General features: G+C 45.7%; 67 protein-coding genes and 1 pseudogene (1 of these 68 running past the window's edge). 15 read left to right on the forward strand and 53 right to left on the reverse strand.

Translation table 11 applies throughout. The annotated features are described in order from the left end of the window. Window positions 1-34: 34 nt before the first annotated feature. The 7 genes and pseudogenes from RH88_RS13885 to dusA form a co-directional block, all read right to left on the reverse strand. Window positions 35-811 (reverse strand): phosphoadenylyl-sulfate reductase, encoded by a 777-nt coding sequence (locus RH88_RS13885; protein ID WP_005597058.1) that lies wholly within the window; start codon window positions 809-811, stop codon window positions 35-37. Further along, the gene (gene cysI, locus RH88_RS13890) at window positions 804-2,528 is read right to left on the reverse strand and encodes an assimilatory sulfite reductase (NADPH) hemoprotein subunit (RefSeq protein WP_005597059.1); all 1,725 of its coding nucleotides are present in this window, start codon (window positions 2,526-2,528) and stop codon (window positions 804-806) included. The genes RH88_RS13885 and cysI overlap by 8 nt, the downstream gene beginning before the upstream one ends. After that, window positions 2,528-4,378: an assimilatory sulfite reductase (NADPH) flavoprotein subunit gene (locus tag RH88_RS13895; protein ID WP_005597060.1), complete on the reverse strand. Its 1,851-nt coding sequence runs from the start codon at window positions 4,376-4,378 to the stop codon at window positions 2,528-2,530. The genes cysI and RH88_RS13895 overlap by 1 nt, the downstream gene beginning before the upstream one ends. Window positions 4,379-4,498: 120 nt before the next feature. After that, window positions 4,499-4,727, reverse strand: a pseudogene (locus tag RH88_RS13900) (hypothetical protein). 150 nt (window positions 4,728-4,877) lie between these two features. Continuing rightward, entirely contained in the window at window positions 4,878-5,540 is a 663-nt protein-coding gene (locus tag RH88_RS13905) for a TIGR04219 family outer membrane beta-barrel protein (protein WP_005597062.1), read from the reverse strand. 72 nt (window positions 5,541-5,612) lie between these two features. Further along, window positions 5,613-5,822 (reverse strand): envelope stress response protein PspG, encoded by a 210-nt coding sequence (gene pspG / locus RH88_RS13910; protein WP_005597063.1) that lies wholly within the window; start codon window positions 5,820-5,822, stop codon window positions 5,613-5,615. A 160-nt stretch (window positions 5,823-5,982) separates the two neighbouring features. Next, window positions 5,983-6,963, reverse strand: coding sequence for a tRNA dihydrouridine(20/20a) synthase DusA (gene dusA, locus RH88_RS13915; protein WP_005597064.1), 981 nt, complete (start codon window positions 6,961-6,963; stop codon window positions 5,983-5,985). A 258-nt stretch (window positions 6,964-7,221) separates the two neighbouring features. On the opposite strand from dusA, the gene zur reads away from it, so the two are divergent. Continuing rightward, the gene (gene zur, locus RH88_RS13920) at window positions 7,222-7,680 is read left to right on the forward strand and encodes a zinc uptake transcriptional repressor Zur (RefSeq protein ID WP_174269656.1); all 459 of its coding nucleotides are present in this window, start codon (window positions 7,222-7,224) and stop codon (window positions 7,678-7,680) included. Between the two features lie 17 nt (window positions 7,681-7,697). Then, window positions 7,698-8,159 carry a chemotaxis protein CheX gene (locus RH88_RS13925; protein ID WP_005597067.1) on the forward strand — a complete coding sequence of 154 codons (462 nt, stop codon included), beginning with the start codon at window positions 7,698-7,700 and terminating at the stop codon, window positions 8,157-8,159. Between the two features lie 158 nt (window positions 8,160-8,317). Here the strand turns inward: RH88_RS13925 and cysC are convergent, their stop codons facing one another. The 5 genes from cysC to cobA all read right to left on the reverse strand — a co-directional run bounded on the left by cysC (window position 8,318) and on the right by cobA (window position 14,116). Beyond that, window positions 8,318-8,935, reverse strand: a complete 618-nt coding sequence (gene cysC, locus RH88_RS13930) for an adenylyl-sulfate kinase (protein ID WP_005597068.1) — start codon at window positions 8,933-8,935, stop codon at window positions 8,318-8,320. Between the two features lie 11 nt (window positions 8,936-8,946). Then, window positions 8,947-10,671: an SLC13 family permease gene (locus RH88_RS13935; protein WP_005597070.1), complete on the reverse strand. Its 1,725-nt coding sequence runs from the start codon at window positions 10,669-10,671 to the stop codon at window positions 8,947-8,949. A gap of 174 nt (window positions 10,672-10,845) precedes the next feature. Continuing rightward, window positions 10,846-12,273 carry a sulfate adenylyltransferase subunit CysN gene (gene cysN, locus RH88_RS13940; protein ID WP_005597072.1) on the reverse strand — a complete coding sequence of 476 codons (1,428 nt, stop codon included), beginning with the start codon at window positions 12,271-12,273 and terminating at the stop codon, window positions 10,846-10,848. Between the two features lie 20 nt (window positions 12,274-12,293). Next, a complete protein-coding gene (gene cysD, locus RH88_RS13945) occupies window positions 12,294-13,202 on the reverse strand; it encodes a sulfate adenylyltransferase subunit CysD (protein ID WP_005597074.1) in 909 nt (302 codons plus the stop codon). A 47-nt stretch (window positions 13,203-13,249) separates the two neighbouring features. Continuing rightward, a complete protein-coding gene (gene cobA / locus RH88_RS13950) occupies window positions 13,250-14,116 on the reverse strand; it encodes a uroporphyrinogen-III C-methyltransferase (protein WP_005597076.1) in 867 nt (288 codons plus the stop codon). Window positions 14,117-14,377: 261 nt separating this feature from the next. Between cobA and cpdB the strand changes: the two genes are divergently transcribed. The 4 genes from cpdB to RH88_RS13970 all read left to right on the forward strand — a co-directional run bounded on the left by cpdB (window position 14,378) and on the right by RH88_RS13970 (window position 18,476). Beyond that, window positions 14,378-16,339, forward strand: a complete 1,962-nt coding sequence (cpdB, locus tag RH88_RS13955) for a 2',3'-cyclic-nucleotide 2'-phosphodiesterase (RefSeq protein WP_005597078.1) — start codon at window positions 14,378-14,380, stop codon at window positions 16,337-16,339. Window positions 16,340-16,447: 108 nt separating this feature from the next. Continuing rightward, window positions 16,448-17,011: a Crp/Fnr family transcriptional regulator gene (locus RH88_RS13960; RefSeq protein ID WP_005597080.1), complete on the forward strand. Its 564-nt coding sequence runs from the start codon at window positions 16,448-16,450 to the stop codon at window positions 17,009-17,011. A gap of 134 nt (window positions 17,012-17,145) precedes the next feature. Then, window positions 17,146-17,616, forward strand: a complete 471-nt coding sequence (locus RH88_RS13965) for a GNAT family N-acetyltransferase (RefSeq protein ID WP_005597082.1) — start codon at window positions 17,146-17,148, stop codon at window positions 17,614-17,616. Next, a complete protein-coding gene (locus tag RH88_RS13970) occupies window positions 17,616-18,476 on the forward strand; it encodes a DMT family transporter (RefSeq protein WP_005597083.1) in 861 nt (286 codons plus the stop codon). The genes RH88_RS13965 and RH88_RS13970 overlap by 1 nt, the downstream gene beginning before the upstream one ends. A gap of 26 nt (window positions 18,477-18,502) precedes the next feature. On the opposite strand, the gene RH88_RS13975 is transcribed toward RH88_RS13970, so the two are convergent. Beyond that, window positions 18,503-19,063 (reverse strand): LysM-like peptidoglycan-binding domain-containing protein, encoded by a 561-nt coding sequence (locus RH88_RS13975; RefSeq protein ID WP_005597085.1) that lies wholly within the window; start codon window positions 19,061-19,063, stop codon window positions 18,503-18,505. Window positions 19,064-19,294: 231 nt separating this feature from the next. Between RH88_RS13975 and RH88_RS13980 the strand changes: the two genes are divergently transcribed. Together RH88_RS13980 and RH88_RS13985 are read left to right on the forward strand one after the other, a co-directional pair. Further along, window positions 19,295-19,915 (forward strand): BamJ family beta-barrel-assembly machinery protein, encoded by a 621-nt coding sequence (locus tag RH88_RS13980; RefSeq protein WP_005597087.1) that lies wholly within the window; start codon window positions 19,295-19,297, stop codon window positions 19,913-19,915. Window positions 19,916-20,008: 93 nt separating this feature from the next. Then, window positions 20,009-20,494, forward strand: coding sequence for a DUF2780 domain-containing protein (locus RH88_RS13985; RefSeq protein WP_005597089.1), 486 nt, complete (start codon window positions 20,009-20,011; stop codon window positions 20,492-20,494). Window positions 20,495-20,593: 99 nt separating this feature from the next. Here the strand turns inward: RH88_RS13985 and rplQ are convergent, their stop codons facing one another. The 30 genes from rplQ to rnr all read right to left on the reverse strand — a co-directional run bounded on the left by rplQ (window position 20,594) and on the right by rnr (window position 38,018). Further along, complete coding sequence (rplQ, locus tag RH88_RS13990; RefSeq protein WP_005383141.1) at window positions 20,594-20,974, reverse strand: 50S ribosomal protein L17; 381 nt, start codon at window positions 20,972-20,974, stop codon at window positions 20,594-20,596. A gap of 26 nt (window positions 20,975-21,000) precedes the next feature. Beyond that, window positions 21,001-21,993 carry a DNA-directed RNA polymerase subunit alpha gene (locus tag RH88_RS13995; protein WP_005597091.1) on the reverse strand — a complete coding sequence of 331 codons (993 nt, stop codon included), beginning with the start codon at window positions 21,991-21,993 and terminating at the stop codon, window positions 21,001-21,003. A gap of 24 nt (window positions 21,994-22,017) precedes the next feature. Further along, window positions 22,018-22,638 (reverse strand): 30S ribosomal protein S4, encoded by a 621-nt coding sequence (gene rpsD / locus RH88_RS14000; RefSeq protein WP_005597093.1) that lies wholly within the window; start codon window positions 22,636-22,638, stop codon window positions 22,018-22,020. A 27-nt stretch (window positions 22,639-22,665) separates the two neighbouring features. After that, window positions 22,666-23,055: a 30S ribosomal protein S11 gene (gene rpsK, locus RH88_RS14005; RefSeq protein ID WP_005597095.1), complete on the reverse strand. Its 390-nt coding sequence runs from the start codon at window positions 23,053-23,055 to the stop codon at window positions 22,666-22,668. An 18-nt stretch (window positions 23,056-23,073) separates the two neighbouring features. Then, complete coding sequence (rpsM, locus tag RH88_RS14010; RefSeq protein ID WP_005597097.1) at window positions 23,074-23,430, reverse strand: 30S ribosomal protein S13; 357 nt, start codon at window positions 23,428-23,430, stop codon at window positions 23,074-23,076. A gap of 148 nt (window positions 23,431-23,578) precedes the next feature. Then, a complete protein-coding gene (rpmJ, locus tag RH88_RS14015; protein ID WP_000868186.1) occupies window positions 23,579-23,692 on the reverse strand; it encodes a 50S ribosomal protein L36 in 114 nt (37 codons plus the stop codon). A 39-nt stretch (window positions 23,693-23,731) separates the two neighbouring features. Beyond that, the gene (gene secY, locus RH88_RS14020) at window positions 23,732-25,066 is read right to left on the reverse strand and encodes a preprotein translocase subunit SecY (protein WP_005597099.1); all 1,335 of its coding nucleotides are present in this window, start codon (window positions 25,064-25,066) and stop codon (window positions 23,732-23,734) included. Between the two features lie 20 nt (window positions 25,067-25,086). Next, complete coding sequence (gene rplO, locus RH88_RS14025) at window positions 25,087-25,521, reverse strand: 50S ribosomal protein L15 (protein ID WP_005597101.1); 435 nt, start codon at window positions 25,519-25,521, stop codon at window positions 25,087-25,089. A gap of 6 nt (window positions 25,522-25,527) precedes the next feature. Continuing rightward, window positions 25,528-25,704, reverse strand: coding sequence for a 50S ribosomal protein L30 (gene rpmD / locus RH88_RS14030; RefSeq protein ID WP_000201159.1), 177 nt, complete (start codon window positions 25,702-25,704; stop codon window positions 25,528-25,530). 7 nt (window positions 25,705-25,711) lie between these two features. Then, a complete protein-coding gene (gene rpsE / locus RH88_RS14035; RefSeq protein ID WP_005597103.1) occupies window positions 25,712-26,215 on the reverse strand; it encodes a 30S ribosomal protein S5 in 504 nt (167 codons plus the stop codon). A gap of 14 nt (window positions 26,216-26,229) precedes the next feature. Beyond that, window positions 26,230-26,583 (reverse strand): 50S ribosomal protein L18, encoded by a 354-nt coding sequence (rplR, locus tag RH88_RS14040; RefSeq protein WP_005597104.1) that lies wholly within the window; start codon window positions 26,581-26,583, stop codon window positions 26,230-26,232. A gap of 9 nt (window positions 26,584-26,592) precedes the next feature. Beyond that, window positions 26,593-27,126, reverse strand: coding sequence for a 50S ribosomal protein L6 (gene rplF, locus RH88_RS14045; RefSeq protein ID WP_005597106.1), 534 nt, complete (start codon window positions 27,124-27,126; stop codon window positions 26,593-26,595). A 10-nt stretch (window positions 27,127-27,136) separates the two neighbouring features. Then, entirely contained in the window at window positions 27,137-27,529 is a 393-nt protein-coding gene (rpsH, locus tag RH88_RS14050; RefSeq protein ID WP_005597108.1) for a 30S ribosomal protein S8, read from the reverse strand. A 29-nt stretch (window positions 27,530-27,558) separates the two neighbouring features. Continuing rightward, on the reverse strand, window positions 27,559-27,864 hold the full coding sequence (rpsN, locus tag RH88_RS14055) for a 30S ribosomal protein S14 (protein ID WP_005597110.1): 306 nt from the start codon (window positions 27,862-27,864) through the stop codon (window positions 27,559-27,561). Window positions 27,865-27,881: 17 nt separating this feature from the next. Continuing rightward, window positions 27,882-28,421: a 50S ribosomal protein L5 gene (gene rplE, locus RH88_RS14060; RefSeq protein WP_005597112.1), complete on the reverse strand. Its 540-nt coding sequence runs from the start codon at window positions 28,419-28,421 to the stop codon at window positions 27,882-27,884. A gap of 14 nt (window positions 28,422-28,435) precedes the next feature. Continuing rightward, entirely contained in the window at window positions 28,436-28,750 is a 315-nt protein-coding gene (gene rplX, locus RH88_RS14065) for a 50S ribosomal protein L24 (RefSeq protein WP_005597114.1), read from the reverse strand. 11 nt (window positions 28,751-28,761) lie between these two features. Continuing rightward, complete coding sequence (gene rplN, locus RH88_RS14070) at window positions 28,762-29,133, reverse strand: 50S ribosomal protein L14 (RefSeq protein ID WP_004745883.1); 372 nt, start codon at window positions 29,131-29,133, stop codon at window positions 28,762-28,764. 165 nt (window positions 29,134-29,298) lie between these two features. Then, window positions 29,299-29,553 (reverse strand): 30S ribosomal protein S17, encoded by a 255-nt coding sequence (gene rpsQ / locus RH88_RS14075; RefSeq protein WP_005597117.1) that lies wholly within the window; start codon window positions 29,551-29,553, stop codon window positions 29,299-29,301. Continuing rightward, window positions 29,553-29,744, reverse strand: coding sequence for a 50S ribosomal protein L29 (gene rpmC, locus RH88_RS14080; RefSeq protein ID WP_005597119.1), 192 nt, complete (start codon window positions 29,742-29,744; stop codon window positions 29,553-29,555). The genes rpsQ and rpmC overlap by 1 nt, the downstream gene beginning before the upstream one ends. Then, window positions 29,744-30,154: a 50S ribosomal protein L16 gene (rplP, locus tag RH88_RS14085; protein WP_005379577.1), complete on the reverse strand. Its 411-nt coding sequence runs from the start codon at window positions 30,152-30,154 to the stop codon at window positions 29,744-29,746. The genes rpmC and rplP overlap by 1 nt, the downstream gene beginning before the upstream one ends. Before the next feature lie 11 nt (window positions 30,155-30,165). Next, window positions 30,166-30,864 (reverse strand): 30S ribosomal protein S3, encoded by a 699-nt coding sequence (gene rpsC, locus RH88_RS14090; protein ID WP_005597122.1) that lies wholly within the window; start codon window positions 30,862-30,864, stop codon window positions 30,166-30,168. Window positions 30,865-30,883: 19 nt separating this feature from the next. Further along, entirely contained in the window at window positions 30,884-31,216 is a 333-nt protein-coding gene (gene rplV / locus RH88_RS14095) for a 50S ribosomal protein L22 (protein WP_005597124.1), read from the reverse strand. Window positions 31,217-31,226: 10 nt separating this feature from the next. After that, window positions 31,227-31,505: a 30S ribosomal protein S19 gene (rpsS, locus tag RH88_RS14100; RefSeq protein WP_005597126.1), complete on the reverse strand. Its 279-nt coding sequence runs from the start codon at window positions 31,503-31,505 to the stop codon at window positions 31,227-31,229. Window positions 31,506-31,524: 19 nt separating this feature from the next. After that, a complete protein-coding gene (gene rplB, locus RH88_RS14105; protein ID WP_005597128.1) occupies window positions 31,525-32,349 on the reverse strand; it encodes a 50S ribosomal protein L2 in 825 nt (274 codons plus the stop codon). 16 nt (window positions 32,350-32,365) lie between these two features. Beyond that, complete coding sequence (gene rplW, locus RH88_RS14110; RefSeq protein WP_005597130.1) at window positions 32,366-32,668, reverse strand: 50S ribosomal protein L23; 303 nt, start codon at window positions 32,666-32,668, stop codon at window positions 32,366-32,368. Next, window positions 32,665-33,267 (reverse strand): 50S ribosomal protein L4, encoded by a 603-nt coding sequence (gene rplD / locus RH88_RS14115; protein WP_005597132.1) that lies wholly within the window; start codon window positions 33,265-33,267, stop codon window positions 32,665-32,667. Before rplD ends, rplW begins: the two co-directional genes overlap by 4 nt. Before the next feature lie 17 nt (window positions 33,268-33,284). Beyond that, a complete protein-coding gene (gene rplC, locus RH88_RS14120) occupies window positions 33,285-33,914 on the reverse strand; it encodes a 50S ribosomal protein L3 (protein WP_005597133.1) in 630 nt (209 codons plus the stop codon). Window positions 33,915-33,928: 14 nt separating this feature from the next. After that, a complete protein-coding gene (gene rpsJ / locus RH88_RS14125) occupies window positions 33,929-34,240 on the reverse strand; it encodes a 30S ribosomal protein S10 (protein WP_001181007.1) in 312 nt (103 codons plus the stop codon). Window positions 34,241-34,787: 547 nt separating this feature from the next. Next, window positions 34,788-35,525 carry a 23S rRNA (guanosine(2251)-2'-O)-methyltransferase RlmB gene (rlmB, locus tag RH88_RS14130; protein WP_005597135.1) on the reverse strand — a complete coding sequence of 246 codons (738 nt, stop codon included), beginning with the start codon at window positions 35,523-35,525 and terminating at the stop codon, window positions 34,788-34,790. A gap of 24 nt (window positions 35,526-35,549) precedes the next feature. Next, on the reverse strand, window positions 35,550-38,018 hold the full coding sequence (gene rnr / locus RH88_RS14135) for a ribonuclease R (RefSeq protein ID WP_005597137.1): 2,469 nt from the start codon (window positions 38,016-38,018) through the stop codon (window positions 35,550-35,552). A gap of 341 nt (window positions 38,019-38,359) precedes the next feature. Here rnr and RH88_RS14140 point away from each other — a divergent pair, with 341 nt between their 5' ends. Beyond that, window positions 38,360-39,769 carry an amidohydrolase gene (locus RH88_RS14140; protein WP_040757978.1) on the forward strand — a complete coding sequence of 470 codons (1,410 nt, stop codon included), beginning with the start codon at window positions 38,360-38,362 and terminating at the stop codon, window positions 39,767-39,769. 94 nt (window positions 39,770-39,863) lie between these two features. Here the strand turns inward: RH88_RS14140 and motX are convergent, their stop codons facing one another. The 7 genes from motX to kefG form a co-directional block, all read right to left on the reverse strand. Further along, window positions 39,864-40,499, reverse strand: a complete 636-nt coding sequence (gene motX, locus RH88_RS14145) for a flagellar protein MotX (RefSeq protein ID WP_005597141.1) — start codon at window positions 40,497-40,499, stop codon at window positions 39,864-39,866. A 335-nt stretch (window positions 40,500-40,834) separates the two neighbouring features. Then, on the reverse strand, window positions 40,835-42,151 hold the full coding sequence (locus RH88_RS14150) for an adenylosuccinate synthase (RefSeq protein ID WP_005597143.1): 1,317 nt from the start codon (window positions 42,149-42,151) through the stop codon (window positions 40,835-40,837). Between the two features lie 137 nt (window positions 42,152-42,288). Next, window positions 42,289-43,230 carry an isoaspartyl peptidase/L-asparaginase family protein gene (locus RH88_RS14155; protein WP_005597145.1) on the reverse strand — a complete coding sequence of 314 codons (942 nt, stop codon included), beginning with the start codon at window positions 43,228-43,230 and terminating at the stop codon, window positions 42,289-42,291. A gap of 132 nt (window positions 43,231-43,362) precedes the next feature. Beyond that, window positions 43,363-43,941: a peptidylprolyl isomerase gene (gene slyD / locus RH88_RS14160; RefSeq protein ID WP_005597147.1), complete on the reverse strand. Its 579-nt coding sequence runs from the start codon at window positions 43,939-43,941 to the stop codon at window positions 43,363-43,365. Window positions 43,942-44,028: 87 nt separating this feature from the next. Continuing rightward, window positions 44,029-44,235 carry a YheV family putative zinc ribbon protein gene (locus RH88_RS14165; RefSeq protein ID WP_005597149.1) on the reverse strand — a complete coding sequence of 69 codons (207 nt, stop codon included), beginning with the start codon at window positions 44,233-44,235 and terminating at the stop codon, window positions 44,029-44,031. A 58-nt stretch (window positions 44,236-44,293) separates the two neighbouring features. Next, complete coding sequence (gene kefB / locus RH88_RS14170; RefSeq protein WP_005597150.1) at window positions 44,294-46,090, reverse strand: glutathione-regulated potassium-efflux system protein KefB; 1,797 nt, start codon at window positions 46,088-46,090, stop codon at window positions 44,294-44,296. Continuing rightward, the gene (gene kefG, locus RH88_RS14175) at window positions 46,074-46,682 is read right to left on the reverse strand and encodes a glutathione-regulated potassium-efflux system ancillary protein KefG (RefSeq protein WP_005597152.1); all 609 of its coding nucleotides are present in this window, start codon (window positions 46,680-46,682) and stop codon (window positions 46,074-46,076) included. Before kefG ends, kefB begins: the two co-directional genes overlap by 17 nt. Window positions 46,683-46,817: 135 nt before the next feature. Between kefG and RH88_RS14180 the strand changes: the two genes are divergently transcribed. The 6 genes from RH88_RS14180 (at window position 46,818) to crp (ending at window position 52,403) form a co-directional block, all read left to right on the forward strand. Further along, a complete protein-coding gene (locus RH88_RS14180; protein WP_005597154.1) occupies window positions 46,818-48,737 on the forward strand; it encodes an ABC transporter ATP-binding protein in 1,920 nt (639 codons plus the stop codon). Continuing rightward, window positions 48,737-49,228: a TIGR02444 family protein gene (locus RH88_RS14185; protein ID WP_005597155.1), complete on the forward strand. Its 492-nt coding sequence runs from the start codon at window positions 48,737-48,739 to the stop codon at window positions 49,226-49,228. Before RH88_RS14180 ends, RH88_RS14185 begins: the two co-directional genes overlap by 1 nt. Before the next feature lie 5 nt (window positions 49,229-49,233). Next, window positions 49,234-50,208: a hydrolase gene (locus RH88_RS14190; protein WP_005597156.1), complete on the forward strand. Its 975-nt coding sequence runs from the start codon at window positions 49,234-49,236 to the stop codon at window positions 50,206-50,208. A gap of 42 nt (window positions 50,209-50,250) precedes the next feature. Further along, a complete protein-coding gene (locus tag RH88_RS14195; protein WP_005597157.1) occupies window positions 50,251-50,463 on the forward strand; it encodes a YheU family protein in 213 nt (70 codons plus the stop codon). Between the two features lie 194 nt (window positions 50,464-50,657). Next, window positions 50,658-51,527, forward strand: a complete 870-nt coding sequence (locus tag RH88_RS14200) for a phosphoribulokinase (protein ID WP_005597158.1) — start codon at window positions 50,658-50,660, stop codon at window positions 51,525-51,527. Window positions 51,528-51,770: 243 nt separating this feature from the next. Further along, window positions 51,771-52,403, forward strand: coding sequence for a cAMP-activated global transcriptional regulator CRP (gene crp / locus RH88_RS14205; protein ID WP_005597159.1), 633 nt, complete (start codon window positions 51,771-51,773; stop codon window positions 52,401-52,403). Window positions 52,404-52,559: 156 nt separating this feature from the next. Here crp and RH88_RS14210 read toward each other — a convergent pair whose 3' ends face one another. From RH88_RS14210 to astA, 3 genes are all read right to left on the reverse strand, one after another. Then, the gene (locus RH88_RS14210; protein WP_005597160.1) at window positions 52,560-53,351 is read right to left on the reverse strand and encodes a DUF1338 domain-containing protein; all 792 of its coding nucleotides are present in this window, start codon (window positions 53,349-53,351) and stop codon (window positions 52,560-52,562) included. Window positions 53,352-53,461: 110 nt separating this feature from the next. After that, a complete protein-coding gene (gene astD / locus RH88_RS14215; protein ID WP_005597161.1) occupies window positions 53,462-54,919 on the reverse strand; it encodes a succinylglutamate-semialdehyde dehydrogenase in 1,458 nt (485 codons plus the stop codon). Between the two features lie 26 nt (window positions 54,920-54,945). Next, window positions 54,946-55,658, reverse strand: partial view of an arginine N-succinyltransferase gene (astA, locus tag RH88_RS14220; protein WP_005597162.1) — the 3' portion only. It continues 307 nt past the right edge of the window; the window shows 713 of its 1,020 coding nt (coding positions 308-1,020); its start codon lies off the right edge, out of view — the gene reads right to left on this strand; its stop codon occupies window positions 54,946-54,948.

Genomic DNA, 55,658 nt, shown 5'->3' on the forward strand with positions numbered 1-55,658 from the left:
TGCACAATGCAGCCTTTTTTACTTCTATATAGAGCTAAATACCGGATCCGTACTGCTCTCCATCATCTTCATGTAGCCCACACTCACGTTTTAGGCCAAAGAACCGTGTTTCTTCTTCTTTCATTCCAGGTTCCCACTTCTTTGTGGTATGAGTATCCCCTACCGAGAGATAACCTTCTTCTCTCAGTGGGTGGTAAGCCAAACCATGCTCTTCTAAATAGTAATGCACATCTTTATTACTCCAGTCGATCACCGGTAGGAATTTAAACACACCATTTTGGATTGAGAGTATTGGCAAATTTGCTCTGGATTGGGATTGCTCTCTACGCAACCCCGAAAACCAAGTACCAACTTGCAGTTCATCCAACGCTCGGCGCATCGGTTCAACCTTATTTAGCTTGTTATACTTCTCTATACCTTCAATCCCCTGCTCCCACAACTTACCGTACACAGCTTCTTGCCACACTGGACTTTGCTTTGCGCGGTACACTTTGAGGTTTAGAGTCAACTGCTTGGTTAATTGCTCTATAAATTGGTAGGTCTCTCCAAAGAGATAACCGGTATCAGTCAGAATAACTGGGATATCTGGTTTTGCTTGCGTCACAAGATGAAGCATGAGTGCCGCTTGAATACCAAAGCTCGACGAAACCACGTGCTCTCCGCCCAAGTTTTCGATTGCCCAAGCAACACGCTGCTGCGCTGTCATTTGCTCTAGTTGGTGGTTAATAGAAGAGAGTTGCAATATTTGCTCTGTTTTTGTCAGTGCCAGTAATTGCTGAAGCTCTACCTTTTGTGTTGTCGACTCAAGCATGCAAATCCCTCTTAGATACGAAGACTTCTTCTATAATGCCAGCGCGAATGGTGAAATCACCGAAACCCTCACCGTCATTACGCTCTTTAGCCCAACGCTCCACCAGCTGATCAATCTCTTCTAAGATCTGTTTATCAGTAATGTTCTCTTTGTACATTTTCGGTATACGGGTACCGCCACGGTTACCACCTAAATGTAAGTTGTAACGTCCTGGGGCTTTTCCGACCAATCCAATCTCCGCCAACATCGCGCGACCACAGCCATTAGGACAACCAGTTACACGTAAAATGATGTTGTCTTCTTTGGGTAGGCCATGCTTCACCAAGATATCTTCTACATCCGTTACAAATTGCGGTAGAAAACGTTCTGCTTCTGCCATCGCCAAAGGACAGGTAGGGAATGCGACACACGCCATTGAGTTTTTACGCTGCTCACTCACGGTGTCATCCATCAAACCATGTGCAATCGCTATCTTCTCAATCTTGGCTTTATTTGCTTTAGATACCCCAGCCACAATTAAGTTTTGATTGGCGGTCATACGGAAATCACCTTTGTGAATCTTGGCTATCTCAGCCATTCCCGTTTTGAGTGGTTTGCCTGGAAAATCGAGCAAACGACCGTTCTCTATAAAGAGAGCAAGATGATGCTTGCCATCAATACCTTCTACCCAGCCGATTCGGTCACCACGTTCAGTGAACTCGTAAGGACGACTATCGGAGAACTTAACTTCTGCACGCTTTTCGACTTCCGCTTTAAACACATCAATCCCAACACGGTCTAAGGTGTATTTGGTTTTTGCATTTTTACGGTTAGAACGGTTACCCCAATCACGTTGAGTCGTCACGACTGCCGCGGCAACATCCAATGTTTTATCTAAAGGAACGAAACCAAAATCATCCGCTCGACGAGAATAAGTTGAAGTATCACCATGAGTCATAGCAAGACCACCGCCCACCAGCACGTTGAAACCGATCAGTTTGCCGTTTTCCGCAATCGCCACAAAGTTCAAATCGTTAGCATGCACATCAACATCATTTTGCGGAGGGATCACAACCGTCGTTTTGAATTTACGTGGTAGGTAATGTTTTCCGAGAATCGGTTCATCATTCTCAGTGGTTTCTACTTTTTCACCATCAAGCCAAATTTCGGCATAGGCTTGGGTTTTCGGCAATAAGTGCTCACTGATTTTTTTCGCCCACTCATAAGCTTCTTGATGAAGCTCTGATTCAACTGGGTTAGTGGTACATAGAACATTACGGTTTACATCACCCGCTGTCGCAATTGAATCAATACCAATACTGTTGAGCGTTTGGTGCATCAGTTTCACGTTTGGCTTTAATACCCCATGAAACTGAAACGTTTGACGCGTAGTCAGACGGATGCTGCCATAAAGTGAATGGTCAGTGGCAAACTTATCAATCGCTAGCCATTGAGTTGGCGTAATAATGCCACCTGGCATACGTGCACGCAGCATGACATTGTGCAACGGCTCAAGTTTTTGTTTTGCACGCTCATTACGAATATCACGGTCATCTTGTTGATACATGCCATGAAAGCGAATCAACTGGAAATTGTCTGCCGTAAAACCACCCGTGATTTTATCTTGTAAATCTTGCTCAATCGTTCCACGTAGATAGTTACTTTCACGCTTTAATCGTTCGTTGTCAGCCAAAGGGCCCAATACTTCACCGAGTACTTCTTGTTGTTCTTTGCTCATTAGTACACATCCCTTTGGTAACGTTTTTCCTTACGCAGAGTGGTAATAAATTCCTCTGCTTTTTCTTTGCTTAACTTGCCATGTTCTTGCACTACTTCAATCAATGCTTCATGAACATCTTTCGCCATGCGGGTCGCATCACCACACACGTAGAGATAAGCACCCTCTTCTATCCATTGCCATAACTGCTGACCATTCTCTAAAAGACGATGTTGTACATAAACTTTGTCTTGCTGATCACGGCTAAAGGCCACATCAAGCTGGGATAAAACACCTGATTTTAAATACTTTTGCCATTCAACTTGGTAAAGGAAATCTTGAGTAAAGGTGCGATCGCCAAAGAACAACCAGTTTTTTCCTTCCGCATCACGATTATCACGCTCTTGAATAAAGCTGCGGAATGGCGCAATACCCGTTCCAGGACCAATCATGATCACTGGTGTATTGTCATCTTGAGGTAACTTGAAGTTATTGTTGTTCTCGATGAAGACTTTCACTTCACCACCTTCTTCAAGGCGATGAGAAAGATAACTGGATGCGCCACCAAAGCGAGTTTCTTCACCTTGCTGATACTCGACCACGCCGACTGTTAAATGCACTTCTTCATCAACTTCCGATTGAGCCGAAGCAATTGAATAAAGACGTGGCGTTAAGCGACGCAGTAAACCAACCAATTGTTCTGCGTTAAGTTTGGTTTTCTTCTCTGCTAATACATCAACAATCTGAGTATTACCCGCGTATTCACGCAGCTTATCTTTATCTTCCACCAGCTTTTGCAATTTTTTGCTCGCTGATAGCTCAGCAAACTTAGTCACAAATTGCGGATTAGCAGTCGTGATTTCATATTTGGCGACCAGTGCACTGTGGATAGATAGGCTTTCACCATCGACATCGATACTCTCCACGCCTGACAATCCAACTTTAGCCAAAATAGCATTGGCAAGTTCTGCACTGTTTTCATACCAAACACCTAATGCATCGCCTGGCTGGTAAGTAATACCTGAGCCATCGAGATCAATCTCAATATGACGAACATCTTTACCTGAATCACGGCCTGTGATTTTTTGGCTGGTTAACAGCGTTGCGGTGTAAGGATTTTGTTTGGTGTATTGAGAATGCCCTGCCGCTTGGCCGACAGGTAGCTGTACAACTTCCGCTTCTGCGCCAGAAGAAAGCGCTTCTTTAACCACTTCCAGTGCTTTAGCTCGCCATTCTCCAGCTGGCGCTTCGTAATCAACATCACAGTCAATACGATCGATGAAAGCTGTCGCTCCCTGTTTTGCTAGATACTGATCAAAGTCTTTACCGGTTTGACAGAAAAATTCGTAGCTAGAATCGCCTAAGCCAATGACACCATATTGTAGGTTAGGTAATTTAGGCGCCTTCTTTGATTGCAGAAACTCGTGCAATTCAATGGCATTATCTGGCGCCTCGCCTTCGCCGTTAGTTGAGGCCACGATGATAACGTGCGTCTCTTTAGCTAAGTTCTTACCTTTATAATCACTAGCATCAAAAAGTTGCACAGCAATACCTTGTGCCTTGGCTTCTTGTTCCAGAGCTTCTGCAACCCCCTTTGCATTACCAGTTTGCGACGCATAGATAATCGCTAACTTGCCCGCAGGTTTGGCAGCAACGGCGGCAGCGGCTTGATTAATCGGCGCAGCAGCGGCAGCAGGTTGTAGGTGCTGGGCTAAACCCCAAAAATACCCACTCACCCAAGCTAATTGCTGTGACGATAAATCGGTCACTGTTTGTTGTAGTTGATTTAATTGTTGATCATTCAGTGGGCTAGCGACTGATGGTAATTCTTGTGTGTTTCCTTGAGAGGACACATTCTTGTTTAAAGACATGGTCTCGACATCCCTGTTCATTGCGTGATTATAGATTAACCACTCTTTTTAATAACAAGAAAGAATAGAAGTGAATGTTTTATAACTTTTGGAATTAAAGCATTGGGAAAGAGGGCTAAATCAGTTCTCAACACGTACCTGATTGAAACCCACCGCCATGGCCGATTTCGAGGCTAAGTTTAAATCACCGTAATGACACTCTTCACCATGAACATCGGTTAAAAAGTAAGAATTCACCATGCGCATGGCGAAACTCCACCACCCAAAAGCCCTCTTCCGCGGAAGGTTCAATGATGGCCTCAACCAACTTGTTCTCACGATAAAGATTTCTAAGCTCATTAATTGTCATGTTCACTAGCCCTAGTTAAAACTCCCTTTCATCGTATAAGCATGGCGCATAGTGCTAGAACTGCTAACAAATCCCCCTTTATTATAAAAAAAAGATATAAAAAAACGCCGCGTTAAAAAGCGACGTTTTAAAAAAATCTTCTCAGAAAGGCTAGAAATTGTATTCCGCTCCAAGGAAGAAACCATTTACAAAAACATAAGACTCCGCTGTCGCCGGAGATTGCTTGGCAAGATCTTCAAACTCCAAGTCGATAACGCGATAACCACCGCGTAAAACAACATTGCCTGAATTGGTTTTGATTTTATATTGTAGCCCAGCTAATACATCAGCACTCTTAATGCCTTTACTGTTACCAAAATCAAACTGACCGATGATGTCAAAATTGGTATTAGGAATATAAAGCTCTGCGTAGGCATACCAATTAAAGGTTAACTCATTAAAGTCATACTTAGGCGTTGCAGACTCTTTGGTTCGGTAATGACTATTGCTGTACTGCGTTAATGTTGCACCCGCATCAAATGTCATTAACTCACGTTCAAGAATTTTGTAGTAAAACGTAAAGTCGTATTTATCAAACCCTGCGTAGTCCGTATCAACACTCGTGTAGCGAAAACCAACGTTCGGCACGTAGTCCATATCATGCTCTAGCGAAAAATAAAGGGTTGGCACAGAAGCATCATCTCGACGAGTCTCATCGATTTTACTATCACCAAACCACACATCAGCGCCAATATCACCAGTGAAAGATTGGGCCATTACCGATGTTGAGGCCATCGATAGTGTTGCTATAAGTGTGAATGCGGATCTGTTCATCGAATATTTGCTCCTAAGCAAGACAACGCTGTAAGTTCTTACCCAGAATATTATCACATCCTCTGTACTTCGCTATCTTGAGCAATAAACGTAATGCTTAAAGAACCAAAAGCCTAGCGCGATCACAATCAACCACGGCAAGATTTTAAACACGGCGCCAAGCATACCAAGCAACACCATCACCAATAGAGCAAAACCCGCGGCGGCAAAAACCGTCACCATGGTTAATCCCGTAACTAATAAAGTTGCGATAAACACTAATATAAAGATTAATTCAAACATACCGTTTCCCCTCTTCTTTACACAACCTATCGCAGGAAGCATGCCAATTTCAGAAAAAACCTAACCGACTAATATATATAGATAAATAAAAAAGCGCTCTATTATTTAGAACGCTTTCATTAAGAGTGAGGTATTTTTCGCCACTCAATTGTGGCAATTTTTACACATTCAATTCTTTGGGAATTTTAGCCAGTGCCGCTTCAACCACTTCAATACCTGAACCCGGTTTATGCGCATTTTCACTAATGTGACGACGCCATTGACGCGCACCAGGCATGTTTTGGAACAAGCCCAACATATGACGAGTCATATGACCAAGATAAGCACCATTAGATAGCTGTTGCTCAATGTACGGATACATTTCTTCAACCACTTGGGTACGCTTCTTCACCGGCTTATCAAGGCCAAAGATGAGTTGGTCAACTTCCGCCAAGATATATGGGTTTTGATACGCTTCGCGACCCACCATGACACCGTCTAAATGCTTAAGATGCTCTTGTGCCTCTTGCAGTGTTTTGACACCACCGTTCACCGCAATCACCAAATGAGCGAAATCTTTTTTCAGTTGGTAAGCTCGTGGATAATCCAATGGTGGAATTTCACGGTTTTCTTTCGGGCTCAAACCTGATAACCATGCTTTACGTGCATGGATAGTAAATTGCTCACAACCACCTTTTTCCGATACGATTGATACGAAATCCGTTAGGAACTCATACGAATCGTGATCATCAATACCAATGCGGGTTTTGACTGTTACTGGAATATCGACAACATCTTTCATTGCTGCCACGCAATCTGCCACCAATTGAGGCTCAGCCATTAAGCAAGCACCAAAACGACCGTTCTGTACACGATCCGATGGGCAACCGACGTTGAGATTAATCTCATCGTAACCACGCTCAGCGGCAAGTTTTGCACACGTAGCAAGATCGGCGGTATTTGAACCACCTAATTGCAGTACAAGTGGATGCTCTTGCTCATTGTATGCGAGGAAGTCTCCCTTACCGTGGATGATGGCACCCGTTGTCACCATTTCTGTGTACAGTTGCGTCTCGCTAGACAACAAGCGATGAAAGTAACGACAGTGGCGATCGGTCCAATCAAGCATTGGAGCGATGGAGAACTTGCACGAATGAGTCATAAATCTAAATTCCAGTCTATTGGCGTTAGTTTTGCGATTAAAATAGGCCGAATATTGTAATCACTTCCCAAGATGTGCGCCAATTTATCTTCCAATGTATCGTTTTTAGAGCAATTTTGATAAGTTAGAACGTTCGACGGTACAGCAAGCTGATTCACCACGATGAATTATCAAAGTCTCGATGGTTAACTCATTTATACGTTAACAATGCATACTATTAAGCGTTAAGTGGTATATTATTAATAAAATCCGATGGTTATGGTGATGGATTTGGATCAAGAGCTAGCAAAGCAAATCGAAGAGATTTGTGCCGCGAGAGGTGTTCGGCTTACACCTCAAAGAAAAAGAGTGTTTGAACTGATTTGTGCGAGCCCAAAAGCCTCCAGTGCTTATGAGCTATTAGAGCAACTAAAAGTCAGTGAACCACAAGCAAAGCCACCCACGGTTTATCGAGCGCTGGACTTTTTATTAGAGCAAGGCTTTATCCATCGAGTCGAGTCAACCAACAGTTTTATTCAATGTTGCTCGTGTAACGCACATAAACATTATTCGCATCTGCTAATTTGCGACAAATGTAGTAACGTGATTGAACTGCAAGATGATAGTTTGGTAGCCTTGTTGGCGAGTAACGCAGAGAAATATGGCTTTGAGATTACGAATCATGTGATTGAATCACATGGAATTTGTCAGTCATGTTCCTCTGATAACAAAGAATAAAGATATAGAAGAGTATTATGCGCGCTGAATTTGTAAACCCGTTTTTGGCTTCACTGATGAACGTCCTAAAAACGATGGCTTCGCTAGAGTTGAAGCCGCAAAAGCCTCGTGTAAAAAAAGACGAGATTGCACGTGGTGATGTATCAGGCCTAATCGGGATGGTTGGTCCGCAAACTCGCGGTTCTATGTCGATTACTTTTGATGAAAGTTTAGCGCTAGAAATCATGGAGAACATGTTGGGTGAACGCCCTAATGGTCTTAATGATGAAGTAACCGATATGGTGGGTGAAATCACCAATATGGTTACCGGCGGTGCAAAACGCATCCTTGCCGAAAGTGGTTTTGATTTTGATATGGCAACCCCGATCGTTGTATCAGGTAAAGGCCACACCATTCGCCACAAATGCGAAGGGGCGATCATTATCATGCCTTTTACCTCTCAATGGGGTAATGCTTTTATTGAAATCTGTTTTGAATAAGCATTAGGCCACCAATGATAAAAAAGCTTCCTCATGGAAGCTTTTTTTGTTTTCGGGCTTGTCGTACAACCTCGATAGCTTTTGGATCATGGCAACCCAAGAGCAGGTTAAACAGCAATTAGCACATAGCTAACCAAAAGCTATTTAACCTAATCCCATTACTGAATGACACCTTGTTGTTTTAGCACCTTGATACATTGCTCAACCAATGCTTCAATCGGCAACTCTCCTGCCGGTAAATTAATCTCAGCTTTTAATGGCGCTTCGTAGTCAGAATCAATCCCGGTGAAATTAGCGATCTCACCTGCACGGGCTTTTTTATACAAGCCTTTAGGATCGCGCTGTTCACAGACATCTAAAGAAGCATTGACGAACACTTCTAAAAACTCACCATCAGGGAACAAGTCACGCACTAACTGACGCTCAGCTCGGTGTGGTGAGATAAACGCTGACAAGACAATTAGTCCAGCATCCACCATCAACTTGGCTAACTCACCAATACGGCGAATATTTTCGCGGCGATCTTGATCAGAAAAACCCAAATCACTGCACAAGCCATGGCGAACGTTATCGCCATCCAGTAGATAGGTATGAAAACCTTGTTCTGCCAGTTTATTTTCTAACGCACCAGCAATGGTCGACTTACCCGCGCCCGATAAGCCGGTAAACCACAGTAGCACCGGTTTTTGTTGTTTGAGTTTGGCGCGCTGGGCTTTATCAACACTGTGCTGATGCCAAACGATGTTTTCATCTTTCACTGCTGTATCCGTTGTCATTATTTACATCCTTAATAAGGGAAGAAGAGTGGGATCAATGTCAGCACCAGTACCGAATAGACAATCGATAATGGGATCCCAACTCGCACATAATCCGTTAATTTGTAATTCCCAACACTGTAAACCAGTAAGTTGGTTTGATAGCCATAGGGAGAGATAAAACTCGCACTGGCGCCAAATAGCACAGCCATAATAAAGGGCATTGGGTCAACGCCATAACCGAGCGCCATGCTATAGCCAATAGGAAAAGCCAGAGCAGCCGCCGCATTATTGGTGACAAGCTCAGTTAAGATGAGCGTGAGTAAGTATGTCGCCACCAGCGCACCAAAAACTCCCCAGCCATTAAAAGTTTCAATAAACACTTGGCCAAGTTTCACCGACAACCCAGATGAGAGCATCAGTTGGGCAATAGAAAGTGCCGAGCCGACAATCACCACAATATCAATTGGAAAGCGACGACGCAGTTCGCCAAGCTGAACAATACCAAATACCAAGCAGGCTAATAGATAAACCAGCAGCCCTTTGATCAATGGCACCCACTCTAATAGAGCTAATGCGATCACCGAGCTAAACCCCAGTAGCACTAAGCTCGATTTTTGGAAATCAAGGCGTGCGCTCGAATCAAGGTCATTGACTAAGACGAACTCTTTACGGTGTGCTCGACGCTCCGCTTCAAAACGTTTGCCGGGCACCAAAACTAAAGTATCACCCGCGTTGAGCGTGACATTGCCTAAGCCACCTTCTAAACGTTCATGACCACGACGAATCGCGACGACCACCGCATCAAAACGATCACGAAAGTGACTGGTTTTTAGCGTCTTATTGCAAAAACTGGCCGAGGAACTGACCACCACTTCAATAAAGCTTTGTCCATTTAAGTGGTGCTGACCAAATAGGGTTAAGCCCTGTATCTCTTGGAGAGTGGCGACACTCTCTATATCACCACAAAACAGTAATCGGTCTTTGGCTTCCAGCACAAATTCCGGATCAACCGACGGCATGGTTTTACCCGCGCGGATCACTTCGGCAAGAAACAGCTTACGTAACGCACGTAAGTTATTTTCCGCGATACTGCGTCCTACGAGTGGCGATCCAGGTTCAACTCGCGCTTCAAGAAAATAAGGTAAATCATCTTGTGATTGATCATCGTAATTGGGTAACAAGTAGCTCAATGGGATCAAGATCAACATGCCACCAAACAGAACAGACAAACCGATCAAGGTTGGAGTAAAAAAACCTAAACTGGGTAGCCCGGCGTCTTCGACAAAGCTATTAATGATCAAGTTGGTTGAAGTGCCGATCAAGGTCAGCGTACCACCTAAAATGGCGGCATAAGAGAGAGGAATAAGTAGCTTTGATGGCGCATGTTGCTGATTGCGCTTAATCGCCCCAATAAGAGACACTACCACGGCAGTATTATTGGTAAATGACGACAGTAGCGCAGTCGAAATACCCATTTTGGCGACAACCGAGGCTAGTCTTCCCGTCGACAGGCTGCGGCTAACCCAGCTGATGAGTAATGTTTTCTCTAGTGCACTGGAGGCTAAAATCAATAGCACTAAAGTTAATAAAGATGAATTGGTGAAATTGGTCGCGACTTCATTAAGTTCAATTAGGCCCGCCATAAAAGCGATAAATGCCGCGCCAGCAAAAATATAGCTTGGTTTAGCGCGTGTCACGACAAGGCATATCACGATACCAAGCAAGATAGCTAACACAAATCCTTGTTGCCACATACCGCTTCCCTACTTCACCCATTCATTGTCTTTATCGGCGATGTGCGACTCAAAACATCACTCAACCAACCGAATAAAGAACTGATACGAACATCCATCATCCATCGAAACTCGCGCTTCACATCCTGATCCTGCGCGAGATTTCGATGCCTTAAATAGCCACTAAATATGTGCTTATTTAAGTAACTGACTAATGTCTTTTGCTTCCCAGTGAGGGAAATGTTTGCGAACCAAAGCGTTAAATTCCACTTCGAAGGCAGAGATATCACCTGTTTGCAATTCCACCTGGTTCAAGCTTTCACGTACCAATCCAGCCCCCACCGTCACGTTAGTTAAACGGTCAATCACGACAAAGCCACCGGTATCTTGGCAATCGGTATAGCGATCTAGTGCTACTGATTCAGTCAGTGTCCACTCACACAAACCAATACCATTAAGTGGCAGCTCTACTGCATTGTGGGTGGATAGATTGTTGATATCATATTGATGACGAATCGACTCAACTCGACCGACGGTTTTCTTACCAGCAATTTTGATATCGTATTCGCGGCCTGGCTGTAGAGCTTGCTCTGTCATCCACACTACATCAGCTAACAGATGATTACTCGATTCAACTTGGGTATTGTCCAATACCAATAAATCACCACGGCTGATATCAATTTCATCTTCTAGGGTAAGTGTGACCGCCTGCCCCGCATACGCAGTTGGTAAGTCCCCGTCGAAGGTAACAATACGCGCGACTTTCGAGCTTTTACCCGATGGTAATGCTTGCACGCTATCACCCACATTAATGGTGCCAGACGCTATCGTGCCAGCGAAACCGCGGAAATCGAGGTTAGGTCGGTTCACATATTGAATTGGGAAACGGAAATCACCCGCACCTTTGTCTTGGTCAATATCGACATTTTCCAAGATTTCCAGTAAAGGTTGTCCATCAAACCAGCTCATTTTTGAACTCGGTTCAACCACGTTATCACCTTCAAGCGCTGAGAGTGGCAAGATCTGAATGTTGGTTTCACCACGCAGGTTCTTCGAGAACTCTAAGTATTCATCGCGAATTTGTTCAAATCGATCTTGTGAGTAATCCACCAGATCCATCTTGTTCACGGCGACGACAAAATGCTTCAAACCTAACAAGTTAGCAATGAACGAATGACGACGGGTTTGATCCAATACGCCTTTACGCGCATCAATCAAGATCACCGCGAGATCACACGTTGATGCACCCGTGGCCATATTACGCGTGTACTGCTCGTGCCCTGGTGTATCTGAGATAATGAACTTACGCTTTTGGGTAGAGAAATAACGGTAAGCAACATCAATGGTGATGCCTTGTTCACGCTCGGCTTGTAAGCCATCAACCAATAGCGCAAGGTCTGGGCGTTCGCCCGTGGTTCCTACGCGTTGGCTATCATTGTGAACGGCGGCCAATTGATCTTCATAAATTTGCTTTGAGTCATGCAGCAAGCGACCGATCAAAGTACTCTTGCCATCATCGACTGAGCCACACGTTAGAAATCTAAGTAGTGACTTGTATTGGTGTTGGGTTAGGTATCCTTCAATACCCAGCTCCGCTAATTGCGCTTCTACTGCACTGTTCATGTTCTTTCCTTAGATCCTAATTAGAAGTAGCCTTGGCGTTTTTTCAGCTCCATCGATCCTGACTGATCGTGGTCGATCGCGCGCCCTTGGCGCTCACTCGATGTCGCCACCAACATCTCTTCAATAATACCGGTCAGCGTGTTCGCGTCTGATTCAACAGCTCCTGTCAGTGGATAACAGCCAAGCGTACGGAAACGCACGTTCTTTTCTTCTACCACTTCACCCGGTTCAAGCTTCATTCGGTCATCATCAACCATGATCAACATGCCATCACGCTCAACCACAGGGCGCTTATCGGCAAGATAGAGCGGCACAATGTCGATATTTTCTAGGTAGATGTATTGCCAGATATCCAACTCCGTCCAGTTTGACAACGGGAAGACTCGGATACTCTCACCTTTGTTGATTTGACCGTTGTAGGTCTTCCACAATTCAGGACGCTGATTTTTTGGATCCCAGGTATGGTTTTTATCGCGGAACGAATAAACACGCTCTTTGGCTCGAGACTTTTCTTCATCACGACGCGCACCACCAAAAGCGGCATCAAAGCCATATTTATTCAGTGCTTGTTTTAACCCTTGGGTTTTCATGATGTCCGTGTGCTTTGATGAACCGTGCTCAAATGGGCTACATCCCATCGCGATGCCTTCTGGGTTCTTATGAACCAAAAGCTCAAAGCCATACTTTTCCGCAGCTTTATCGCGGAAATCGATCATCTCTTTGAATTTCCAATCGGTATCTACGTGCAGCAGTGGAAAAGGAATCTTGCCTGGATAAAAGGCTTTCCTTGCCAAATGCAACATTACCGATGAGTCTTTACCGATTGAGTACATCATTACCGGATTATCAAACTCTGCCGCGACTTCACGGATGATGTGAATACTCTCGGCTTCTAACTGTTTAAGGTGAGTTAAACGTTCTTGGTCCATGTTGGTGCTTCCTTTGCAGCTCTATGAGCGTTTCGGCTAGTCTTTCGTTATGCGTATTGACGTTGCTGGAGTGATTGATCTTCTTGATTAAACCACTGTAATTTTTCTGATAGTGCGACCACTTCTCCCACCACGATTAAGGATGGGGCTTGAGCGTCTTGCGCTAATTCGGCAAGCTGTGACAGCTGACCTTTAAAGATTTTTTGGCACGATTGAGTACCGCGTTCGATGATCGCAATTGGCGTACTTGATTGGCGCCCATGACGAATTAATTGCTCTTGGATGTAATCGGATTTCATCAATCCCATATAAATCACAAGCGTCTGATTACCACGCGCTAATGTTGACCAATCCATTTCATCGCTTTCTGCTTTCAAGTGACCGGTAATAAACATGGCAGATTGCGCGTGATCACGGTGAGTAAGAGGGATCCCCGCATAAGCGGTTGCGCCAGCGGCAGCAGTAATTCCAGGGATCACTTGAAAACGGATACCCGCATCGGCAAGCACTTCGAGCTCTTCAGCACCACGACCAAAGACAAACGGATCGCCGCCTTTAATACGTACAACGCGATGACCTTGCTTGGCAAAATCCACTAACAATTGATTGGTTTTTTCTTGCGGTACACTGTGATGGCCAGCTCGCTTACCAACACAGACTAAAATCGTGTCATCTGGGATCAGTGCTAAAATGTCATCAGAGACAAGGTAGTCGTAGAGCACCACATCCGCTTGTTGAATAAAATTCAATGCCTTGACCGTCAATAGCTCAGCATCACCAGGGCCTGCGCCAACCAGTGCAACTTCTCCGTGACGCAACTGACTTACTGCGCTCAAGACTGGGCGAAGAGGTGTTTCTTGTTTTGCTCTTAAGTGGTTCAGGGGGAACTGAGACACTGTTTCCTTGCTCGCCATATTGCCATCCTTCCATGTGAATAACTGCATTATGGACTTCTAGGCATATTACCTGAAATTCTAAAATTTCATTTTTTATATCAATAACTGATAAGAGAAAAAATGGAACGGTGAAATAAACGCCAAAAAATCTGAGAATGTAACGACAGAACCGCATTAAACAGCAGCTCAATGTCACATTTTGAAATGCATCTAGAATCTAGTTACATGACATTTTGTTACATTAGCCGCAGTGAAAATAACGCTATCGGAGCGAAAAAAATGAAAGTAGCAGTGAAACCTTTAACCCTAGCAGTGCTTGGTGGCATGTTGACCATGGCAGGCCCTGCAATGGCAGATACGATCAAACTTCGTATTATTGAAACAACTGATATTCACACTAACGTGATGGATTACGATTACTACAAAGACTCAGCCTCTGAGAAAATCGGTCTTACACGTACTGCTACTTTAGTTAAACAAGCTCGCGCTGAAGTTGAAAACAGCGTACTGGTTGATAATGGTGATTTGATCCAAGGTAGCCCAATGGGCGACTACATGGCTGATAAAGGCATTGATGCGGGCGAAGTTCACCCTGTCTACAAGGCAATGAACCAACTAAACTACGATGTGGGCAACATTGGTAACCACGAGTTTAACTACGGTCTAGAGTTTCTAGCAGAAACCATCAATGACGCCAACTTCCCATACGTGAGTGCTAACGTATTTGATAAGAAAACCGGCAAACACTACTTCAAGCCTTACATCATCAAAACACACACATTTAAAGATGTTGATGGCGCAGAGCATCAAATCAAAGTGGGTTACATTGGTTTCGTGCCACCTCAAATCATGATTTGGGATAAGAAAAACTTAGAAGGCCAAGTTTTCGCCAAAGATATCAAGGAATCAGCAGAAGAGTTGATCCCACAAATGAAAGCGGAAGGTGCTGACGTTATCGTGGCGATCCCGCACTCAGGAGTTGCCTCTGATCCGCACAAATCAGGCGCAGAAAACTCGACTTACTACCTAGCGGACGTTGAAGGCATCGATGCGATTGCTTTTGGCCACTCGCACGCGGTTTTCCCTGGTAAAGGTTTTGATAACATTCCTGGCGTTGACAATGAAAACGGTACCATTAATGGCGTAGCATCAGTGATGCCAGGCCGTTGGGGTAGCCATGTTGGCGTGATTGATCTGCAATTGGCACAAAAAGATGGTAAGTGGCAAGTCGTTGAAGGCAAAGCAGAAGCTCGCCCTATCTACGATGGCATCAACAAGAAGTCGTTAGCTAAAGCCGACGAAGGCATGGTTCAAGCACTACAAGCTGACCACAAAGGTACACGTGAATTTGTTAACCAGCCAATCGGTAAAGCGAATGACGTAATGTACAGCTTCCTGTCTCTTGTTCAAGACGACCCAACGGTACAAATCGTTAACCTTGCACAACAAGATTACGTTGAACGCTTTATTCAAGGTGACCCAGATCTAGCTGACATTCCAGTACTTTCTGCTGCTGCGCCTTTCAAAGCGGGCGGCCGTAAAGATGACCCATCAGGCTTTACCGAAGTTGAATCTGGTCAGCTAACGTTCCGTAACGCAGCGGATCTTTACCTATACCCAAATACACTGGTTGCATTGAAGATGACCGGCAAAGATGTACAAGAGTGGTTAGAGTGTTCTGCGGGTCAATTTAACCAAATCGACATCAACACAACAGCACCACAATCTCTGATTAACTGGGATGGTTTCCGTACTTACAACTTTGATGTAATGGATGGCGTTAACTACCAAGTGGATATCACTCAACCTGCAAAATACGACGGTGACTGTAAACTGGTTAACGCAGACGCTAAACGTATCGTCGGTTTGACGTTCCAAGGTAAACCAATCAACCCGGACCAAGAGTTCATCGTGGCAACCAACAACTACCGTGCATACAGCAACAAATTTGCCGGTACGGGTAGCGACCACATTGCGTTTGATTCACCAGATGAAAACCGCTCAGTAGTTGCCGCTTATATCTCTCGCGTAAGCAAAGAGAAAGGTGAAGTAACGCCAAGTGCTGATAACAACTGGACATTTGCACCAATCACTGCGGATAAGAAACTTGATATTCGTTTTGAAACCTCGCCAAGCGAAAAAGCAACTCAGTTTATTAAAGACAAAGGTCAATACCCAATGAAGCAAGTCGCAACCGATGATGTTGGCTTCGCGATTTACCAAATTGATCTACAAAAATAATCACTTGTTACCTACCTTGTTGTAGGGCAAGCAGTTAAACTCAAGCCGCTATCATTATATAGCGGCTTTTTTATGGCTATTTTGCCCGTATGAGGAAGGAAGCACTTTATGGATTCACGCTTTACAGACCACCTTCGCCAGCATGATTTCTCAGATGATGAAATTGCACAACTGGTCGAACTCGCAAGTCCATTAGAGTTGCCAACACGCCATATATTAGTAGAACAAGGTGCGCGAGCTAATGCTTTTTATTTTGTTTTAGAAGGACTTTGCCACGCCAGTTATCTCACTGAACAAGGAAAAGAGTTCAGTAAAGAGTTTTATTGGGAGCAAGACTGGGTCATTGGTTTTGAAAGCCTAATCAAACAACAAGGTTCACCCTTTTTAATTGAAACTCTTACACCGTGTTTGATCCTTTGTTTACCTATCAAGACACTACAACAATGGCGTTTGGCTCATCATCCTATCTATTTGAAATTGGTCGAGGCGCAACTGATGCATAAAGAGAATAAAGAGCGTTTTATGTTGCTGTATAGCCCTGAAGAACGCTATCAACTGTTCTGTCACCATTTCCCACAGCTTGAGCAGCGTCTGACTGACTATCAGATTGCCGCCTACCTTGGTATTTCTTCGGTTAGCCTGAGTCGAATAAAACACCGCATTCAGGGTTAGTCGAAAACCCACGCTATTTTACTCATCGCCATCTCAAGATATATGGCAAAATTGGCGCTGAGCTTAACAAATGTTAATGTTGAAAAACGCCTCGCTTGCTATGGTGAGTAAAGATTAATTATTCGAAGATTTCTATGATCACTTGGAAAGCAATACCCTTTGCACAACTTACTAACCACGAGTTGTATCAATTACTTAAGTTACGCGTGGATGTATTTGTTGTTGAACAAACCTGCCCATATCCTGAACTGGATGACAAAGACACCCTCGATGGCGTGATGCATTTACTTGGTTACCAGCAAAATCAGTTGGTGGCATGCGCGCGCTTATTACCACAGGGCACCAGCTATCCGAGTGTCAGTATTGGCCGTGTCGCCACTAAACAAAGTGCGCGAGGCGCTGGCTTAGGTCATCATTTATTACAACAAGCTATCGCACAATGCCTGCAACTTTGGCCAAATCAAGCAATCGAAATAGGCGCTCAACAACACCTTACTGCTTTTTATCAGCAACATGGCTTTGTGCAAACATCAACAATGTACCTAGAAGATGGTATTCCCCATGTTGATATGAAGATAAGTGTCACAAGCGAAATGGCGCAATAATGAATTGGTCGATCACGACGATCGCCATAACGTTATTAGTCGTTGGTAATTTGGCCGCTTCTTTATCAGATGTGGCGGTCAAAATGCTCGAAGGGGGGATTTCAACTTTTCAGTATGTTTTTCTGCGCCAGTTATTTTCAGTGCTCATCGTATTGCCGCTGTGGCTGAAACAAAGCAAGCTACAACGGGCATTGACGGCGCCAGCTATCATTACTATTCGCGCATTGCTGATCATCATCGGCAGTGGTTGTATGATGATAGCGGTTACTCACTTACCCTTAGCCACCGCTAACGCAATTTTTTACGCAGCCCCGCTATTAATGCTACCTCTGTCCGTATTGTTATTGAAAGAGATACCACCATGGGGAAAAACGCTATCAACCATGATTGGCTTTATCGGTGTACTGATTGTCTTACGGCCTTCACAATTTCACTGGGCGGGCTATTTTGCTCTCGGCACTGCAATTACCTTAGCGCTATTTAATCTACTCGCAAGAAAACTTCCGGCGCAACAAACCGTGATTACGGCTCTGTTTTGGACTTCACTCATTTCCTTGCCAATAACCGCTTTGTTGGCGTATTTAACTTGGCAGCCTCTAGACTGGCAGGCACTGCTGCTGGTTGCTTGCAGTGCAGGCTTAATTTTGCTCTACAATGGCTTGGCGGTAAAAGCCTATAAGGCCGCCCCCGCCGGACAAATCGCCTTGGCGGAGTATTCTGGTTTGGTATTTGTAGTGTTGCTTGGCGTGTGGGGCTTTAATGAAATTCCAGATAGCATGACAGCGCTAGGAATATTGCTGATCATTATTCCGCTCTTGCCGTTGAAGGAGTTGATTCAACGACGAAAGAGAGATTTATAACGAGGCCATCATTGGCGAGTAAGTAATTACTTACTGCGGCCAAAACCACCATCGGATACACGGAAAAACATCACCGATTGGGCGGACTTTTCCAATTGCAGAATATCTAAAGAGCCATCTTGTGCAAGTTTAAAACGCACTAATTGACCTGCTTTGATTCGGCTCAGTGGCTTATCGCTACCTTCAACTTTAACCAAGGCATTGAGATCCGACATAGGCAAGCCATTAGAACGGAAAACTTGTGCCAAAGTATCGCCATTTTTCACCGTATACTCTTTCCACTCATCACTGAGCGTTTCCGGCGATTGCACTTCACCTTGCTCACTGAGACTTTGAGTATTGATATCAATCGCGACTCGTTGACTGGATTCTGGTTGTGGCTCATCAGCCGACTGCGGGAAAGGTACCACCAATAGAATCAACACCAAAGGCGTTAACACCATTAAGCCGCGCTGGTGCAACTTAGGCAAACGTGCCCACTGGCTAAGAGTGTCATCTTTGATCTTTGCCCAATCAAATTCAGCAAACTTGTCTTTCATCAACTGAACATAATCGACTTGCTGTGGTTTTTTCTTACGGCGATTCATTGAACCTGTCTCCAAACAACTGAGTACCAAGTATAAAAACCTACTCTTCTTGAGTATAGGGAATTTCGCCTCTGAAAGTAATGCTGCTGTCAAAACTAACCGTTTGTGGCAAAAATTAAGACCTAGCTCTCACTATAATCGCTCTGCAACAAAGTGTCAGGGCTGACGTTTCCTCAAGGCACTAATGCTGGTATCCTTTGGTACTTTATATAGCGATGAAAGAGAGACATCATGTCTGAAGTTAAATTTGAAACTGTAGAGCAAAAAGCAAGCTACGGTATTGGTCTACAAATGGGCCAGCAACTAGCGGGTTCTGGTATTGAAGGTCTTAATGTAGATGCAATCGCTGCCGGCATTGCAACTGCACTAACTGGTGACATGCCAGCGATCGAAATCGACGAAATCAACAACGCACTGCAAGAGCTTCACACTCGCGCTGAATCAGCTCGTCAAGAAGCAGCAAAAGCGGCAGCGGCTGACGGTGAAGTATTCCTAACTGACAACGCTCTTCGTCCAGAAGTGACTGTGCTTGAATCTGGTCTTCAGTACGAAATCATCACTGAAGGTACTGGCGAGATCCCAACGTCTGACAAGCAAGTTCGCGTACACTACCACGGTGAACTAACTGACGGCACTGTATTCGACAGCTCTGTATCTCGCGGTCAACCTGCTGAGTTCCCAGTAACTGGCGTAATCAAAGGCTGGGTTGAAGCACTTCAACTAATGCCTGTAGGCTCTAAGTGGAAACTATACATCCCACAAGACCTTGCATACGGTGAGCGTGGCGCTGGCGCTGCAATTCCTCCGTTTGCAGCACTTGTGTTCGAAGTAGAACTACTAGACATCCTATAATTGAGTTAAAACTTAGTTATCGAAAAAGCGGCGCACAGCGTCGCTTTTTTTTAACTAAAATATAGGGACGAACAACGTAAAAGGAATATAACAATGAAAAAATGTGCCGCCGGTTTCGCAGTGCTACTCTTCGCCACTACCGTGAATGCCAGTTCATTCTTAGACTCAGTGACCAGCAAAGATACAACCGACTTGATCAGCAGTGTCTCAGAAAAATATGATGTCGCTGGTCATTCACTACCGATGACTGAATTGCTAACGCAAAAACTTGATGTGTCTCCTGAAGAAGCGCTAAAAGGGACCAACGCGTTGTTTTCACTCGCTGAAAATCAATTATCTTCAGGCGACCTTTCTGAGCTGGAATCGCTGATCCCTTGGTCATCGAACATTCCTGACGCACAGAACCTGCTAGGCAAAGTTGAAAACATGGATGCAGTGAAAAGCGTATTCGAAAAAGCAGGTCTTGATCCATCGATGATCAATCAGTTTGTACCTGTCATTTTAGGATATCTAGGGGATAGTGGTGCAAGTGAAGGCCTACTAGGCTCACTGGGTGATCTTTGGAAAAGCGCTGACTAAGCAGCTAAGAAGTGAAATAGACAAGAATGTCTAAATCCTAAATTCCAGACAATAAAAAAGCCGAGCTAATGCTCGGCTTTTTTTGTCTTTCGAACCTGATTACTCAGCAGCTTCTTCAGCAGCTGGGCGATCTACAAGCTCAATGTAAGCCATTGGAGCTTTATCACCAGCACGGAAGCCAGCTTTTAGGATACGAGTGTAACCGCCCTGACGAGCAGCAAAACGTGGACCTAGTTCGTTAAACAGTTTTGCAACAACTTCGTTATCACGAGTGCGTGCAAATGCAAGACGACGGTTAGCAACACTGTCAGTCTTAGCTAGTGTAATCAAAGGCTCAACTACGCGACGTAGCTCTTTTGCTTTAGGCAATGTAGTCTTGATAACTTCATGACGTACTAAAGAGCTAGCCATATTGCTGAACATCGCTTTACGATGTGAGCTGTTGCGGTTGAGTTGACGACCACTCTTACGATGGCGCATGACCTAATCCTTCTAACTAGTATCGATTAATCTTCAGCGATAGACGCTGGTGGCCAGTTTTCTAGGCGCATGCCCAGAGACAGACCACGTGATGCAAGTACGTCTTTAATCTCAGTAAGAGATTTTTTACCAAGGTTTGGCGTTTTAAGTAGCTCAACCTCAGTACGCTGTACAAGATCACCGATGTAGTGAATCGCTTCTGCTTTCAAACAGTTAGCAGAGCGAACTGTTAGTTCAAGATCGTCTACAGGACGCAGTAGGATAGGATCAAATTCAGGCTTCTCTTCCTTCTCCTCAGGTACACGTACATCACGAAGATCTACGAACGCATCCAGTTGTTCAGCTAGGATAGTAGCTGCACGACGGATTGCTTCCTCAGGGTCTAGAGTACCGTTCGTTTCCATATCGATAACAAGCTTGTCTAAGTCTGTACGTTGCTCTACACGAGCCGCGTCAACAGAGTAAGCAATCTTGTCTACTGGACTGTATGTTGCGTCAACCAGTAGGCGACCAATAGGACGCTCATCTTCTTCGGTATGGATACGAGCAGAAGCAGGAACATAACCACGACCACGTTCAACTTTGATACGCATAGCGATCTCAGCGTTGTCATCCGTTAGGTGACAAATAACGTGTTCAGGGTTAGTGATCTCTACATCACCATCATGGGTGATGTCACCTGCAACCACAGGGCCCGAGCCTGATTTATTCAGCGTAATAAACACTTCATCTTTGCCTTCGGCAACGCGTACAGCCAAACCTTTAAGGTTCAGTAGGATTTCAAGAATATCTTCTTGAACGCCTTCTTTAGTGCTGTATTCGTGTAGAACGCCTTCAATCTCAACTTCAGTAACCGCACAACCCGGCATAGAAGATAGAAGAATTCGGCGAAGTGCATTACCAAGAGTATGGCCGAAACCACGCTCTAACGGCTCAAGAGTTACTTTTGCGTGTGTCGTGCTGATTTGTTCGATGTCAACAAGACGTGGCTTAAGAAATTCTGTTACAGAACCCTGCATTGTGTCCTCTCTTTAGTTTAAACCTTACTTAGAGTAAAGCTCGACGATCAATTGTTCGTTGATGTCAGCTGACAGATCAGAACGTTCAGGCATACGCTTGAATGTACCTTCCATCTTGCCGCCATCTACTTCAATCCAAGTTGGTTTTTCGCGTTGTTCAGCAACTTCTAGAGATGCTTTAATACGAGATTGCTGTTTAGCTTTCTCGCGAATTGCAACAACGTCGTTAGCCGCTACTTTGAAAGAAGGAACGTTTACAACTTTACCGTTAACTACGATAGCTTTGTGGCTAACTAGCTGACGTGCTTCAGCGCGAGTAGCACCAAAACCCATACGGTAAACTACGTTATCAAGACGACCTTCAAGAAGTTGAAGCAGGTTTTCACCTGTGTTGCCTTTAAGGCGCGCAGCTTCTTTGTAGTAGTTACGGAATTGTTTTTCTAGAACGCCGTACATACGACGAACTTTTTGCTTCTCACGAAGCTGAACGCCATACTCAGATAGACGACCGCGACGAGCGCCGTGTACACCTGGTGCGTTATCAATTTTACACTTGGTATCGATCGCACGAACACCAGACTTAAGGAATAAGTCTGTGCCTTCACGACGGCTAAGCTTAAGCTTAGGACCCAAATATCTTGCCATGATTCTTCTCCAATTGTCCTAGAAACGTTATACGCGACGTTTCTTAGGTGGACGACAACCGTTATGAGGGATTGGTGTAGCATCAACGATGTTCGTGATGCGGTAACCAGCAGCGTTCAGTGCACGAACAGTAGATTCGCGACCTGGACCTGGACCCTTAACCATAACTTCCAAGTTCTTTAGACCGTATTCTTTAGCCATTTCAGCACAACGCTCAGCAGCAACCTGTGCAGCGAACGGAGTAGACTTACGAGAACCACGGAAACCTGAACCACCTGCAGTAGCCCAAGCTAGTGCGTTACCTTGACGGTCAGTAATGGTTACGATTGTGTTGTTGAAAGAAGCATGGATGTGCGCAACACCGTCTGCAACTTGTTTGCGAACGCGTTTACGCGCGCGAGTTGGTTGTTTAGCCATTGTACTCTACCTTCCCGACTATTTCTTGATCGGCTTACGCGGACCCTTGCGGGTGCGAGCGTTGGTTTTAGTACGCTGTCCACGTAGTGGTAGACTGCGACGATGACGAAGACCACGGTAACAGCCAAGGTCCATAAGACGCTTGATGTTCATAGATACTTCACGACGTAGATCACCTTCTACAGTGTATTTAGCTACACCATCACGCAGTTGATCGATCTGTTCATCAGATAGTTCACTGATCTTAACATCTTCAGCAATACCCACTTCAGCTAGGATAGCTTTTGAGCGAGTCTTACCGATGCCGTAGATTGACGTTAGTGCAATCACAGCATGTTTTTGATCAGGAATGTTAATGCCTGCTATACGGGCCATTATTCACTCCATAGTGTTTCATAAAAGAATTAGCCGCAGCAAAGCCCGTCTCGGATACGCTGCGGAGTACTACTTCTTTTGCACGCAAAAGGTAGGCCGAGGAATATACTCGACACTACCTTACATTTCAAGTAAAAATTTCTGCTGATTAGCCTTGGCGCTGTTTATGCTTTGGCTCACTGCAAATCACGCGAACGACACCGTTACGCTTGATTACTTTACAGTTACGGCAGATTTTTTTAACGGAAGCACGAACTTTCATTGCTAAACTCCGTAAATGAAATCTGAGGTTACCGCCGTATTAACGGCCATAGCCTTTCAGATTCGCTTTTTTCAACACAGAATCATACTGTTGGGACATCATATGAGTCTGTACCTGTGCCATGAAATCCATGATTACAACCACTACGATTAGTAGTGATGTACCGCCGAAGTAGAAACGTACGTTCCACGCGACCATCATGAACTCTGGGATCAGACAGATAAAGGTAATATACAGTGCACCCGCTAGGGTTAAACGTGTCATCACTTTATCAATGTATTTCGCTGTCTGCTCGCCTGGGCGGATACCGGGTACGAATGCACCAGACTTCTTCAAGTTATCTGCTGTTTCACGCGGGTTGAAAACCAACGCCGTGTAGAAGAAGCAGAAGAAGATAATCGCTGCTGCATAAAGCATTACATACAGAGGTTGACCTGGGCTAAGAGCCAAAGACACGTCAGTTAACCAACCGAACGCGCTGCTCTCACCATTTTGACCAAACCACTGCGCCAATGTTCCTGGGAACAGGATAATGCTTGATGCGAAGATTGCTGGAATAACACCTGCCATATTAATTTTAAGTGGCAAGTGAGTGCTTTGCGCAGCAAATACTTTACGACCTTGTTGACGCTTCGCGTAGTTTACAACGATACGACGTTGACCACGCTCCATGAAAACAACAAAGTAAATTACCGCAAAAGCAAGTACCGCAATCAACAGCAGAAGAAGTACATGCAGTTCACCTTGACGCGCTTGCTCGATTGTTTGACCGATTGCCGAAGGCAATCCAGCAACAATACCTGCAAAGATCAGTACCGAAATACCGTTACCAATTCCGCGCTCTGTAATTTGTTCACCTAACCACATTAAGAACATGGTACCGGTTACTAAACTTACGGTAGCAATTAGCGTAAACATGGTTTGGTTGATAACAACCAGATTATCGACCATGTTTGGTAGGCCAGTTGCAATACCAATAGCTTGGAATGTTGCAAGTACAAGCGTGCCGTAGCGTGTATATTGGCTTATCTTACGACGGCCTGCTTCACCCTCTTTCTTGAGTTCAGCTAACGCTGGATGAACTACGGTTAGCAGTTGGACAACAATTGAAGCCGAAATATACGGCATGATGCCCAACGCTAATATAGACGCACGCTCAAGAGCACCACCGGAGAACATGTTAAACATTTCTACGATGGTACCTTTTTGCTGTTCGAACAAATCGGCAAGTACAGCAGCGTCAATACCAGGGATTGGTACGAATGAACCGGCGCGGAATACTAAAAGAGCACCTAATACAAACAAAAGGCGCGATTTAAGCTCCGCCAATCCATTTTTCGCACTACTAAAATCTTGTCCTGGTTTTTTAGCCATCTGTACCTTTCCTTCGAAGATTATTCTTCGATTTTACCGCCTGCAGCTTCGATTGCAGCTTTAGCGCCTTTAGTCACGCGTAGACCTTTAACAGTCATCGCTTTGTTAACTTCACCAGAAAGAACGATCTTAACGAACTCGATGTTCTTAGTGATTAGGTTAGCAGCTTTAAGGCTGTTTAGATCTACCACGTCACCTTCAACTTTCGCTAGCTCAGCTAGACGAATTTCAGCAGACACTAGGCTCTTACGAGAAGTGAAACCGAATTTAGGTAGACGTTGTTTCAGAGGCATTTGACCGCCTTCAAAACCTGGACGAACTTTACCGCCAGAACGCGACTTTTGGCCTTTATGACCACGGCCAGCAGTTTTGCCTAGGCCTGAACCGATACCGCGACCTACACGCTTAGGAGCATGTTTAGAGCCAGCAGCCGGTGATAGAGTATTCAAACGCATTTGTGATTACTCCTCAACTTTAACCATGTAGTAAACCTTGTTGATCATGCCGCGCACGCACGGAGTATCTTCAAGTTCTACTGTGTGGTTGATTTTACGAAGGCCTAGACCGCGCAAAGTAGCTTTGTGCTTTGGCAGACGACCAATTGAGCTTTTAGTTTGAGTTACTTTAATAGTTGCCATCGTGTTCTTACTCCGAAATAGATTCAACAGTTAGACCACGTTTAGCAGCAACCATTTCTGGTGACTTAACGCTACCTAGTGCATCGATCGTAGCACGAACGATGTTGATAGGGTTCGTAGAACCGTATGCTTTAGATAGTACGTTGTGTACACCAGCAACTTCAAGTACTGCACGCATTGCGCCGCCGGCGATAACACCAGTACCTTCAGCAGCAGGCTGCATGTAAACTTTAGAGCCCGAATGGCGACCTTTCACTGGGTGGTGAAGAGTACCTTCGTTAAGCGCGATCGTAGTCATGTTACGACGTGCCTTTTCCATTGCTTTTTGAATCGCTGCAGGTACTTCACGTGCTTTGCCGTAACCGAAACCTACGCGACCGTTACCGTCACCAACTACTGTTAGTGCAGTAAAGCTCATGATTCGACCGCCTTTAACCGTTTTAGAAACGCGGTTAACTGCGATTAGCTTTTCTTGCAAATCATTCGCTTGAACTTGTTGTTCTTTAGCCATCTTCCAACCCTACCTTAGAATTTCAGACCAGCTTCGCGAGCAGAATCTGCTAGCGCCGCTACTCGACCGTGGTATTGGAAACCAGAACGATCGAATGCAACTGAAGTCACGCCTTTTTCAAGAGCGCGCTCAGCAACAGCTTTACCAACTGCTTTAGCTGCATCGATGTTACCAGTGTATTTCACTTGCTCACGGATCGCTTTTTCTACAGTAGAAGCAGCTGCGATAACCTCAGAGCCGTTTGCCGCGATAACTTGAGCGTAAACATGGCGAGGAGTACGGTGTACTACCAGGCGAGTTGCACCAAGTTCTGCAATCTTACGACGTGCACGTGTAGCACGACGGATGCGAGATGCTTTCTTATCCATAGTGTTACCTTACTTCTTCTTAGCTTCTTTGGTACGCACATTTTCATCTGCGTAACGAACACCTTTACCTTTGTAAGGTTCAGGAGCACGGTAAGAACGAATATCAGCCGCAACTTGACCTACTACTTGCTTATCGCAACCAGTAATGATGATTTCAGTTTGGCTTGGACATTCAGCTGTAATACCCGCTGGCAGTTCATGCTCAACAGGGTGAGAGAAGCCTAGTGTTAGACCTACAGCGTTGCCTTTGATAGCAGCACGGTAACCTACACCTTTAAGCGTTAGCTTCTTCACAAAGCCTTCAGTCACACCGATTACCATGTTGTTAACTAGTGCACGAGCAGTACCTGCTTGTGCCCATGCGTTTACAACACCTTCACGTGGACCGAAAGTAAGGTTGTTTTCTTCCTGAGCGATAACAACTGCGTTGTTAAGAACGCGAGTTAGTTCGCCTTTAGCACCTTTTACAGTAACTTCTTGGCCGTTTAGTTTCACCTCTACGCCAGCTGGAATAGCGACAGGTGCTTTAGCAACACGAGACATAGTCTACTCCTTAGGCAACGTAACAGATGATTTCACCACCAAGACCTGCTTTACGCGCAGCACGGTCTGACATAAGACCCTTGGAAGTTGAAACGATAGCAACACCTAGACCACCCATTACAGAAGGAAGAGAATCTTTCTTCTTGTAAACGCGTAGGCCTGGACGAGAAACACGCTTAAGTTGCTCGATAACTGGTTTAGCTTGGAAGTACTTAAGAGTAACTTCTAGCTCAGGTTTAGCTTCGCTGTTAACAGCGAAGTCTACGATGTAACCTTCAGCTTTAAGTAATGCAGCAATAGCAACTTTAAGCTTTGAAGAAGGCATTTTTACAGCAACTTTGTTTGCTGCCTGACCGTTGCGAACGCGGGTCAGCATATCCGAAATCGGATCTTGCATGCTCATAAGATTTACTCCAAATGATTAAGTGGCAATTACCAGCTAGCCTTACGAAGTCCAGGAATCTCGCCTTTCATGCAAGCTTCGCGAACTTTAATACGGCTTAGACCGAACTTACGCAGGTAACCGTGTGGGCGACCAGTTTGGTTGCAACGGTTGCGCTGACGTGATGCACTTGAATCACGTGGAAGTGATTGCAGTTTAAGAACTGCTTCCCAACGAGCTTCTTCAGATGCGTTTACATCGCTAATGATAACTTTTAGCGCAGCACGCTTTTCAGCGAACTTAGCTACTAGTTTTGCACGTTTAGCTTCACGTGCTTTCATCGAATTTTTAGCCATAACAGTAACCCTTCACCTTACTTACGGAATGGGAAGTTAAAGGCAGCCAGCAGAGCTCGGCCTTCCGCATCTGTGCCAGCTGACGTCGTGATAGTAATATCAAGACCGCGTACACGATCAACTTTATCAAAGTCGATTTCCGGGAAGATGATTTGCTCGCGAACGCCCATGCTGTAGTTACCGCGTCCGTCAAAAGACTTAGCGCTAACACCACGGAAGTCACGTACACGTGGTAGAGCGATGTTAATCAAACGCTCAAGAAAATCCCACATACGTTCGCCACGCAAGGTTACTTTACAACCGATTGGGTAGCCTTCACGGATTTTGAAACCTGCAACAGATTTACGCGCTTTAGTGATAAGTGGCTTTTGACCAGAGATCGTTGCCATATCAGCTGCTGCGTTTTCTAGCAGTTTCTTATCGTTGATTGCTTCACCCACACCCATATTTAGGGTGATCTTTTCGATTCTAGGGACTTGCATGACGCTTGTGTAGCTGAACTCTTTGGTCAGTTCAGCGACTACAGACGACTTGTAGTAATCATGCAGTTTCGCCATAGTAGAACTCCAAATTACTTAATTGTTTCACCGTTAGACTTGAAGAAACGCACTTTTTTGCCTTCTTCAAAACGGAAACCTACTCGGTCCGCGTTACCAGTTGCTGCGTTAAAGATTGCAACGTTAGAAGCATCAATAGCTGCTTCTTGCTCAACAATACCACCTTGGATATTTAGAGCAGGAACAGGTTTTTGGTGTTTCTTAACTAGGTTGATACCTTCAACAACAACTTTACCAGTTGCTAGAACCTTAGTTACTTTACCTTTCTTGCCTTTGTCTTTACCAGCAAGAACGATTACTTCGTCATTACGACGGATTTTAGCTGCCATTATAGCGCTCCTTACAGAACTTCTGGAGCAAGTGAAACGATCTTCATGAATTTATCGCCACGAAGTTCGCGTGTCACAGGGCCAAAGATACGTGTACCGATTGGTTGCTCTGTATTGTCGTTAAGCAATACGCAAGCATTACGGTCGAAGCGAATGACAGAACCGTCTGGGCGACGAACGCCTTTACGGGTGCGCACTACTACCGCCTTCAGAACATCACCTTTTTTAACTTTACCGCGAGGAATTGCTTCTTTCACTGTAACCTTGATGACGTCACCGATATGTGCATAACGGCGGTGAGAACCACCCAGGACCTTAATACACATTACCTTGCGCGCACCAGAGTTATCTGCAGCGTCAAGTGTACTTTGCATTTGGATCATTGTTAGTGCTCCGCTAAATATTAATAACTAGACCCATCACGGGTCGGGCTGCCTCTTTAAAAGGGACGCGAATTGTACCACCCTTTTTTGTGATTGGGTAGTCAAAAAATAAACGGCCCCAAAATATTTTTTGGAGCCGTTTCGTTTCATAGAATTAGCTAGGGATTAACCTTTCGCTTTTTCTAGAACGCTTACCAAAGTCCAAGACTTAGTCTTAGACAGTGGACGACACTCAGCGATTTCAACTTTGTCGCCTAGGCCACATTCGTTGTTCTCGTCGTGTGCGTGTACTTTAGTCGTGCGGCGAACGAATTTACCGTAAATCGGGTGTTTTACGAAACGTTCGATTGCAACAACGATAGACTTGTCCATCTTGTCGCTAACAACACGGCCTTGTTGAGTACGTTTTACTTCGCTCATTATGCGCCTGCCTTTTCAGTCAAAACAGTTTTCACACGTGCGATATCACGGCGTACAGCTTTTAGAGTATGAGTTTGCTGTAGTTGACCAGTCGCAGCTTGCATACGCAAGTTGAACTGTTCACGTAGCAAAGTCAAAAGCTCAGCATTAAGCTCTTCAACGTTTTTTTCGCGTAGATCTTGTGCTTTCATCACATCACCTGCTTAGTTACAAATGTCGTCTTGAATGGCAGTTTACGTGCCGCTAGGCGGAACGCTTCACGTGCCAATTCTTCAGGAACGCCACCCATTTCGTACATTACCTTTCCAGGTTGGATTTGGGCTACCCAGTACTCAACGTTACCTTTACCCTTACCTTGACGAACTTCAAGTGGTTTTTCTGTGATTGGTTTGTCTGGGAACACACGGATCCAGATTTTACCTTGACGCTTAACGTGACGTGTCATTGCACGACGTGCCGCTTCAATTTGACGAGCAGTTAGACGACCACGGCCAACAGCTTTAAGACCGAATTCGCCGAAGCTTACATCAGTACCTTTAGCTAGACCACGGTTACGACCTGTCTGAACCTTACGGAACTTAGTACGTTTAGGTTGTAGCATCTGTCGACTCCTTACTTACGGCCTTTGCGCTGCTTCTTAGGCTTATCGCCTTTCGGCTCCACAGCGTTAGCTGCTGGCATACCGCCTAGAATCTCACCTTTGAAGATCCAAACTTTAATGCCGATCACACCGTATTGGGTGTGAGCCGAAGAAGTTGCGTAATCAATGTCAGCACGTAGAGTGTGTAGAGGCACACGGCCTTCACGGTACCACTCAGCACGTGCGATTTCAGCGCCGCCAAGACGGCCGCTTACTTGCACTTTGATGCCTTTAGCGCCTAGACGCATAGCATTTTGTACCGCGCGCTTCATAGCACGACGGAACATAACGCGACGCTCTAGTTGAGACGCGATGCTATCACCTACAAGTTGAGCATCAAGCTCAGGCTTACGTACTTCAGCGATGTTAATTTGCGCTGGTACACCTGCGATTTTTGCTACAGCTGCACGTAGTTTCTCTACGTCTTCGCCTTTTTTACCGATAACTACGCCTGGACGAGCAGTGTGAATAGTCACACGGATGCTTTTCGCAGGACGTTCGATAACGATGCGTGATAGTGATGCTTTTTTCAGTTCGCTTGTAAGGAACTGACGTACCTTGAAGTCGCCGTCTAGGTTGTCAGCGAAATCTTTGGTGTTAGCAAACCATGTAGCATTCCAAGGCTTAACGATGCCTAGACGAATACCATTTGGATGTACTTTTTGACCCATTGCTTACTCTCCTAGTCTCTTAGCGATCTGCTACAACAATAGTGATGTGGCTTGAACGCTTCAAGATACGATCCGCACGACCTTTAGCACGAGGCATAATACGCTTCATGGTTGGGCCTTCATCTACGAAGATTTTAGCGACATTTAGATCGTCGATATCTGCACCTTCGTTGTGCTCCGCGTTCGCGATAGCTGATTCAAGAACTTTCTTGATTAGTTCAGCAGCTTTTTTGTTGCTGAACGTCAAGATTTCTAGAGCTTGATCAACTGATTTACCACGAATCTGGTCTGCCACTAAGCGAGCTTTCTGAGGAGAAATGCGAGCAAAGTTATGTTTAGCTAATGCTTCCATCATTTACTCCTTAACGCTTCTTAGCTTTCTTATCCGCAGCGTGGCCACGGTAAGTACGAGTTGGTGCGAATTCACCTAGTTTGTGACCGATCATTTCTTCGGTAACGAAAACTGGTACGTGCTGACGACCATTATGGACAGCGATGGTCAAACCGATCATCGTAGGGATGATCATTGAGCGACGGGACCAAGTCTTAACAGGCTTTTTGTCTCCGCTTTCCACCGCTTTCTCTACCTTCTTCAGCAAGTGTAGGTCAATAAAAGGACCTTTCTTGAGAGAACGTGGCATGGCGATTCCTCTTTATAGATTATTTGTTACGACGACGTACGATGTACTTGTCAGTGCGTTTGTTCTTACGAGTCTTGAAGCCTTTAGTAGGCATACCCCATGGTGATACAGGGTGACGACCGCCAGATGTGCGACCTTCACCACCACCGTGTGGGTGATCAACCGGGTTCATTACTACACCACGTACGGTTGGACGTACGCCGCGCCAGCGTGAAGCACCAGCTTTACCAAGTTCACGTAGCATGTGCTCAGAGTTGCCTACTTCACCGATTGTTGCACGGCCTTCAGACAATACTTTGCGCATTTCGCCAGAACGTAGACGGATAGTTACATATGAACCGTCGCGAGCAACGATTTGAGCATATGCACCAGCCGAACGAGCTAGCTGACCACCTTTACCAGGTTTAAGTTCAACGTTATGTACAGTTGAACCTACTGGGATGTTACGCATTGGAAGAGCGTTACCAGCTTTGATTGCCGCATCTGGGCCAGACTGGATTGCATCACCTGCGTTAACACCTTTAGGTGCTAGGATGTAACGACGCTCACCGTCTGCGTACAGAACTAGAGCGATGTTAGCGCTACGGTTTGGATCGTATTCTAGACGTTCAACTTTCGCTGGGATACCGTCTTTAGTACGTTTGAAGTCAATCAAACGGTAGTGTTGCTTATGACCACCACCGATGTGACGTACTGTAATACGACCGTTGTTGTTACGACCGCCGTTCTTAGAGTTTTTCTCTAGAAGAGGTGCGTAAGGCTTACCCTTGTGTAGGTCAGCGTTAACAACTTTAACTACGTGACGACGACCAGGGGAAGTCGGCTTACATTTAACAATAGCCATTTCTCAACTACTCCTGTTATTCCGCGCCGCCAACAAAGTCAAGATCTTGACCTTCGTTCAAAGTAACGTACGCTTTCTTAACGTCGCTGCGGCGACCTTGGCGTAGACCTTGACGTTTGGTCTTACCCTTAGTGATAAGAGTATTTACAGACTTAACTTCAACTTCAAATAGCTTTTCTACAGCTGCTTTGATCTCTTTCTTAGTTGCATCTTTAGCTACTTTGAAAACGATAGTGTTCGCTTTCTCTGCAGCCATAGTTGCTTTTTCAGAGATGTGCGGAGCACGTAGAACTTTTAGGATACGTTCTTCAGTGATCATGCTAGCATCTCCTCAACTTGCTTAACTGCATCAGCAGTCATTAGAACCTTGTTGAATGCAATTAGAGATACTGGATCAATACCAGCAACATCACGTGCGTCAACTTTGTATAGGTTACGAGCTGCTAAGAATAGATTCTCATCTACTTCGCCAGTTACGATTAGTACATCGTTAAGCTCAAGCTCTTTAAGCTTAGCTACTAGCTCTTTAGTTTTTGGAGCTTCTACAGAGAAGTTATCAACAACGATTAGACGCTCTTGACGAACTAGCTCAGAAAGAATGCTCTTCATAGCACCGCGGTACATTTTCTTGTTTACTTTTTGGCTGTGATCTTGAGGTTTCGCAGCAAAAGTAACACCACCCGAACGCCAGATTGGGCTACGGATTGTACCAGCACGTGCACGGCCAGTACCTTTTTGACGCCATGGCTTAGCGCCACCGCCAGAAACTTCTGAACGTGTTTTTTGAGCGCGAGTACCTTGACGAGCACCTGCTGCGTACGCAACAACTACTTGGTGTACCAGAGCTTCGTTAAACTCACGTCCGAAAGTAGTTTCAGAAACAGTCAGTGCATCAGCACCTTTAACCATAAGTTCCATTACTTACTCCTGAGACGTTATGCTTTAATAGCTGGTTTAACGATCACGTTGCCGCCAGTTGCGCCTGGGACTGCACCTTTAATAAGAAGCAGATTGCGCTCAGCGTCAACACGTACGATCTCTAGGTTTTGAGTCGTTACACGCTCAGCACCCATGTGACCTGCCATTTTCTTGCCTTTAAACACGCGACCTGGAGTTTGACATTGGCCAATTGAACCCGGTGCACGGTGAGACAATGAGTTACCGTGAGTCATATCTTGAGTACGGAAGTTCCAACGCTTAACAGCGCCTTGGAAGCCCTTACCTTTAGATGTACCAGTAACGTCTACTTTTTTAGTTTCGTTGAATAGTTCAACTGTTAGCTCAGCGCCAACTGCAAACTCTTCACCGTTTTCCAAACGGAATTCCCAAAGACCACGACCAGCTTCAACACCTGCTTTAGCAAAGTGACCAGCTTCTGGTTTAGTAACGCGGTTAGCTTTCTTAGTTCCAGCTGTAACTTGAATTGCTGCGTAACCGTCAGTCTCAAGAGATTTAACTTGAGTTACACGGTTTGCTTCAACTTCAACAACAGTTACTGGGATAGAAACGCCGTCTTCAGTAAATACGCGGGTCATGCCCACTTTACGACCGATTAGACCAATCATTATTCTAATCTCCCTTAACCTAGGCTAATTTGAACGTCAACGCCTGCAGCTAGGTCTAGACGCATCAGAGCATCAACAGTTTTGTCTGTTGGCTCAACGATGTCGATTAGACGTTTGTGAGTACGAATTTCGTACTGATCACGTGCATCTTTGTTAACGTGTGGAGAGATAAGAACTGTGAAACGCTCTTTACGAGTAGGTAGTGGGATTGGACCACGAACCTGTGCGCCTGTGCGCTTAGCTGTTTCAACGATTTCCGCTGTTGAAGCATCGATTAGCTTGTAATCGAACGCTTTAAGGCGGATACGGATACGTTGGTTCTGCATGAGACAGAGCTCCAATTAGTAAATATTACACAAACAATATCGCCACTCAAACTCGCGTAAGGCGAGAGAATGCCGATTGATTTATGTGAAACCGTAGCATCCAAGATTAGGACGCATTGTCAGTTAATTTTCGATTAACCACCCCCGCTTAAAGAGTCACCTCTAAAAGCAGTTATTCCGAAGAATAGATACCTAATTGTATTAACCGCGAACATAAGCTGAGTCTACATTACCTAATAAATCGAAGATTTATCAGCTCCTCACTGCTCATTGGTTCACAACTGGCTTAACCAGTGCGAGGCATTATACAGATCACAGTTTTAACTTCAAGAGGCGAGTGAAAAATAATCTTGGCCAGGTTGAGAGGCGAGAGAAGAAAAGAATTGAGAGACGAGAAGCGAGAATAGAGAAATGGAGAATAAAAAGGGATGTGCGCTTAAATAGCGACACACCCCCTTCCCTTTTCGTCAAACTCATGGTGAGTTTGCGCTGCTCAATTTTGCCTTTCGACGTGAAACTCTTGTGCTATCACTCCGGCAACTTCGTTTTATAAGCTACGCTGACGAACCGCTTCAAACAAGCAGATGCCTGATGCCACTGATACGTTAAGGCTCGATACCGTTCCCGCCATTGGGATCTTAATCAAGTCATCGCAGGTTTCGCGAGTTAAGCGACGCATACCATCGCCTTCTGCACCCATAACGATTGCCAGTGGACCAGTCAATTTCGCTTGGTAGATATCATGCGTTGCTTCACCAGCAGTACCAACAAACCAAACGCCCTTCTCTTGCAGCGCACGCATGGTACGAGCAAGGTTAGTCACACGGATCAGCGGCACAATTTCCGCAGCGCCGCAGGCCACTTTACTTACTGTCGCGGTCATTGGTGCTGAACGGTCTTTAGGTACAATGATCGCAGCCACACCAGCAGCATCAGCATTACGTAGACACGCACCCAGATTGTGCGGATCAGTCACGCCATCAAGCACCAACAGTAGTGGCGCTTCATGCTGATCGATGATGTCATCGAGATCATTTTCATTCAGCTGCTTAGCTGGTTTAACGCGGGCAATAACACCTTGGTGATTCGCACCTTGTGCTTTGTCATCCAGTGTTTTACGTCCCATCTGTTGAATCGATACACCGCAGCGTTGCAGTTCATTCAAAATCGGCATTAAGCGATCGTCTTGACGACCTTTTAGCACGTACGCTTCAATAAAACGTTCCGGCTCGCGTTCCAGTACTGCTTTTACAGCATGGATGCCATAAAGAAATTCGTTACTCATTTTCTAAACCTGTTGTTGAAACGACTATTCGCTCTTGCTCTTAGTGCTACTGCGCTTTCCCTTTTTGGAATTGCTGTGCGGTTTTTTCTTACGCGCTTTTTTCACCTTCGGCTTTTTCACTTCACCTTTGGCTTCAGCTTTTACTGGTGCCTTGGTTGGCTCAATCGCAGGTTTTGCTTTGCGATCCTCTCGGCCACCGGTCGCTGCGCGTTTTTTCGCTTTCGCTTTAAGCTGAGCTTCGACCGCACGCTTTTTAGCCGTCTTGCCTTCGCCGCGTAGCTTACGACTTGTTTCAACTAATGCAAAGTCAATTTGGCGGTCATCCAGATTTACGGCCTGAACTTTTACTTTAACCGCATCACCTAAACGATAGATAGCACCGAAGCTTTCACCGATAAGTCTTTGACCTACTGGGTCAAAGTGATAGTAGTCATTCGCCAGTGACGAAATATGCACTAAACCATCGATATGCAATTCTGTTAGACGGACAAAGAAACCAAAACTGGTCACATTGGCAATCACACCTTCAAGCTCATCGCCGACGTGATCTTGCATGTATTCACATTTCAGCCAATCCGATACTTCACGTGTCGCATCATCCGCACGACGCTCGGTCATCGAACATTGCTCACCGTAGAAATCCATATCATCAAACGAATAGTGGTAACCACCGGTTGGTGTCCAGCGATCTTGGTTACGCCCTTCTTCTTTAGCAATCAGGTATTTGATTGCACGGTGAAGTAGTAAGTCTGGGTAACGACGGATCGGTGAAGTAAAGTGCGCGTAGCGTTTGAGTGCTAAGCCAAAGTGACCACAGTTATCCGCACTGTAGACCGCTTGCTTCATTGAGCGTAGCAGCATAGTTTGGATCAGCTCTTTATCTTGACGCTCAGCAATCTGTTTTACCAAGTCCGCGTAATCGGTTGGTGATGGCTCTAAGCCGCCGCCAAGATTCAAACCAAGCTCGCCCAGGAAGTCACGGAAACCTTGCAGACGCAGTTCACCCGGAGTTTCATGAATACGGTACAACGCGGCTTCTTTAGCTTTCTCTACCAATGATGCTGAAGCGATGTTAGCCAGAATCATACATTCTTCGATTAGCTTATGCGCATCATTACGAATCACCGGCTCAATACGATCGATCTTACGCTCTGCGTTGAAGATGAACTTAGTTTCAACCGTTTCAAATTCAATCGCACCACGATTATCACGAGCACTTTTCAGCACTTTGTACATCTTATGTAGCTCTTCAAGATGCGGCACTAAAGGTGCGTAACGTTGACGCAACTCTTCATCGCCATCTAATACTGCGCCCACTTTGTTGTAGGTCAGGCGAGCATGCGAGTTCATCACACCTTCATAGTGCTTATAGCTCGATAGCTTACCCGTCGCAGAAATCGTCATCTCACATACCATACACAAGCGATCAACTTGCGGGTTGAGAGAACACAGACCATTTGAAAGCACTTCTGGCAGCATAGGAACAACTTGCGAAGGGAAGTAAACCGAGTTACCACGGTTAATCGCTTCTTTATCTAATGCGGTTTCTGGACGAACGTAGTAGCTCACATCAGCAATCGCGACCCATAAGCGCCAGCCGCCGCCTTTTTTCGCTTCACAGAATACTGCGTCATCGAAGTCTCGTGCGTCTTCACCATCAATAGTCATCAATGGTAATTGGCGCAAATCAACACGGCCAGCTTTCGCCTCTTCAGGAACTTCTTCGCCCAGGTGTTCAATTTGTTTATCGACCGCTTCTGGCCACTCATGTGGGATCTGGTGGGTACGAATCGCAATTTGCGTTTCCATGCCCGGCGCCATTTTCTCACCTAACACTTCGACCACTTGGCCCATCATGCCGCGTGAACGTGTACCGCGGTCGGTAATTTCAATCACAACCACATTACCCATGCGCGCCGTAGACTTGTGCTCGTTAGGGATCAAGATATCTTGGCAAATACGAGAATCATCTGGCACTACGTATGAGTAGCCATATTCTAAGAAGAAACGACCGACGATTTGCGTTTTACGTTCTTCAAGTACGCGAACCAAACGGCCTTCCTTGCGACCACGTTTTGAGTTGTCCGTCGGTTGCACCAAAACAAAATCACCGTGAATGATGTTTTTCATTTGGTGGTGCGGCAGCACGATGTCGTTATCCTTGCCGGTACTGCCTTCTGGGCGAACCCAGCCATGGCCGTCTTTATGACCAATCACATAGCCTTTTACCATCTCTAGTTTTTCAGGCAATGCGTAACACTGACGACGAGTAAAGACCAATTGACCATCACGCTCCATCGCTCGTAGGCGACGACGTAAGCCTTCATATTGCTCTTCACCTTGAAGCTTAAGTGCTTCAAACAGGTCATTGCGGTTCATCGGAACGCCGGCCTGTTTCAAGAACTCGAGAATAAACTCACGGCTTGGAATAGGATTGTCGTAATTTTGTGATTCACGATCAGCAAAGGGATCGTTTTGGATTTGGTCTGACATAAGCAAGCCCAACTTAGCAAGGAAGGTATACGGCTAGTATATCCGAGTCATGGCATAAGCTACAGCGAAGTGGTTACAAAAAGACTAAATAGATTCGAAGTTTTCATAACTTACCAGTGCCATGAGAGCTCGCACATGGCGAATAACTTGCGACTCCGCAGCCCTTTGCAGGCCAATAATCACCCAGATAAAAGGGGTGCATATTTATCAAAATTCACCCCACAGCCAAATAATGATCCAGATCACACTTGGATGTAACCAATAAAGCAAACGATTGCAATAAGTATGACTTGTTGCGATATTCTGCGCCAACTTCCTATTCCCCCTTTTTAGGTTTGATTATCTCTATGAAACGCACTCTATTAGCTACTGCGATTGCAAGCTTAGGTCTATTCTCTGCTTTTTCTCAAGCAGCAGAACAAGCCGATCTGATCATCACTGATGCCATGGTTCTAACCATGAACCAAGACAAAACCGTTTACGAAAACGGTACAGTGGTTATTAAAGACAACAAAATCATCGCAGTCGGCGATGAGTCGTTAGAGAAAAAATACCAAGCGGATAACGTGTTGGATGTGGATGGCGATATCGTTATGCCAGGCCTTATCAACACGCACACCCACGTATCAATGACCGTCTTCCGTTCACTTGCGGATGACGTGCCAGATCGCCTACACCGCTACATCTTCCCACTAGAAGCGAAACTGGTTTCTCGTGATATGGTGCGTATCGGTGCCAACCTTGGTAACGTTGAAATGCTAAAAGGTGGCGTAACCACTTACGCTGACATGTACTACTTTGAAGATGAAGTAGCCAAAACCGTTGATAAAATTGGTATGCGCGCGATCTTAGGTGAAACCATCATCAAGTTCCCTGTTGCTTCTGCGAAGAATGCTGATGCTGGTATCGATTACACGCTGAACTTTATTGAGCAGTACAAAGATCACCCTCGCATTACACCCGCTTTTGCCCCACACGGCCCATACACCAACACCACTGAAACACTGCAGAAGGTGGCAAAGCTTTCTCTAGAGAAAGATGTCCCGGTGATGATGCACTTGGCAGAATCAGACCGTGAACAACAGGTGATTGCGGAGCGTTCAAACGGCCTATCACCAGTGGCTTACATGGAAAGCATTGGCGCACTAAACAAAAACTTAGTCGGCGCACACATGATTCTGGTTGATGAGCATGACATCGAGTTGGTGAAAAAATCAGATATGGGTGTGGCACACAATATGAGTGCGAACATCAAATCAGCCAAAGGTGTTTCTCCTGCGCTGAAAATGTATGACGAAGATGTGCGTATCGGCCTAGGTACTGATGGCCCAATGTCTGGCAACACGCTAAGCACCATCGACGAGTTCAACCAAGTCGCCAAAGTTCATAAGCTAGTGAACAAAGACCGTGCGGCGATGCCACCACTAAAAGTCATTGATATGGCAACCATGGGCGCAGCAAAAGCACTGCACATGGAAGACAAAATTGGTTCTCTCGAAGTTGGCAAGCTGGCGGATATCATCGTTATCGATACCAAAGCACCTAACATGGTTCCAGTTTACAACCCATACTCAGCGCTGGTTTACTCAGCAAACTCAGCCAACGTGCGCCACTCAATTGTGGATGGCAAACTGCTGATGAAAGATCGTCAAATCCTAACGGTAGACGAAGACCAAATCCGTAAAGAAGCACTTGAGTTTACCGATGTGGTGCGTAAAACGGTTATCGAATCAGGTGAAGTCGTTCAATAATCCCCTGCTTTCAGATAGCAAAATGCCCAGCAATCGCTGGGCATTTTTGTAAGTGCAGGTTTAACGTCTATGTGGTGTTCGATTTTGCGCTACGTTACCAGAAAGTCTCACGGCGCTTAGCGCGGGCAATGATGTTCTCAGGCATGCGCTGCTCTAAGCCGGTACGTAAACGGGAAATACGTTTGTATTGACGCTGATCGGCGGTCACTGAGTTATACAACCAACGATAAGCATCTTCATAATCTAACGGGCTGCCGTAATCACGCAGTAGCAATTCAGCCAAATGGATACGCGCATTTAGGTTACCCATTGCCGCTGCTTCACGTAGGTATGGGATCGCTCGCTCTTTATCTTGCTGTACTAGTGTACCGCGTGAGTAGTAACGACCAAGCTGCTCCAATGCGGTTGGTAAGCCCTGATGGGCCGCATTTTCCATATAGTAAAGACCGAGCTCGACATCTTGATCGACACACACACCCCACGCCAACATATCTCCGTAAAGAAATTCATACGAAGGTAAGCTAATACGGGTTGCGCGCGCGACAATATCTTCCACCAATTGGCAGTTGTCTGCTTTCACTCGTTCTAAATGTTTATTCTGTTCGATCAGTTTAATAAGTTCAGCTTCGGAGTAGATTGGCACAGGCTCACCAATGTCAGTTGCGTTTGCAAAACTGAATGATGAACTCAATACCAGCATCAACGAAGCTGCTACTGTTCGTAGCTTCATACCTGCACTCTTTGTTGAATCCGACACCCTACCTTCGCCAATCATAGACGTAATTAGCATTATAGGCAGGTTCGATATTTGTATCGGCAAAAACAAAAAACTCTTTAGACAAAAATTGCCGTAAGTTGGCAATAGTTTGCCATAGGGTGATGAAAAATCCATCACAACGGCAAGCGTCATGGAAAGAAAGGAATCAAGTTCACGTTGTCATTTCCACCATTAACTCGTGAAGATAAGAGCAAGTGATGTGGTAGGATAGAGAAAGCAGAAAATAGCAGATATAAAAAAAGCCGACACTGAGTGTCGACTTCTTTTCAATCAATAACGCTTATCGATTAAGCTTCAAATGGGTGAAGCTTGATGATAGTTTCGTTACGATCTGGGCCAGTAGAGATGATGTCTACTGGAACGCCAGTTAGCTCTTCAATACGCTTGATGTAATCTAGAGCCGCTTGTGGAAGCGCATCGATAGATTTAGCACCGAAAGTATTTTCAGACCAACCAGGCATTGTTTCGTAAATTGGCGTCGCTTTTTCGAATGATTCAGCAGCCATTGGCGAAACTTCTAGTACAGAGCCATCGTCCATCTTGTAACCAGTACAGATTTTTAGCTCTTCTAGGCCATCTAGTACGTCTAGTTTAGTTAGACAGAAACCAGTGATAGAGTTGATTTGGATTGCACGACGCATAGCAACAGCATCGAACCAACCAGTACGACGTAGACGACCAGTCGTTGCACCAAACTCATGACCAACAGTACCCAAGTGTTTACCCACTGGATCTTGCTTGTCTAGACCATCGTAAAGTTCAGTCGGGAATGGACCTGAACCAACACGAGTACAGTATGCTTTCGCGATACCTAGGATGTAACCTAGGTGACGAGGGCCAAAACCAGAACCTGCAGCAACACCACCAGCAGTCGTGTTAGAAGAAGTTACGTATGGGTAAGTACCGTGGTCGATATCAAGTAGCGTACCTTGCGCACCTTCGAACATGATCTTGTCGCCGCGCTTGCGTGCTGCATCTAGTTCGTCAGTTACGTCAATAACCATTGAAGTAAGTAGTTCAGCGTAGCCTTTCGCTTGCTCAAGTACTTCTTCGTAGCTTACTGCTTCAGCTTTGTAGTAGTTCACTAGTGCGAAGTTATGGTATTCCATTACTTCTTTTAGTTTTTCTGCAAAAGCTTCCATATCGAATAGGTCGCCAACGCGTAGACCGCGACGAGCAACTTTATCTTCGTAAGCAGGACCGATACCACGACCAGTCGTACCGATTGCTTTTTTACCGCGTGCGATTTCGCGCGCTTGGTCTAAAGCAACATGGTAAGGAAGAATTAGAGGACATGCTTCAGAAATGAAAAGACTGTCACGTACTGCAATGCCGCGCTCTTCAAGAGGCTTCATTTCTTTAATTAATGCGTCAGGTGATAGAACTACACCGTTGCCGATAATGCATTTAACATTATCGCGAAGGATACCTGATGGAATTAAGTGAAGTACGGTTTTTTCACCGTCGATTACAAGTGTGTGACCTGCATTGTGACCGCCTTGGTAGCGAACCACGTATTTTGCATCTTCAGTTAAAAGGTCTACGATTTTACCTTTACCTTCGTCACCCCATTGGGTGCCTAGAACGACTACGTTATTTCCCATCTTTCCAAGTCTGATTGCTAGTTAAAAAAGGATTCTAGCACTGAATCCGCTCTCTTGCAGTCATTTTTTGGTCATACCGGTGTCACACAGAATTAAACGATTGAGCAGCCAACGAATCCGGTGACATAACAACTCAATCACTCGTTGGCAAAGATTTTAATACTAAGCTTGCCTTCAATATCGATACTTGCGCGATACATACCAGCGCAATTGAGCGCAAAGTGTATCTCTCCTTGCTTATCGATCGCGATGACTCCACCTTCACCACCAAGCGTTTTTAACTCACCATGAATGACTGTTTCACTGGCGGTTTTAACATCTTCCCCTAGGTAGCGCATGCGTGCAGCAATATCACTGGCGACCATTTTACGGATGAATAGCTCACCAACACCGGTGGAAGAGATCGCCACATTACCATTTTCAGCTAAGGTTCCCGCACCAATTATTGCGGAGTCCCCCACTCGTCCAAAACGCTTATTGGCGATGCCTCCGGTACTTGTCGCCGCTGCTAAGTTGCCTTGCTGATCAAGCGCGACCGCCCCAACCGTGCCATGTTTATTGTCATCAGGATAACTTGCTTCGGATAAGGCACTGTCACCTGACTCTTTAAGCACCATCAGTTGGTCGTAACGGCGATCGGTAAAGAAATAATCTTGTTCCGTAAAAAGATGGCCTTGCTTGAAAGCAAACTCTTCTGCCCCCTCACTAATCAAGAATGCGTGGGCGGAGTGATGCATCACATCGCGCGCCAACTCCACAGGGTTCTTAATATGACGAACCCCCGCGATCGCTCCGACCTGCATTTGTAAACCATGCATAACCGAGGCATCCATTTCAACCATCTCTTTGGCGGTGAGCACCGAACCTTTACCTGCATTGAAATGCTCTGAATCTTCCAACACCTTAACCGCAGCCACTGCGGCATCAAGCGCATCACCGCCCGCGGCTAATATCTTATGGCCCGCATTCACAGCTTGCGCTAACGCGGCGCGGATATCCGCTTCCAGTTGTGCACTCATCTGCTCGGGTAAAATGGTGCCCGCTCCACCATGTACGGCAAGGGCAAATGGAAAACTCATCTCACTATCCTTCTTAGCAACTTAACCGAGTCGTTTTGCTGAATGACTTAATCCGATAAAAAAGGCGTCGCTTGTTTCCAAGCAACGCCTCTTCGTCGATTTATGATGATCTATAAAGATCTCATCGCGCGATTAGTGTGAACCACAACCGCCGCCACCGCAGCATTCGTGATCATCACCTTTCTCTTCGCCGCCACAACAGCCACCTTCATGGTCGTGATCGTGGTCGTGACCACCACAACAACCACCACCTTGGTGGATATGGCCGTGAGCAATCTCTTCTTCAGTTGCTTCGCGAACCGCGACAACTTCAACAACGAAAGTTAGTGTTTGGCCAGCAAGCATGTGGTTACCATCAACCACAACTTCGTCGCCATCTACTTCAGTAATTTCTACTGGGATTGGACCTTGGTCAGTATCCGCTAGGAAGCGCATGCCAACTTCGATTTCATCCACACCTTGGAATACGTCTGCAGGAACACGTTGAACAAGATCATCGTTGTGCTCGCCGTATGCATCTTCAGGGGCAATAGTTACTTCGAATTTGTCGCCAGCAACTTTACCTTCTAGCTCATTCTCAAGGCCAGTGATTAGGTTGTTGTTACCGTGTAGGTAATCTAGTGGCGCATCAACAGTTGATTGATCAACGACTGCATCTTCTACTTTCAGTTGGTACGCTAGGCTTACGACTACGTTCTTTTCAATTTTCATAATTGCTCCAAGGCGATTAGCTCCCCATATCAAAGGGAGAATAAAACAATAACCCTGCTATTATGGGGATGAATTCGAGAAACTCAATCAGTCCGGTTTAAAAATGCCGATCATTTGTTCACTCTGGTGTTCACTCTGGTGTTCACTTTTGTCTACAGACTCTGGCTTGCGTTGATCTTGATGACCGCAATCGACGCACTCCACCAGCTCAATATTATTCTCTATCCACCAACGTAACGTGTCTTGTTGCTGACACTTAGGGCAATTAGCGCCTGCGATAAATCGTTTCTTCATGTCACTCTCATCAAATCATTAATACATCGAGATTCATGGCTTAAAGGCGAACGGCACTTTAATCCCAGAAATGCTTACCTTGCTTATCGTTTTCCATCTCACGGCCAAAGATCTCTTCCAGCTCTTTACGTGCTTCTTTGGCTCTCAGTGCGAGCTGCTTATCTTCATGGTGCTGCGGAAGGAGTTCTTTCAACATCGCGTTATCAAGTTTACGAAAGTGCGCTTCAGAGCGTTGCGCTTGGTATGGGTGCATGCCTAGCTCAATCAAGGTGAGTTTGCCAAGATCGAGCGCACCAAGAAACGTTTCACGCGAGTATTTATCAATCCCATGGCTGAGTAGTTGGTACGCTTCAACACGACTGCGAGCACGAGCTAATATTTTCAAATGAGGGAAATGTTGCTCGCACAACTCGACAGTTTTCATAATGTCATCAGGCGAATCAGTACAAAGGACAATTGCCTTCGCTTTATCTGCCCCTGCGGCACGCAATAAATCAAGCTGCGTCGCATCACCATAAAACACCTTGTAGCCATATTTACGTAACAGTCGAATTTGGCTGGCATCACTTTCTAAAATGGTTAGCTTGATCTTGTTGGCATACAACAAGCGCCCGACGATCTGACCAAAGCGGCCAAAACCCGCAATAATAACGCGCGACTGCTTATCAACCACATCGGTATTGATATGCTCTTCATCATCAAAATTAAGCCTTTTGGCGTACCATTTCTTCTGCCCCATCAGCAGCAGTGGTGTCGTCACCATCGATAAACTCACCACCACCAGCAAAAAGGCGGTTTGTTCTGTGGTTAAGATGCCTTGCGATAGTGCGGCGGTAAAAATAACAAAAGCAAATTCACCACCTTGACTGAGAATCGCTGCAATACGACTGCGCGACTTGGCACGACTGCCGTAGAGTCGTGCAAGAAAATAAAGGGTATAGGCTTTCAGCATCACCAACGCGATCACGCAAGCCAAGATCTTGAAAGGGTGCAACGCTAGCAAACCAAGGTTGACCGCCATACCGACGGCGATAAAAAACAACCCGAGTAATAGGCCTTTAAACGGCTCAATGGCAATTTCAAGCTCATGGCGATATTCACTCTCCGCCAACAACACGCCCGCTAAAAATGCGCCCAGCGCCATCGATAGGCCTAGTTGTTTCATTACCAATGCAATGCCAATCACCAGTAGCAGAGCAGCAACGGTAAACAACTCGCGCACCCCGCTCATCACCACATAACGGAAAAGTGGTCGCAGCAAAAAGTGCCCGCCAATCAATAATGCGGTCACACCAACCAACATCCATAAGCCATCTAACCAATTGCCACTGGTGTTACCAGCCAATACAGGCAATAACGCTAACATTGGAATCACAGCAATATCTTGAAAGAGCAACACAGCAAAACCGGACTGTCCAGTTTCCGTTCCAGCTAACCCCTGCTCATCAATCACTCTTAATGCAATCGCGGTCGAAGAGAGCGCCAGCCCCATGCCGATAACGAGGCTCATCTGCCAAGTAAAACCAAATAAATACACAAGGCCGGCAATTAAGGCCGTTGTAATCAGTACTTGCGCACCACCGAGACCAAGGATAGGCCCTCGCATTTGCCACAGTTTTTTCGGGTTCAGCTCAAGGCCAATTAGAAACAGCAGTAACACCACGCCAAATTCAGCAAAGTGAAGGATGGCATCGACATCGCGAATTAAACCCAACCCCCATGGGCCAATCGCCACACCCGCCAGTAGATAGCCGAGTACAGACCCTAGCCCTAATCGTTGCGCGAGAGGCACCGCAATAACCGCCGCAGTGAGAAAGATTGCACTGCTTTGTAGAAAATCACTTTCCAGAGCCATGCTCACCTCCTTGCGGTAAGGATAAATCATACGGCAATGGATCATTCAACCACTGGCGATAGTGCTCCGCATGCTGATAGCGTTCCATGTCGGAGACATTGCGCGCCCAATAGAGCACCAAGGGTTCAATCCAATGCATGCGACACAATGCCGCGGTTAATTCAAAAGGCTGTAAGATTTGTTCAAGTGGGTATTTGTTGTAGCCATGCTCCCCAAAGGCTTCTTCCTTGCCACCAGTAGTAATGACACTACGCCAATACTTACCTTGCAAGGCGCTTTCATTGCCGTAGGCAAAACCTTTGCCCAATACTCTATCGAGCCACTCTTTCATCAGTGCCGGACAAGAATAAAGATACATTGGGTGATGGAAGACAATGACATCGTGTGCCAAGAGCAATTCGTGCTCAGCATTCACATCAATAAAAAAATCTGGGTAGCGAGCATAAAGATCGTGCACGGTAACGTGCTCAAGTGAGGCAATTTTTTTTAGCATCACATGATTAGCGATAGAAGTGGAGGACTCCGGATGAGCGTAAATGACTAATACTTTTGCTTTCGCTGCTTGTGGCTTCGGAGTGGCTGATCGATTCATTCCGTGAACAACTGCCTTTATCATTTTCGTTATCAATTTGTTATACGCGGTTGACGCTGAAAACGCAACGATCGACTTTTCCGGTTAATCCTCCTACTATGCGTGGCGAAACGATTAAAGATAAAGCAAAGTACTATGATCACCTTTTCTGACATTCAACTCTTACGTGGTGGCAAGCCATTACTTGAGAACGCTTCGGCTACCATTCACCCCGGCGATAAGATCGGTTTGGTGGGTAAAAACGGTTGTGGTAAATCAACCTTATTCGCTCTGATCAAAGATGAGCTATCCACTGATGCGGGTAACTTTAGCAAACCGGCGCATTGGGAATTGGCATGGGTGGCGCAAGAAACCCCAGCACTTGACCGAACCGCGCTAGAATACGTCATTGATGGCGATCGCGAGTACCGCTCTCTAGAGCAACAATTGGTGGACGCCGATCTCGCCGATAACGGCACTTTGGTGGCGGAACTGCACGGTAAAATTGAAACCATTGGGGGTTACAGCATTCGCGCTCGCGCCTCGGAACTGCTCGATGGTCTGGGCTTCCGTCAAGAGCAAATGAGCTGGAACTTAACCCAGTTCTCCGGTGGTTGGCGTATGCGCTTGAACCTCGCTCAAGCCCTACTTTGCCGCTCAGACCTATTACTGCTCGATGAACCAACCAACCACTTGGATCTTGATGCGGTAATGTGGTTAGAACGCTGGTTGCAAAACTACCCAGGTACTCTCGCGTTGATCTCGCATGACCGTGATTTCCTTGACCCGATTGTTAACCGCATCATTCACGTTGAAAACCAACAATTGAATGAGTACACCGGTAACTACTCTTCATTTGAATCACAACGTGCGCAGAAATTAATCTTGCAGCAAGCAATGTTCCAGAAGCAGCAAAAGCAGATGGCGCATATGCAAAGCTATATCGATCGCTTCCGCTACAAAGCATCAAAAGCACGCCAAGCGCAAAGCCGTATTAAAGCTTTAGAAAAAATGGAACAAGTGCTGCCAGCACAATTTGATAACCCATTTAGTTTTGAGTTCCGTGAACCTGATGCACTACCAAACCCAATAATGATGATGGATGAAGTCTCTGCAGGTTATGGCGATAATCTGATCCTAGAAAAGATTCGTCTTAACCTCGTGCCGGGTAGTCGCATTGGTTTGCTTGGTCGTAACGGCGCTGGTAAATCAACCTTAATCAAATTGCTCTCAGGTGAATTGAATCCACAAGGTGGCGAGCTAACCTACTCACAAGGCGTGAAAATGGGTTACTTCGCACAACATCAATTGGAAACATTGCATCCAGAGGAAACACCTCTGCAGCACATGATGCAAATTGCACCTAAGCACACTGAGCAGCAGCTGCGTGATTACTTAGGTAGCTTCGGATTTCAAGGTGATAAAGCGCTAGAAAAAGTCGCCCCATTCTCCGGTGGTGAAAAAGCGCGTCTGGTTCTGGCCCTTCTGGTATGGCAAAAACCTAACCTATTGTTACTCGATGAACCAACCAACCACTTGGATCTCGATATGCGCCAAGCTCTGACCTTTGCCCTGCAAACATTTGAAGGCGCCATGGTGATTGTTTCGCACGACCGTTACCTGCTACGCGCCACGACTGACGATCTTTACTTAGTGCATGATCGCCAAGTCGCTCCGTTTGATGGCGACCTAAGCGACTATTACAAGTGGCTAACTGAGCAGCAAAAAGTCGAGCGCCGCGAAGCACAAGCAGAGCAACCGGTAAAAGATAACCAAAACAGCGCAGCGGCGAAGAAAGAACAAAAACGTCGTGAAGCAGAGTTTCGTACCCTCACCGCGCCACTGCGTAAAAAGCTCACCAAGTTAGAAGAAACAATGGATAAACTTGGCCAAGTGATTGCACAGGCGGAAGAGCAATTGAGTGATAACTCTCTGTATGATGCCGAAAATAAAGCTAAACTTACTCAAGTACTCGCCCAACAAGCCAGTGGGAAGTCAGAGCTAGAAGAGATAGAAATGGAATGGATGGCTCTACAAGAGGAGCTTGAAGAGATGGAACAGGAGTTCAATAGCTGATGAATAGAGAGCACGTACCCGTTTCGCTAACACTAGAACGTTTATGGCAATTCAGTTTGCAGTACTACAGTGTCCGTGAAGTGAAGCAGGCGTGCCTAAATTTACAGAATCAGTTCAAAGGCAACGTGAACCTGCTATTGTTACTCAAGTGGCTTGATGAACAACAAGTCACGATTGCGGAGCAGGACTGGCACAAGGTCGAAGAATGCCTTGGTCGTTCAGAAGCATTACTCAATAGCTTTCGTGAGCTAAGACGCAAACTCAAGCAGCCACTGGCCGATACACTCTATCGCGAAGCGCTGCAATTTGAGCTGCAGTTGGAAAAACAGCAACAGGCCGACTTGGTCGATTGCGTAAACCAACTCTCATTGCACAATGCGGATGAACAATCGCTTACGCTACGTTACTGTCGTCAGTTGGGTGGAGAACATTTGTACTCCACCTTTGCACACCCTTTTGAACCTGATTTGGATGCAAGAGAAAGCGACTGACGCCTATGACTCATTTTACTGCTGCCAGCGGGATTTCAAACCCGCACCTTCAAACTCTCGCACCACGCTTCATTCGTAAAAAAGCGTTGTTTGAGCCGATTTGGCAAACCCTTGATACCCAAGATGGTGACTTCCTCGATCTAGCATGGAGTGAAGATAGCCAAACGCCAGCCGCGCAAGAGAAACCCCTGTTTGTGTTGTTTCATGGACTTGAAGGCTGCTTCTATAGCCCTTATGCCAATGGTCTAATGCACGCCTTTGCCAAAGAAGGCTGGCTATCGGTAATGATGCATTTTCGCGGTTGCAGCGGTAAGCCCAATCGTCTACCACGCGCCTATCATTCAGGTGAAGTCGAAGACGCGCGTTTTTTCTTAGAGTACCTCAATCAGCAATACCCTAATCGAGTCAAAGTCGCGGTTGGTATTTCTCTTGGCGGTAATATGCTGGCCAACTATTTAGCCCAGTACGCCGACGATCCGCTCTTGGATGCCGCTTCCATTGTGTCTGCCCCGCTCGATCTATCAGCCTGTTCTGAGCGTATCGAACAAGGCTTTTCTAAGGTCTATAAAACCTACCTACTGCGCTCTCTCAAACGTAATGCTCTGCGTAAACACCACCTGTTAAAAGGTGAGTTAGGGCTGACTTATCAATCAATCAAACGAGTCACCAAATTGTATGATTTTGATGATTTGATCACTGCTCCGTTGCACGGGTTTCAAGATGCCGATGATTATTATCAGCGTTGCTCTGGGATTCATCGCCTACAGCAAATCAAATTGCCAACCCAAATCATTCATGCCAAAGATGATCCGTTTATGACCGATGCGGTCATTCCGCATTTTGTCCTACCGGAGAATATTCACTACCGCCTATTTGAAAAAGGCGGACACGTGGGTTTTGTCACTGGTAGTGTCATGAAGCCCCGCTTTTGGCTGGAAGAGATGCTCCCCGCTTACTATCAAGCACTAAAAACGGCATAATTGAGCCTCACCGATACAAGGTCATAGAATAAAGAGGTATTTATGATTGTTCCTTGGCAGCAAATCGCACCAGAAACACTGGAGAGCTTGCTTCGAGAGTTTGTTTTACGAGAAGGAACAGACTACGGCGAAATTGAAATCTCAGTACAAGATAAAATTGATCAAGTTAAGCAGCAACTTGAGACAGGAGAAGCGGTCATCGTTTTCTCTGAATTACATGAAACTGTCGATGTGCAATTACGCCACAAGTTCTAATGGTCCGCTAATAACGAAACCGAACTGAGTCCGCAGTTCTAACCGAGTCTTTCCCACGAAGAAGATGCGAAAAGGTTAAATCATGTTATATTGATGCGTCCAAACTGTAATGCTTTTCGAACTTAACATGCTTGTCATCGACAAAGGTTAAGTTCGAGTAATCACAGGAACGTTATCACTAGACAAGGTTTGTCATGTCAGCAAAGCATCCGATCATTGCCGTCACCGGTTCCTCTGGCGCCGGAACGACCACCACTTCTGAAGCCTTTCGTAAAATGTTCAATATGATGGACATCAAGCCCGCATGGGTGGAAGGCGATAGCTTCCATCGATTTACTCGCCCAGAAATGGATGTAGAAATTCGTAAAGCACGCGAACAAGGTCGTCATATTAGTTACTTCGGCCCGCAAGCTAATGACTTCCCCGGCTTAGCCGACTTCTTCCACCAATATGGCCAAGATGGCAGTGGTAAGATCCGTCGCTATCTACACACCTTCGATGAAGCGGTTCCCTACAATCAAATGCCTGGCACATTTACACCTTGGCAAGATCTGCCAGAAAACAGTGATGTGCTGTTCTACGAAGGGCTGCATGGTGGCGTGGTAGATGGGGATATTAATGTCGCCCAGCATGTCGACTTTTTGATTGGCATGGTGCCTATCGTTAACCTTGAGTGGATTCAAAAATTTGTTCGCGATACTCGCGATAGAGGCCACTCTAAAGAAGCGGTGATGGATTCAATCGTGCGTTCGATGGACGATTACCTCAATTACATCACCCCACAGTTTTCACGTACCCATATTAACTTCCAACGTGTGCCAACCGTTGATACTTCAAACCCGTTAGATGCGAAGGGGATTCCAAGCTTAGATGAAAGCTTTGTTGTAATCCGCCTACGTGGTTTTAAAAACGTTGACTATCCCTACCTATTGGCAATGATAGATGGCTCGTTTATGTCGCGTCATAACACCTTAGTTGTGCCTGGCGGTAAAATGAGTTTTGCAATGGAGTTAATCGTCAGACCGATTCTTCAGCAATTAATCGAAACTGGAAAAATTGGCTAAAAATCAGCATTAGAACACGATTACTTTTCATACCGTGATCATGTGCACGTTTTTGCTTAGGAAATAGTCTCTCGGACCCGATTAAAATCAAGAAATCGTTCCGGAAAAAGGATACTATTTGAAACCGAAACACAAGATAGCTTGCAGCACTCATTTAAGTGCTCCTAGCCTAGTTATCCCGATTTCGGGCCCAGCTAAATTATGGAAAGCAGCAAGCGTACCCTGCAGAGGAAGTGAGATATTATGGTTCTAGGTAAACCTCAAACCGATCCAACATTAGAGTGGTTCCTTTCACACTGTCATATTCATAAGTACCCATCAAAAAGCACGCTAATCCACGCGGGCGAGAAAGCAGAAACTTTGTACTACATTGTTAAAGGTTCTGTTGCCGTACTTATTAAAGATGAAGAAGGTAAGGAGATGATCCTTTCTTACCTAAACCAAGGTGATTTCATCGGTGAGCTTGGTCTATTTGAAGAAGATCAAGAGCGTACCGCTTGGGTTCGTGCTAAATCTCCTTGTGAAGTAGCGGAAATCTCGTTCAAAAAATTCCGTCAGTTGATTCAGGTAAACCCTGATATCCTAATGCGTCTTTCTTCACAGATGGCTCGTCGTCTACAAGTGACTAGCCAAAAAGTCGGCGACCTAGCCTTCCTAGACGTAACTGGCCGTATTGCACAAACGCTACTAAACCTAGCGAAACAACCAGATGCAATGACTCACCCAGACGGCATGCAAATCAAGATCACTCGTCAAGAGATCGGTCAGATTGTTGGCTGTTCTCGTGAAACCGTTGGTCGTATCTTGAAGATGCTGGAAGAGCAGAACCTAATCTCTGCTCACGGTAAGACTATCGTTGTTTACGGTACGCGTTAATTCACATTGAATTAAGCAAGATTTATAAAGCCACCTTCGGGTGGCTTTTTCTATATTTAAGCGCTAAAAAGCTAAGAGTTGAGAAACGAGACTTTAGAGCCGACACGCCAACCCTCTCGACTCTCATTTCTACAATCTCAAACGAAGTCCCTTCGTTTACGAGTTGGTACTCTCAAAGATCTTATCTGCAGAGGCGGCGACGAACCCACGGTATAACTCACCATTAGGCATCGGATAACGCTTGGCAAACTCATAAAAACCACCAGGCAGCAACACCACGCCATCATCAAATTCGACCTGTACTTTATCGGCCATGGTTGATGATTGCTCTAGCAGTACTTCAGGTGAACCTTTGACTTCCCCACCCGCTTGGTTAATGACAAACCCCACTGACGACAGGTGATCATTCACCTGTTGAACCTCATCAAACTGCTCAAGTTGATTGACACTGACTGTGAAATGATTCGCGCCATAACCATGAGCCGCCAACCAAGCTGCATACTCACTCTCTTCGGCCAACAATAAATAATCGTTATGGCTCAGTTGCCAAGGTCGACCTGCATATAGAAAGGCCTCACCTTGCATCTCATTTGGATCCACCTGTTCAACCAGCTTTTGCACAATCTGTTGCAACTGCTCAGAACATTCTTCCACTTTAAGTTGGCTAATGAATACCTTGGGTTGAGTGGCGTCAGGGTGCTCATAATGCTTTGCCAGCAATTTTTTACTTTCAAACAAGTAATCCCCCGCTTCTTGATAACCCAGCTCAATAAAAGGTTTCGCCAAAACATCCAACGCGACAGGGGAAAGGCTAAAGGTACGCAGAGCAATATGGTCGTTAATCAATGGCTCATTACGTTGCAATAGTTTGTGGACGTTTCCAGCTGACGGGCATAAGCGTTCAATATAATCATTCCATAATGATTCAAACAGTCGATCTGGCGTCATAACGCCTCCTTGGAATTATTTTTGTCTCGATATTCTTGGTAAGGATTATTAGTGTAGTAAAAGAAAAGGCCAGTGGAGCATTTTCTCTGGCCTTTTCGATGGTCGGTTAATTACAGTGACAAGCCCGGGCTCAATGTCTCGGGAAGTTCGGTTTGATCCCCTTCCACCGAGGCCATCGGATAAGCACAATAATCAGCTGCGTAGTAAGCGCTTGGCCGTAAATTTCCCGACGCTCCTGGCCCGCCAAATGGTGCATCACCGCTCGCGCCGGTTAGCGGTCGATTGCGATTAACGATGCCAGCGCGAATATGTTCCACAAAATAGGCCCACTCACTCTCTTGGGTTGTCACCAATCCTGCTGATAGACCAAAGCGGCTATCATTCGCAAGCTCCACCGCTTGCTCTAAGGTTTGATAACGGATCACTTGCAGGAGTGGCCCAAAGTATTCTTCATCCGGTAGCGACGTAATCTCGCTGACATCAATAATACCCGGTGAGACGAACGCAGCATCACCTGCAGTAGCTTCGACTAAACTCAGCCCACCCAATGACTGCAAGTTAGCTTGAGCCGCCAAAATAGCCTGCGCGGCGGCTAAAGATATCTGTGAGCCCATAAAAGGGGCGGGTTCGGCAAATGGCTCATCGATGACGATCTTTTTCGTCGCGCTGAGTAACTTATTCAGCAGCACATCACCATTTTCACCACTAGGAAGGTAAAGTCGACGCGCACAAGTACAGCGCTGACCGGCACTAATAAAGGCCGATTGAATAATGGTATACACAGCCGCACCCACATCACCATAGTGAGGTGAGATGATCATCGGGTTATTACCGCCCATCTCCAATGCCAACATCTTGTCCGGTTGTCCGGCAAATTGACGATGGAGCAGATGACCCGTATTCGCACTCCCGGTAAACAACAAGCCATCAATGCCTTTAGATTGGGCTAACGCCACTCCGGTCTCTTTCGCGCCTTGAATAAGATTAATCACTCCATCTGGCAGTCCTGCTTTTTGCCATAGTTTGATCATAAACTCCCCCGTTGCCGGAGTTTGCTCAGAAGGCTTAAACACCACCGTATTACCAGCGAGTAATGCTGGGACGATATGACCATTTGGCAAGTGGGCCGGAAAGTTATATGGGCCAAAAACGGCCATCACGCCAAGTGGTCTATGGCGCAGTACGATTTGATTCCCTGCGGCTTCACGTTGCTTCTCGCCAGTTCGCTCATGGTAAGCACGAATCGAAATAGCAATTTTGCCTGCAACGGCCGCCGCTTCTGTTCGGGTTTCCCATAATGGCTTACCAGTTTCCAGCGAAATCATTTCTGCAATCGACTCGGAATGATGTTTCACTAACTCAGCAAAGCGCAATACCAGCCTCTCGCGCTCACTAAAAGGCGTCTTCTTCCATGATAAAAACGCCTCTCTTGCGGCGCTTACTGCCGCATCGACCTGAGCGGCAGTGGCGCTATCACTTTGCCAAATCAACTCGCCGTTATAAGGGCTAATTGAACTCATCGGTTCACCCTGCCCGGCGATCCATTGTCCTGCAATCCAATGTGACATAACCAATTCCTTAGAGTCTGTTAGCGTTATAGGGGAAGCAAACGCACGTTATCGCCCTGCTGTACTTGCAAGGCATTGGCGACATCACTGGAGATAATCACCGTATCTGTTGCTTGATCAAACGCTGCTTTCACTGCGACAGCGCGAAATTGTTCAAATGAGGTATTACTGATCAAAAAATCTTGTGCACTGGCGTGCTGATCAATATGCACTTTGCCGCGAAATGAGTGACGTACCGATTCAATATTTTCACGATCACATTCCACGCTAGGGCCACCATCAAAGATGTCGACATAGTTACGGCAGGTAAACCCTTCCTTTTCAAGTAAGCGTAAAGCGGGCTTGGTGTTGTCATGCACTTGGCCGATCACCGCTTGCGCTTCTTTGCTGAGTAAGTTGACGTAGATGGGGAGTTTTGGCATTAAGTCGGCAATAAAGCCTTTCTTACCAATACCCGTTAAGTAATCGGCTAAGGTAAAATCAATCGAAAAGAAGTGTTCTTGCAGCCATTGCCAAAAAGGGGAATTGCCCTCTTCATCGGAAACACCACGCATTTCGGCAAAAACTGTTTTAGAGAAGCGATGGGGATGTTCAGCCATCATCAGAAAACGGCATTTCGACATCAATCGACCATTATTGCCACCGCGAAATTTAGGTCGCAAAAATAAGGTGCAGATTTCACTACAGCCGGTGTAGTTATTACCAAAGGTCAGTAACTTCACCACATTGTTGACCCCAA

This window comes from Vibrio scophthalmi LMG 19158 (assembly GCF_000222585.1).
GTDB classification, from domain to species: Bacteria; Pseudomonadota; Gammaproteobacteria; order Enterobacterales; family Vibrionaceae; genus Vibrio; species Vibrio scophthalmi.

Coding starts and splice junctions, on each gene's coding strand:
- RH88_RS13885 (WP_005597058.1), bottom strand. CDS start 811: ATGCTTGAGTCGACAACACAAAAGGTAGAGCTTCAGCAATTACTGGCA.
- cysI (WP_005597059.1), bottom strand. CDS start 2,528: ATGAGCAAAGAACAACAAGAAGTACTCGGTGAAGTATTGGGCCCTTTG.
- RH88_RS13895 (WP_005597060.1), bottom strand. CDS start 4,378: ATGTCTTTAAACAAGAATGTGTCCTCTCAAGGAAACACACAAGAATTA.
- RH88_RS13905 (WP_005597062.1), bottom strand. CDS start 5,540: ATGAACAGATCCGCATTCACACTTATAGCAACACTATCGATGGCCTCA.
- pspG (WP_005597063.1), bottom strand. CDS start 5,822: ATGTTTGAATTAATCTTTATATTAGTGTTTATCGCAACTTTATTAGTT.
- dusA (WP_005597064.1), bottom strand. CDS start 6,963: ATGACTCATTCGTGCAAGTTCTCCATCGCTCCAATGCTTGATTGGACC.
- zur (WP_174269656.1), top strand. CDS start 7,222: ATGGTGATGGATTTGGATCAAGAGCTAGCAAAGCAAATCGAAGAGATT.
- RH88_RS13925 (WP_005597067.1), top strand. CDS start 7,698: ATGCGCGCTGAATTTGTAAACCCGTTTTTGGCTTCACTGATGAACGTC.
- cysC (WP_005597068.1), bottom strand. CDS start 8,935: ATGACAACGGATACAGCAGTGAAAGATGAAAACATCGTTTGGCATCAG.
- RH88_RS13935 (WP_005597070.1), bottom strand. CDS start 10,671: ATGTGGCAACAAGGATTTGTGTTAGCTATCTTGCTTGGTATCGTGATA.
- cysN (WP_005597072.1), bottom strand. CDS start 12,273: ATGAACAGTGCAGTAGAAGCGCAATTAGCGGAGCTGGGTATTGAAGGA.
- cysD (WP_005597074.1), bottom strand. CDS start 13,202: ATGGACCAAGAACGTTTAACTCACCTTAAACAGTTAGAAGCCGAGAGT.
- cobA (WP_005597076.1), bottom strand. CDS start 14,116: ATGGCGAGCAAGGAAACAGTGTCTCAGTTCCCCCTGAACCACTTAAGA.
- cpdB (WP_005597078.1), top strand. CDS start 14,378: ATGAAAGTAGCAGTGAAACCTTTAACCCTAGCAGTGCTTGGTGGCATG.
- RH88_RS13960 (WP_005597080.1), top strand. CDS start 16,448: ATGGATTCACGCTTTACAGACCACCTTCGCCAGCATGATTTCTCAGAT.
- RH88_RS13965 (WP_005597082.1), top strand. CDS start 17,146: ATGATCACTTGGAAAGCAATACCCTTTGCACAACTTACTAACCACGAG.
- RH88_RS13970 (WP_005597083.1), top strand. CDS start 17,616: ATGAATTGGTCGATCACGACGATCGCCATAACGTTATTAGTCGTTGGT.
- RH88_RS13975 (WP_005597085.1), bottom strand. CDS start 19,063: ATGAATCGCCGTAAGAAAAAACCACAGCAAGTCGATTATGTTCAGTTG.
- RH88_RS13980 (WP_005597087.1), top strand. CDS start 19,295: ATGTCTGAAGTTAAATTTGAAACTGTAGAGCAAAAAGCAAGCTACGGT.
- RH88_RS13985 (WP_005597089.1), top strand. CDS start 20,009: ATGAAAAAATGTGCCGCCGGTTTCGCAGTGCTACTCTTCGCCACTACC.
- rplQ (WP_005383141.1), bottom strand. CDS start 20,974: ATGCGCCATCGTAAGAGTGGTCGTCAACTCAACCGCAACAGCTCACAT.
- RH88_RS13995 (WP_005597091.1), bottom strand. CDS start 21,993: ATGCAGGGTTCTGTAACAGAATTTCTTAAGCCACGTCTTGTTGACATC.
- rpsD (WP_005597093.1), bottom strand. CDS start 22,638: ATGGCAAGATATTTGGGTCCTAAGCTTAAGCTTAGCCGTCGTGAAGGC.
- rpsK (WP_005597095.1), bottom strand. CDS start 23,055: ATGGCTAAACAACCAACTCGCGCGCGTAAACGCGTTCGCAAACAAGTT.
- rpsM (WP_005597097.1), bottom strand. CDS start 23,430: ATGGCCCGTATAGCAGGCATTAACATTCCTGATCAAAAACATGCTGTG.
- rpmJ (WP_000868186.1), bottom strand. CDS start 23,692: ATGAAAGTTCGTGCTTCCGTTAAAAAAATCTGCCGTAACTGTAAAGTA.
- secY (WP_005597099.1), bottom strand. CDS start 25,066: ATGGCTAAAAAACCAGGACAAGATTTTAGTAGTGCGAAAAATGGATTG.
- rplO (WP_005597101.1), bottom strand. CDS start 25,521: ATGCGTTTGAATACTCTATCACCGGCTGCTGGCTCTAAACATGCTCCT.
- rpmD (WP_000201159.1), bottom strand. CDS start 25,704: ATGGCAACTATTAAAGTAACTCAAACTAAAAGCTCAATTGGTCGTCTG.
- rpsE (WP_005597103.1), bottom strand. CDS start 26,215: ATGGCTAAAGAACAACAAGTTCAAGCGAATGATTTGCAAGAAAAGCTA.
- rplR (WP_005597104.1), bottom strand. CDS start 26,583: ATGGATAAGAAAGCATCTCGCATCCGTCGTGCTACACGTGCACGTCGT.
- rplF (WP_005597106.1), bottom strand. CDS start 27,126: ATGTCTCGTGTTGCTAAAGCACCTGTCGCTATTCCAGCTGGCGTAGAG.
- rpsH (WP_005597108.1), bottom strand. CDS start 27,529: ATGAGCATGCAAGATCCGATTTCGGATATGCTGACCCGCGTTCGCAAC.
- rpsN (WP_005597110.1), bottom strand. CDS start 27,864: ATGGCTAAAAATTCGATGAAAGCACGTGAAGCTAAACGTGCAAAACTA.
- rplE (WP_005597112.1), bottom strand. CDS start 28,421: ATGGCGAAACTGCATGATTACTACAAGTCGTCTGTAGTCGCTGAACTG.
- rplX (WP_005597114.1), bottom strand. CDS start 28,750: ATGGCAGCTAAAATCCGTCGTAATGACGAAGTAATCGTTCTTGCTGGT.
- rplN (WP_004745883.1), bottom strand. CDS start 29,133: ATGATCCAAATGCAAAGTACACTTGACGCTGCAGATAACTCTGGTGCG.
- rpsQ (WP_005597117.1), bottom strand. CDS start 29,553: ATGAGCGAAGTAAAACGTACTCAACAAGGCCGTGTTGTTAGCGACAAG.
- rpmC (WP_005597119.1), bottom strand. CDS start 29,744: ATGAAAGCACAAGATCTACGCGAAAAAAACGTTGAAGAGCTTAATGCT.
- rplP (WP_005379577.1), bottom strand. CDS start 30,154: ATGCTACAACCTAAACGTACTAAGTTCCGTAAGGTTCAGACAGGTCGT.
- rpsC (WP_005597122.1), bottom strand. CDS start 30,864: ATGGGTCAAAAAGTACATCCAAATGGTATTCGTCTAGGCATCGTTAAG.
- rplV (WP_005597124.1), bottom strand. CDS start 31,216: ATGGAAGCATTAGCTAAACATAACTTTGCTCGCATTTCTCCTCAGAAA.
- rpsS (WP_005597126.1), bottom strand. CDS start 31,505: ATGCCACGTTCTCTCAAGAAAGGTCCTTTTATTGACCTACACTTGCTG.
- rplB (WP_005597128.1), bottom strand. CDS start 32,349: ATGGCTATTGTTAAATGTAAGCCGACTTCCCCTGGTCGTCGTCACGTA.
- rplW (WP_005597130.1), bottom strand. CDS start 32,668: ATGATCACTGAAGAACGTATCCTAAAAGTTCTACGTGCTCCGCACATC.
- rplD (WP_005597132.1), bottom strand. CDS start 33,267: ATGGAACTTATGGTTAAAGGTGCTGATGCACTGACTGTTTCTGAAACT.
- rplC (WP_005597133.1), bottom strand. CDS start 33,914: ATGATTGGTCTAATCGGTCGTAAAGTGGGCATGACCCGCGTATTTACT.
- rpsJ (WP_001181007.1), bottom strand. CDS start 34,240: ATGCAGAACCAACGTATCCGTATCCGCCTTAAAGCGTTCGATTACAAG.
- rlmB (WP_005597135.1), bottom strand. CDS start 35,525: ATGAGTAACGAATTTCTTTATGGCATCCATGCTGTAAAAGCAGTACTG.
- rnr (WP_005597137.1), bottom strand. CDS start 38,018: ATGTCAGACCAAATCCAAAACGATCCCTTTGCTGATCGTGAATCACAA.
- motX (WP_005597141.1), bottom strand. CDS start 40,499: ATGAAGCTACGAACAGTAGCAGCTTCGTTGATGCTGGTATTGAGTTCA.
- RH88_RS14150 (WP_005597143.1), bottom strand. CDS start 42,151: ATGGGAAATAACGTAGTCGTTCTAGGCACCCAATGGGGTGACGAAGGT.
- RH88_RS14155 (WP_005597145.1), bottom strand. CDS start 43,230: ATGAGTTTTCCATTTGCCCTTGCCGTACATGGTGGAGCGGGCACCATT.
- slyD (WP_005597147.1), bottom strand. CDS start 43,941: ATGAAAATTGAAAAGAACGTAGTCGTAAGCCTAGCGTACCAACTGAAA.
- RH88_RS14165 (WP_005597149.1), bottom strand. CDS start 44,235: ATGAAGAAACGATTTATCGCAGGCGCTAATTGCCCTAAGTGTCAGCAA.
- kefB (WP_005597150.1), bottom strand. CDS start 46,090: ATGGCTCTGGAAAGTGATTTTCTACAAAGCAGTGCAATCTTTCTCACT.
- kefG (WP_005597152.1), bottom strand. CDS start 46,682: ATGAATCGATCAGCCACTCCGAAGCCACAAGCAGCGAAAGCAAAAGTA.
- RH88_RS14180 (WP_005597154.1), top strand. CDS start 46,818: ATGATCACCTTTTCTGACATTCAACTCTTACGTGGTGGCAAGCCATTA.
- RH88_RS14185 (WP_005597155.1), top strand. CDS start 48,737: ATGAATAGAGAGCACGTACCCGTTTCGCTAACACTAGAACGTTTATGG.
- RH88_RS14190 (WP_005597156.1), top strand. CDS start 49,234: ATGACTCATTTTACTGCTGCCAGCGGGATTTCAAACCCGCACCTTCAA.
- RH88_RS14195 (WP_005597157.1), top strand. CDS start 50,251: ATGATTGTTCCTTGGCAGCAAATCGCACCAGAAACACTGGAGAGCTTG.
- RH88_RS14200 (WP_005597158.1), top strand. CDS start 50,658: ATGTCAGCAAAGCATCCGATCATTGCCGTCACCGGTTCCTCTGGCGCC.
- crp (WP_005597159.1), top strand. CDS start 51,771: ATGGTTCTAGGTAAACCTCAAACCGATCCAACATTAGAGTGGTTCCTT.
- RH88_RS14210 (WP_005597160.1), bottom strand. CDS start 53,351: ATGACGCCAGATCGACTGTTTGAATCATTATGGAATGATTATATTGAA.
- astD (WP_005597161.1), bottom strand. CDS start 54,919: ATGTCACATTGGATTGCAGGACAATGGATCGCCGGGCAGGGTGAACCG.